The 57671-nt window shown below is 69.1% G+C and carries 53 protein-coding genes and 1 pseudogene (2 of these 54 cut by a window edge); 18 read left to right on the top strand and 36 right to left on the bottom strand.

The window, feature by feature from the left end; all coding sequences use genetic code 11:
• Positions 1 to 20: the 5' portion of a hypothetical protein gene (locus HAV39_RS31885; RefSeq protein WP_191842887.1), read on the bottom strand. It extends 511 nt beyond the left edge of the window; the window shows 20 of its 531 coding nt (coding positions 1–20); its start codon is at positions 18 to 20; its stop codon lies beyond the left edge, outside the window.
• 239 nt (positions 21 to 259) lie between these two features.
• On the opposite strand from HAV39_RS31885, the gene HAV39_RS31880 reads away from it, so the two are divergent.
• The 3 genes from HAV39_RS31880 to HAV39_RS31870 all read left to right on the top strand — a co-directional run bounded on the left by HAV39_RS31880 (position 260) and on the right by HAV39_RS31870 (position 1397).
• Positions 260 to 514, top strand: a complete 255-nt coding sequence (locus HAV39_RS31880; RefSeq protein WP_191842886.1) for a hypothetical protein — start codon at positions 260 to 262, stop codon at positions 512 to 514.
• Positions 515 to 832 (top strand): hypothetical protein, encoded by a 318-nt coding sequence (locus tag HAV39_RS31875; RefSeq protein ID WP_191842885.1) that lies wholly within the window; start codon positions 515 to 517, stop codon positions 830 to 832.
• 328 nt (positions 833 to 1160) lie between these two features.
• Complete coding sequence (locus tag HAV39_RS31870) at positions 1161 to 1397, top strand: hypothetical protein (protein ID WP_191842884.1); 237 nt, start codon at positions 1161 to 1163, stop codon at positions 1395 to 1397.
• Between the two features lie 374 nt (positions 1398 to 1771).
• Here the strand turns inward: HAV39_RS31870 and HAV39_RS31865 are convergent, their stop codons facing one another.
• From HAV39_RS31865 to HAV39_RS31850, 4 genes are all read right to left on the bottom strand, one after another.
• A complete protein-coding gene (locus HAV39_RS31865; RefSeq protein WP_191842883.1) occupies positions 1772 to 2803 on the bottom strand; it encodes an ABC transporter permease in 1032 nt (343 codons plus the stop codon).
• A complete protein-coding gene (locus HAV39_RS31860; RefSeq protein ID WP_191842882.1) occupies positions 2790 to 4340 on the bottom strand; it encodes a sugar ABC transporter ATP-binding protein in 1551 nt (516 codons plus the stop codon). Before HAV39_RS31860 ends, HAV39_RS31865 begins: the two co-directional genes overlap by 14 nt.
• 19 nt (positions 4341 to 4359) lie before the next feature.
• Entirely contained in the window at positions 4360 to 5424 is a 1065-nt protein-coding gene (locus HAV39_RS31855) for a sugar ABC transporter substrate-binding protein (RefSeq protein WP_239120633.1), read from the bottom strand.
• A 152-nt stretch (positions 5425 to 5576) separates the two neighbouring features.
• A complete protein-coding gene (locus tag HAV39_RS31850; RefSeq protein WP_244958905.1) occupies positions 5577 to 6884 on the bottom strand; it encodes an enolase C-terminal domain-like protein in 1308 nt (435 codons plus the stop codon).
• Positions 6885 to 7118: 234 nt separating this feature from the next.
• On the opposite strand from HAV39_RS31850, the gene HAV39_RS31845 reads away from it, so the two are divergent.
• A complete protein-coding gene (locus HAV39_RS31845) occupies positions 7119 to 7805 on the top strand; it encodes a FadR/GntR family transcriptional regulator (RefSeq protein WP_191842880.1) in 687 nt (228 codons plus the stop codon).
• A gap of 246 nt (positions 7806 to 8051) precedes the next feature.
• Here the strand turns inward: HAV39_RS31845 and HAV39_RS31840 are convergent, their stop codons facing one another.
• The 19 genes from HAV39_RS31840 to HAV39_RS31755 form a co-directional block, all read right to left on the bottom strand.
• Positions 8052 to 10040, bottom strand: coding sequence for an alpha-L-fucosidase (locus HAV39_RS31840; protein ID WP_191842879.1), 1989 nt, complete (start codon positions 10038 to 10040; stop codon positions 8052 to 8054).
• Between the two features lie 420 nt (positions 10041 to 10460).
• Positions 10461 to 10583: a hypothetical protein gene (locus HAV39_RS43415; protein ID WP_275413930.1), complete on the bottom strand. Its 123-nt coding sequence runs from the start codon at positions 10581 to 10583 to the stop codon at positions 10461 to 10463.
• Between the two features lie 400 nt (positions 10584 to 10983).
• On the bottom strand, positions 10984 to 11952 hold the full coding sequence (locus HAV39_RS31835; protein ID WP_191842878.1) for a UDP-glucuronic acid decarboxylase family protein: 969 nt from the start codon (positions 11950 to 11952) through the stop codon (positions 10984 to 10986).
• Positions 11949 to 12539, bottom strand: coding sequence for an NUDIX domain-containing protein (locus tag HAV39_RS31830; RefSeq protein ID WP_191842877.1), 591 nt, complete (start codon positions 12537 to 12539; stop codon positions 11949 to 11951). The genes HAV39_RS31835 and HAV39_RS31830 overlap by 4 nt, the downstream gene beginning before the upstream one ends.
• Positions 12539 to 13537: a carbohydrate kinase family protein gene (locus tag HAV39_RS31825; protein WP_191842876.1), complete on the bottom strand. Its 999-nt coding sequence runs from the start codon at positions 13535 to 13537 to the stop codon at positions 12539 to 12541. The genes HAV39_RS31830 and HAV39_RS31825 overlap by 1 nt, the downstream gene beginning before the upstream one ends.
• Positions 13534 to 14442: a TauD/TfdA family dioxygenase gene (locus tag HAV39_RS31820; RefSeq protein WP_191842875.1), complete on the bottom strand. Its 909-nt coding sequence runs from the start codon at positions 14440 to 14442 to the stop codon at positions 13534 to 13536. Before HAV39_RS31820 ends, HAV39_RS31825 begins: the two co-directional genes overlap by 4 nt.
• On the bottom strand, positions 14439 to 15788 hold the full coding sequence (locus HAV39_RS31815) for an aminotransferase family protein (RefSeq protein WP_191842874.1): 1350 nt from the start codon (positions 15786 to 15788) through the stop codon (positions 14439 to 14441). Before HAV39_RS31815 ends, HAV39_RS31820 begins: the two co-directional genes overlap by 4 nt.
• Positions 15789 to 15894: 106 nt before the next feature.
• Positions 15895 to 16971, bottom strand: a complete 1077-nt coding sequence (locus HAV39_RS31810; RefSeq protein WP_191842873.1) for an NAD-dependent epimerase/dehydratase family protein — start codon at positions 16969 to 16971, stop codon at positions 15895 to 15897.
• Positions 16968 to 17651 (bottom strand): HAD family hydrolase, encoded by a 684-nt coding sequence (locus HAV39_RS31805; protein WP_239120634.1) that lies wholly within the window; start codon positions 17649 to 17651, stop codon positions 16968 to 16970. Before HAV39_RS31805 ends, HAV39_RS31810 begins: the two co-directional genes overlap by 4 nt.
• The gene (locus HAV39_RS31800) at positions 17648 to 18937 is read right to left on the bottom strand and encodes an ATP-grasp domain-containing protein (protein ID WP_191842871.1); all 1290 of its coding nucleotides are present in this window, start codon (positions 18935 to 18937) and stop codon (positions 17648 to 17650) included. Before HAV39_RS31800 ends, HAV39_RS31805 begins: the two co-directional genes overlap by 4 nt.
• Before the next feature lie 43 nt (positions 18938 to 18980).
• Positions 18981 to 20246 (bottom strand): MFS transporter, encoded by a 1266-nt coding sequence (locus tag HAV39_RS31795; protein WP_191842870.1) that lies wholly within the window; start codon positions 20244 to 20246, stop codon positions 18981 to 18983.
• 27 nt (positions 20247 to 20273) lie between these two features.
• On the bottom strand, positions 20274 to 21035 hold the full coding sequence (locus tag HAV39_RS31790) for a thioesterase II family protein (protein ID WP_191842869.1): 762 nt from the start codon (positions 21033 to 21035) through the stop codon (positions 20274 to 20276).
• Entirely contained in the window at positions 21028 to 24009 is a 2982-nt protein-coding gene (locus HAV39_RS31785) for an amino acid adenylation domain-containing protein (RefSeq protein WP_191842868.1), read from the bottom strand. Before HAV39_RS31785 ends, HAV39_RS31790 begins: the two co-directional genes overlap by 8 nt.
• The gene (locus HAV39_RS31780) at positions 24002 to 25042 is read right to left on the bottom strand and encodes a phosphopantetheine-binding protein (RefSeq protein ID WP_191842867.1); all 1041 of its coding nucleotides are present in this window, start codon (positions 25040 to 25042) and stop codon (positions 24002 to 24004) included. Before HAV39_RS31780 ends, HAV39_RS31785 begins: the two co-directional genes overlap by 8 nt.
• A 34-nt stretch (positions 25043 to 25076) precedes the next feature.
• Positions 25077 to 26144 carry an NAD-dependent epimerase/dehydratase family protein gene (locus tag HAV39_RS31775; protein WP_191842866.1) on the bottom strand — a complete coding sequence of 356 codons (1068 nt, stop codon included), beginning with the start codon at positions 26142 to 26144 and terminating at the stop codon, positions 25077 to 25079.
• A complete protein-coding gene (locus HAV39_RS31770) occupies positions 26141 to 27331 on the bottom strand; it encodes an RpiB/LacA/LacB family sugar-phosphate isomerase (protein WP_191842865.1) in 1191 nt (396 codons plus the stop codon). Before HAV39_RS31770 ends, HAV39_RS31775 begins: the two co-directional genes overlap by 4 nt.
• Positions 27328 to 28293, bottom strand: a complete 966-nt coding sequence (locus HAV39_RS31765; RefSeq protein WP_191842864.1) for a phosphotransferase enzyme family protein — start codon at positions 28291 to 28293, stop codon at positions 27328 to 27330. Before HAV39_RS31765 ends, HAV39_RS31770 begins: the two co-directional genes overlap by 4 nt.
• A 1-nt stretch (position 28294) precedes the next feature.
• Positions 28295 to 28723 (bottom strand): HIT family protein, encoded by a 429-nt coding sequence (locus HAV39_RS31760; RefSeq protein WP_191842863.1) that lies wholly within the window; start codon positions 28721 to 28723, stop codon positions 28295 to 28297.
• Positions 28724 to 28806: 83 nt separating this feature from the next.
• The gene (locus tag HAV39_RS31755) at positions 28807 to 29250 is read right to left on the bottom strand and encodes an HIT family protein (protein WP_191842862.1); all 444 of its coding nucleotides are present in this window, start codon (positions 29248 to 29250) and stop codon (positions 28807 to 28809) included.
• Between the two features lie 383 nt (positions 29251 to 29633).
• Between HAV39_RS31755 and HAV39_RS31750 the strand changes: the two genes are divergently transcribed.
• On the top strand, positions 29634 to 30860 hold the full coding sequence (locus HAV39_RS31750) for a helix-turn-helix domain-containing protein (RefSeq protein ID WP_342355592.1): 1227 nt from the start codon (positions 29634 to 29636) through the stop codon (positions 30858 to 30860).
• Positions 30861 to 30988: 128 nt separating this feature from the next.
• On the opposite strand, the gene HAV39_RS31745 is transcribed toward HAV39_RS31750, so the two are convergent.
• From HAV39_RS31745 to HAV39_RS31735, 3 genes are all read right to left on the bottom strand, one after another.
• A complete protein-coding gene (locus HAV39_RS31745; protein ID WP_191842860.1) occupies positions 30989 to 31159 on the bottom strand; it encodes a hypothetical protein in 171 nt (56 codons plus the stop codon).
• Between the two features lie 754 nt (positions 31160 to 31913).
• The gene (locus tag HAV39_RS31740; protein ID WP_191842859.1) at positions 31914 to 32246 is read right to left on the bottom strand and encodes a hypothetical protein; all 333 of its coding nucleotides are present in this window, start codon (positions 32244 to 32246) and stop codon (positions 31914 to 31916) included.
• On the bottom strand, positions 32243 to 32608 hold the full coding sequence (locus tag HAV39_RS31735) for a hypothetical protein (RefSeq protein ID WP_425321555.1): 366 nt from the start codon (positions 32606 to 32608) through the stop codon (positions 32243 to 32245). Before HAV39_RS31735 ends, HAV39_RS31740 begins: the two co-directional genes overlap by 4 nt.
• An 825-nt stretch (positions 32609 to 33433) precedes the next feature.
• Between HAV39_RS31735 and HAV39_RS31730 the strand changes: the two genes are divergently transcribed.
• From HAV39_RS31730 to HAV39_RS43725, 4 genes and pseudogenes are all read left to right on the top strand, one after another.
• On the top strand, positions 33434 to 34732 hold the full coding sequence (locus tag HAV39_RS31730) for a hypothetical protein (protein WP_191842857.1): 1299 nt from the start codon (positions 33434 to 33436) through the stop codon (positions 34730 to 34732).
• Between the two features lie 191 nt (positions 34733 to 34923).
• Positions 34924 to 36402, top strand: coding sequence for a DUF1254 domain-containing protein (locus tag HAV39_RS31725; RefSeq protein WP_191842856.1), 1479 nt, complete (start codon positions 34924 to 34926; stop codon positions 36400 to 36402).
• Between the two features lie 49 nt (positions 36403 to 36451).
• Positions 36452 to 37840 carry a DUF1254 domain-containing protein gene (locus tag HAV39_RS31720; RefSeq protein ID WP_203736291.1) on the top strand — a complete coding sequence of 463 codons (1389 nt, stop codon included), beginning with the start codon at positions 36452 to 36454 and terminating at the stop codon, positions 37838 to 37840.
• A gap of 163 nt (positions 37841 to 38003) precedes the next feature.
• Positions 38004 to 38099 (top strand): annotated as a pseudogene (locus HAV39_RS43725) (DDE-type integrase/transposase/recombinase); the annotation flags it as partial.
• Between the two features lie 80 nt (positions 38100 to 38179).
• On the opposite strand, the gene HAV39_RS31710 reads toward HAV39_RS43725, so the two are convergent.
• From HAV39_RS31710 to HAV39_RS31700, 3 genes are read right to left on the bottom strand one after another with little or no spacing between them, the layout of a single operon-like run.
• Positions 38180 to 39181: an ornithine cyclodeaminase family protein gene (locus HAV39_RS31710; RefSeq protein ID WP_191842905.1), complete on the bottom strand. Its 1002-nt coding sequence runs from the start codon at positions 39179 to 39181 to the stop codon at positions 38180 to 38182.
• A gap of 5 nt (positions 39182 to 39186) precedes the next feature.
• The gene (locus HAV39_RS31705; protein ID WP_191842855.1) at positions 39187 to 40317 is read right to left on the bottom strand and encodes an alanine racemase; all 1131 of its coding nucleotides are present in this window, start codon (positions 40315 to 40317) and stop codon (positions 39187 to 39189) included.
• 12 nt (positions 40318 to 40329) lie between these two features.
• On the bottom strand, positions 40330 to 41025 hold the full coding sequence (locus tag HAV39_RS31700) for a helix-turn-helix transcriptional regulator (RefSeq protein ID WP_239120639.1): 696 nt from the start codon (positions 41023 to 41025) through the stop codon (positions 40330 to 40332).
• Between the two features lie 145 nt (positions 41026 to 41170).
• Between HAV39_RS31700 and HAV39_RS31695 the strand changes: the two genes are divergently transcribed.
• The 3 genes from HAV39_RS31695 to HAV39_RS31685 all read left to right on the top strand — a co-directional run bounded on the left by HAV39_RS31695 (position 41171) and on the right by HAV39_RS31685 (position 42942).
• On the top strand, positions 41171 to 41344 hold the full coding sequence (locus HAV39_RS31695) for a hypothetical protein (protein WP_191842854.1): 174 nt from the start codon (positions 41171 to 41173) through the stop codon (positions 41342 to 41344).
• 31 nt (positions 41345 to 41375) lie between these two features.
• Positions 41376 to 42107 (top strand): tyrosine-type recombinase/integrase, encoded by a 732-nt coding sequence (locus tag HAV39_RS31690; RefSeq protein ID WP_239120635.1) that lies wholly within the window; start codon positions 41376 to 41378, stop codon positions 42105 to 42107.
• A gap of 349 nt (positions 42108 to 42456) precedes the next feature.
• On the top strand, positions 42457 to 42942 hold the full coding sequence (locus HAV39_RS31685) for a hypothetical protein (RefSeq protein WP_191842853.1): 486 nt from the start codon (positions 42457 to 42459) through the stop codon (positions 42940 to 42942).
• 441 nt (positions 42943 to 43383) lie between these two features.
• Here the strand turns inward: HAV39_RS31685 and HAV39_RS31680 are convergent, their stop codons facing one another.
• From HAV39_RS31680 to HAV39_RS31655, 6 genes are all read right to left on the bottom strand, one after another.
• The gene (locus HAV39_RS31680; protein WP_191842852.1) at positions 43384 to 45078 is read right to left on the bottom strand and encodes a GH39 family glycosyl hydrolase; all 1695 of its coding nucleotides are present in this window, start codon (positions 45076 to 45078) and stop codon (positions 43384 to 43386) included.
• Entirely contained in the window at positions 45071 to 46759 is a 1689-nt protein-coding gene (locus tag HAV39_RS31675; RefSeq protein WP_191842851.1) for a glycoside hydrolase family 43 protein, read from the bottom strand. Before HAV39_RS31675 ends, HAV39_RS31680 begins: the two co-directional genes overlap by 8 nt.
• Positions 46759 to 48285 (bottom strand): alpha-N-arabinofuranosidase, encoded by a 1527-nt coding sequence (locus HAV39_RS31670; RefSeq protein ID WP_191842850.1) that lies wholly within the window; start codon positions 48283 to 48285, stop codon positions 46759 to 46761. Before HAV39_RS31670 ends, HAV39_RS31675 begins: the two co-directional genes overlap by 1 nt.
• Positions 48286 to 48311: 26 nt before the next feature.
• Positions 48312 to 48599, bottom strand: a complete 288-nt coding sequence (locus HAV39_RS31665) for a hypothetical protein (RefSeq protein ID WP_191842849.1) — start codon at positions 48597 to 48599, stop codon at positions 48312 to 48314.
• Between the two features lie 67 nt (positions 48600 to 48666).
• Positions 48667 to 49662 carry a LacI family DNA-binding transcriptional regulator gene (locus HAV39_RS31660; protein WP_191842848.1) on the bottom strand — a complete coding sequence of 332 codons (996 nt, stop codon included), beginning with the start codon at positions 49660 to 49662 and terminating at the stop codon, positions 48667 to 48669.
• 193 nt (positions 49663 to 49855) lie between these two features.
• Positions 49856 to 50098: a glycoside hydrolase family 95-like protein gene (locus HAV39_RS31655; protein ID WP_191842847.1), complete on the bottom strand. Its 243-nt coding sequence runs from the start codon at positions 50096 to 50098 to the stop codon at positions 49856 to 49858.
• Positions 50099 to 50533: 435 nt separating this feature from the next.
• On the opposite strand from HAV39_RS31655, the gene HAV39_RS31650 reads away from it, so the two are divergent.
• The 6 genes from HAV39_RS31650 to HAV39_RS31625 all read left to right on the top strand — a co-directional run.
• A complete protein-coding gene (locus tag HAV39_RS31650) occupies positions 50534 to 52228 on the top strand; it encodes a type 2 periplasmic-binding domain-containing protein (protein ID WP_239120636.1) in 1695 nt (564 codons plus the stop codon).
• A gap of 89 nt (positions 52229 to 52317) precedes the next feature.
• Positions 52318 to 53370 (top strand): ABC transporter permease, encoded by a 1053-nt coding sequence (locus tag HAV39_RS31645; protein WP_191842846.1) that lies wholly within the window; start codon positions 52318 to 52320, stop codon positions 53368 to 53370.
• A gap of 9 nt (positions 53371 to 53379) precedes the next feature.
• Complete coding sequence (locus HAV39_RS31640) at positions 53380 to 54333, top strand: carbohydrate ABC transporter permease (RefSeq protein WP_144127009.1); 954 nt, start codon at positions 53380 to 53382, stop codon at positions 54331 to 54333.
• A gap of 144 nt (positions 54334 to 54477) precedes the next feature.
• The gene (locus HAV39_RS31635) at positions 54478 to 55032 is read left to right on the top strand and encodes a DUF624 domain-containing protein (RefSeq protein WP_191842845.1); all 555 of its coding nucleotides are present in this window, start codon (positions 54478 to 54480) and stop codon (positions 55030 to 55032) included.
• A 109-nt stretch (positions 55033 to 55141) separates the two neighbouring features.
• A complete protein-coding gene (locus HAV39_RS31630) occupies positions 55142 to 57232 on the top strand; it encodes a glycoside hydrolase family 36 protein (protein ID WP_191842844.1) in 2091 nt (696 codons plus the stop codon).
• Between the two features lie 175 nt (positions 57233 to 57407).
• Positions 57408 to 57671, top strand: partial view of a right-handed parallel beta-helix repeat-containing protein gene (locus HAV39_RS31625; RefSeq protein WP_191842843.1) — the 5' portion only. 1764 nt of this gene lie beyond the right edge of the window; only the first 264 of its 2028 coding nucleotides appear in the window; its start codon is at positions 57408 to 57410; the stop codon falls past the right edge of the window.

The raw sequence follows: 57671 nt of genomic DNA, 5'->3' as shown, positions 1-57671 counted from the left end.
AGAAAGAGCACGAGGCACATGCTTGCATTGATGGACCGCACTGTGCAATCGGCATGTGCGGGGGTCACCTACCACCTGATGGAAGCGCAGGGCGTCACCACCGCGCCGTGACCGCGCGGTGATCGGCCTTCTAGCGCCGTACCAGCGCGCACACTCCCAGGACCGGGCCTTGTCATCCTTGTGAAGGTGTGGTGAGCGTTCCTGGTGGATACCGGCACACGTACAGGACGACGCGGGCTACGCCTGTGATCATCAAGCGATGCGCAGCAGACCTCGTACCACCGTCATCGCAGGAATCGTCGTTGCGACCATTCTGGCGAGTTGCGGTGTCGCACTCAGCGTGGAACGGAAGCGCGAAAAGGATCGGCGTGATCTGATCGGCCTGACCGGCTTGGCTCCGTGGCCGCGCCATCGCCTGCTGCTACCCGATGCGATGCCGGCCGGCGAAGCCTCGGGAAGTGTCGGCTCGGACGGGTTGCGCATCGGTTACCCGTTGCACGGCACGGGTTTGTGAGTGGCGTACGCCATCGAGGTGCTCGATGAACGGGGCGAGCCGATGTGGTCGGTCAGCCGCAAAGCCCGCGCCGTTGCGATCTGCGTCGACCTGGGCGACGCCTACACCTACGTCAAGGTTTTGGACACCGACAACAGCGATCCGGCCACCATCGTGCGGCGCTTGGAGGGCGGCCGGCTACTGAGCGCCTCGCTGACCGGCGATCATCCCGAGTACCTCGATCGCCTACGCGGCGTCGTCACCGATCTGCATACGCCGACCGATGCGGAGCTGCTGAGCATCCTGCGGCCCGACGGATACCAAACGGATTGGAGCTGAGGAGCGCACTGTCCCAGCGGCCGAATTGGCATTCACGCCGAGAGCCCCAGGTGGAGTCGATCGGGATCGAGGGCCGCATGAGCACGCTCGGCCGGATCGATCCCCAGTACGCCCTCGACACTCTCACCCATGGCGTCGATGCAGCGTCCATCCGGGGGTCACACCTGGCCGCCTCGGACAAGCGCAGAGAAGCCACACAGCGCGCGCCTGCACCAGCCGGATGGCATCCAACGGTGGGTAGGTGGCTGGTCCAACTGCCGGGACAGGTAACCATGATCGATCGTCTTCGATCTATTCTGTTCCGGACCGCTCTATTGATGGAGGGCAAATGCGCAGAGTCAAGGTGGCGATAGCGGCGACAGTCCTGGTCGGCGCGACCGTCTTCGTCGGAGCCACGCCCGCCCACGCGACACCCAGTCTTCGTGGCGTCGTCTACGACTACTCGGAGTGTGTCCGGATCGGCAACTACGGCATCCAGAACTACGGCTGGACCGGCCCGCTCCAGTGCGTCTGGCAACCCAGTGGCAGCAGCTACCCCTCGGGTTACTGGTTCATCTACGCCTGACGCGCAGCAATCGACGAGGCTCACCGAAAAGGCAGCAGCCGACCACGACGGTCTACCGGACGTTCAGCGTCGAACCGCTCGACCAAAGCAGCCTGGCGGACCGGCCCGCGCCATAGCCTGGCCGCTGGCGCACCCGGCCGCCACCGACCACGGCGGCGGCCGGGCTGCCAGAACGGACCGTGAACAAATACTGGCGCGTCCGGGGATGGGCGCCCCGGGCCGCGACCGGTAGGAGCTATCCGCCTATGACCACCCGCCGGAGGGCCGAGCCCCTCCCGTCAAGAACCATCGAGAACGCGTCATGCCAGAACCCGCAGGGCGTGGATGCAGTCGAGCAGTACCCGCGGATACTGGTCGGCTCCGTCCCGGCGAGGTCACTCCTGCGCCTTTCCACTGGTTATCCGGGACAGCACCAGGGCGGTGAGGATGATCGCGCCGTTCAGCGCGGAGATCCACTGGGCGGGGATCCCGGCAAGGGTGAGCACGTTCTGGATCATGAACAGGAGCAGCACACCGGTGAACGCCGAGAACACCGACCCCTTGCCTCCGTTGAGGCTGACTCCGCCGATCACGGCGGCGGCGAACACGGTGAAGATGTCGCCGCTGCCCTGTGCCGCGGCCACCGACGCGAGCCTGCCCGACAGCAGCAGGCCGGAGAGCGCGGCCAGCGTGCTGGCGACGACCAGGGTCAGCCAGAGGACCCGGTCGGTGCGGATGCCCCCAGCGCGTGCGGCGTCGACGTTGCCGCCGATGGCATATAGTGCCCGGCCCGCGCGGGTGAAGCCGAGCACGACGATCGCGATGGCGAAGACGGCCAGGCACACCCACACGGAGGCCGGCATGCCCAGCCAGGTGGTGTTGCTGAGGTACAGCATCGAGCTGGGCAGGCCGAAGAAGGTCCGGCCGCCGGAGATGCCCGTCAGCAGCCCGCGGATCACGATGAGCATACCCAGCGTCACGATGAAGCCGTTGAGGCCGAAGCGGACGATCAGCAGGCCGTTGAAGGCGCCGACGAGCGCGCCGACGGCCAGGACCACGGGGACGGCCCAACCGCCGGGGAGCACGCCGAGCCCGTGGGTGACACCGGGTGCCACGATCAGCCATGCGGCGACGCCGGGCGCCAACCCGAACGTCGACTCCAGGGAGAGGTCCATCTTGCCCGCGATCAGCACCAGTGTCTGCGCCAGTACCAGGATGGCGATCTCCGACATGGTCTGCAGCACGTTGATGATGTTGTCGGTGTGCAGGAACACCGGGTTGACGATCTGACCGACGACGGCGATGACGATGATCGCCGGGATCAGCGCCAGGTCACGCAGGCGGGCGATCACGAGCGCGTGCCGCTGCCTCGACGGTGCCGCGGGCGGGCGCCGGTCGGACTCGGGCAGGGTTTCAGTTGCGGTCATCGTTGATTCCTTCCATCGCGGCGACGAGGTCGTTGTCGCGCCAGCCGCGTTGCATTCGAGCGACCACCCGGCCTTGGAACAGCACCAGGACCCGGTCGCAGATCCGCAGGTCGTCGAGTTCGTCGGAGACCATCAGCACTGCTGTGCCGTCGGCCCGCGCCTGGTCGACGGCGTCGAGCAGGGTCTGCTTGGAGCGAACGTCGACCCCCGCGGTCGGACCGATGAGCACGAGCGCCTTGGGGTCGCTGGCCAGTGCGCGGGCCATCACGACCTTCTGCTGGTTGCCGCCGGACAGGCCGGCGACCGGCAGCTCGGGCCCCGGCGTCTTGATGGCGAGTGCCTCGATCATGGTTCGGGCCAGGCGGTCGCGTAGGCGTGGCACGATGAAGCCTCTGCTTCGTGTCTTGTCCGGCGCCGTCACGCCGATGTTCTCCGCGACGGACAGCAGTGGGACGAAGCCTTCACGGTGGCGGTCCTGCGGGACCAGCCCGATGCCTGCCGCGAGCGCTGCGGGCACGCTGCCGCTCGGCACGGTGTTGCCGGTGACGGCGACGGTGCCGCCGTGTGCGGGGCGCAGTCCGGCGACGGCTTCGGCGACCGCGGCCTTTCCGCTGGCGCCGCCGCCTGCCAGCCCCAGTACCTCGCTGCGGCGGACGGTGAAGGACAACGGCTCGGTGACACCGTCGGTGAGCAGGTCTTGCACTTCGAGGACGGCGGGGCTGTCGGCCGGCAGCGGCGGGCGGTCAACGGCGGTGGCCAGGTGGACGTCGTCCCCCGTCATGGCCGCGACCAGCTGCTGGGTGGTGACCTCCGCCACCGGGCGGGTCAGGATGTGCCTGGCGTCGCGAAGCACGGTGACGGTGTCGCAGATGTCGTAGATCTCCTGCAGATGATGGCTGATGAACAGGAACGTGACACCCTGGACCTGCAGGGCCCGGATGCGCTCGAACAGTCGGTTGATCGCTGCCGCGTCCAGCTGGGCTGTCGGCTCGTCGAGGATGATGAAGCGTGCTCCCAGCGACAGGGCGCGCGCGATCTCCACGAGTTGGCGCTGCTCGACGCTGAGGGCCGCGGCGGGCTGGTCGGGGCTGACGTCCACGGACCAGTTCTCCAGCAGCCGACGTGCCTCGCGTCGGGTCGCCCGCCAGTCGATGAGTGCGCCCGGGCCGCGGATCTGCCGATTGAGGAAGAGGTTCTCGGCGACGGTGAGCGTCGGAATGATCGTGGACTTCTGGTAGACGCAGGCCACCTCGCGGCGCCAGGCGTCGCGGTCGCTCAGGTCGGGTGCGGGTCTGCCGGCGAACAGCACCCGTCCGCGGTCCGGTGCTTGCAGGCCGGTCAGGATCGCCACCAGCGTGGACTTTCCCGCGCCGTTGCGTCCCACGAGGGCGTGCGTGCCGCCGGCCCGGACCATGATCCCGGCTTGCGCCAGGGCGACGGTGGGCCCGTAACGTTTGGTGATGTCGACCGCCTCGACGATGGGCCGGCCGGCGGCGGCCGGCCCATCGCTGCGGGCGGCGAGGATCTGCTCGCTCATCTGCCCGGTGCGCTTTCTGCTAGCTGATGTTGTTGCCCCACAGGGACTTGTCGTCGAATTTGAGGGACTTCTCGCCGGCGATGCTCGCGCCGTCGAGGGTCACCAGCGGCGCCGAGAGCTGGTCTTCCAGCAGCCCTGCGCGGACCTGCACGATGGTGCTGTCGTGGTCGGTCGGGCCAGGGGTGAAGGTCTTGCCCTCGACGGCGGCCTTGGCGTAGTAGAGGCCGTACTTGGCGTACAGGTCCGCGGGCTGGCTGACGGTCGCGTCGATGTTGCCGTCGGCGATGTTCTTCAGCTCCTCCGGGATCCCGTCGTTGGACACCACCCACACGTGCTTCGGGTCGGTCGGCGCGACCAGCAGGTTCTTCTGGCGCAGCACTTGCAGCGTGCCGGCCAGGGCGAAGCTGGACTGCATGTAGACGCCCTTGATGTCGGGGTCGGACACCAGCCGGGTCTGGAACTTGGCTGCCGCGACGTCGCCCTTCCAGTCGGTGGCCTCACCGAACACGGTGATCGCCGGGTAGTTCTGCTTCATGCAGTCGTTGAAGGCCTCGGTGCGGTCCCGCCCGTTGATCGAGTCCAGGCTGCCCTGGAACATGATGACCTTGCCCTTGCCGCCGAGCTTCGTGCCCAGGAAGTGGCAGGCTTTCGTCCCGTAGGCACGGTTGTCGGCGCGCACGACCATGAACACGCTGCCCGCGTCCGGGCGGGTGTCGATGGTGACCACGGGGATCTTCTTCGCCGCGAGGGTATCCAGCGACGGCGCGATCGCCGCCGTGTCCTGCGGCGCCATCACCACGCCCTTGACGCCCTGGCTGACGAACGTCTGCACGTTGGCGATGAGGTTGGCGATGTCGTTCTGCGAGTTCGTCGACTTCAGGTCGGTGCCGAGTTCGCTGCTGAACTCCGGCACGTACTTGATGTAGGCGTTCCAGAAGTCGGTGTCCGAACGCGGGTAGTCGACGCCGATCACCGGTTTGCCGGAGCCGGCGCCGCCGGGGGTGTTCTCGGCCGAGCAGCCCGCCACGAGGGCCGCGGCGACGACGGTCGCGGCGGCAAGGCGGTGAATCCTGGTGATTCTCAACAGATGTCCTCACTTTCGCACCGGCCGGGCGACGACGCCCGGTGACAACCGGCCTTGCTCTCCGCCGACCGGAGCCGGTGGAGCTTTCCGCGGCGCGGTGCTGCCCCTGCACGCCGGGCCGTCGAGCGATGCTCGATGGGGTGTGCGGGCGGTTACCCGTGCCGACCGACGTGCCACTGGGGGCCGTCGGGGTAGCTGAACTCGGCGACGGAGGCCGGATGGATCCGGGCGCCGCCGCCGGGCAGCAGGGGCGCCTGGTAACGGCCGTTGCGCAGCAGCACGGGGTCGACGAAGTGCTCGTGCAGGTGGTCGACGTACTCGAGCATTCGCCCCTCGGTGCTGCCCGAGACGGCCAGGAAGTCGAACATGGCGAGGTGCTGGACCATCTCGCACAGTCCGACGCCACCGGCATGGGGGCACACCGGCACACCGAAATGCGCCGCCAGCAGCAGGATCGCGATGTTCTCGTTGACGCCCGCGACCCGGCAGGCGTCGATCTGGACGACGTCGATCGCATCGGCCATGAGCAACTGTTTGAAGATCACCGCGTTGGCGGCGTGCTCGCCGGTCGCGACCCGGATCGGCGCGACCGCCTTGCGGATCGCGGCGTGGCCGAGAATGTCGTCCGGCGAGGTCGGCTCCTCGATCCAGTACGGGTTGAACGGGCGCAACTGCTCCATCCAGGCGATCGCCTCGGCGACTCCCCAGATCTGATTAGCGTCGACGGCGATGGCGACGTCCGGCCCGAGTGCCTGCCGAGCGATGCCGAGCCGTCTGACGTCCTCGGCAGGATCGGCGCCGACTTTGAGTTTGATGAGGCTGAAGCCCTCGGCCACGGCGGCCCTGGACAGACGGACCAGCCGGTCGTCGTCGTAACCCAGCCAGCCGGGAGTGGTGGTATAGGCGGGGTATCCGTCGGCCAGCAGCCTCGCCTCCCGCTCCGCCCGGCCGCGCTGACCGGAGATCAGCAGGTCGAGTGCCTGCCGCTCGGTCATCGCGTCGCGCAGGTAGCGGAAGTCGACCAGGTCCAGCACCTGCTGCGGGCTCATGTCGGCCAGCAGGCGCCACAGCGGCTTTTCCGCCGAGCGGGCCGCCAGGTCCCATACGGCGTTGAGCACCGCGGCGGCTGCCATGTGGATCGCGCCCTTGTCCGGACCGAGCCAGCGCAGTTGGCTGTCGCCGGTGAGCTGCCGCGAAAACCCGCCCATGTCGGCCACCAGATCGTGCACCGGCCGGCCGACCACGAGCGGCGCGAGGGCCCGAATGGCAGCGACCTGCACGTCGTTGCCGCGTCCGACCGTGAAAGCGAGTCCGTACCCCTCGCGGCCGGCGCTCGTTCTGACGACGACGTACGCGGCCGAGTAGTCGGGGAACGGGTTCATGGCGTCCGAGCCGTCGCGCTGACGCGAGGTGGGAAATCGCACGTCGTAGGTGTCCAGCGCAGCAACGGTCTCTGTCACGGGGTGCCTTCCGCAGATCTGGTGAAAGATATGACGTCTGGCCGCATCGCCGGCCGCACGCCGGACTTCTAGCCAAGACATCATATGTCTTTATACCGAAGCGGTGCCAGGCTGTCCAGAACGCACACAAGAATGCGGTGATACCCTCGCCATACATCTGATGTATCGACCCAGTTGCTATGGTCGGCACGATCCGCCGAGCAGCAACTCGGCCGCTTTCCCCGGAGGACGCCCGTGGCATTGACCGACGAAGCGATAGCCCAGCTTCGTGGCATGATCCAGAGTGGTGAGCTGGCTCCCGGCTCACGGTTGCCGCCCGAGAACGAGCTCGCCACACAGATGGGGCTGTCCCGCAGCGGGGTGCGGGAGGCGGTCAAGGTGCTGGAGGCCGCACGCGTGCTCGACGTACGCCGCGGCAACGGCACATACGTCACCAGCCTCGCGCCGCAACTGCTGCTCGAGGGCCTGGGTGTCGCGGTGGAACTGCTGCAGCCGGCTGGCCTTCTCGAGGTCATGGAAGTACGCCGGCTGCTCGAGCCCTCGGCGACCGCTGTCGCCGCCGGCAGGATGACCGACGGCCAGCTGTCCGAACTCGAAGAACTCATGAAGCGGATGCGATCCGCGGTCGACGACGCCGAGCAGTTGATGGAGTACGACATCGCATTCCATCGCCTGGTGGTGGCCGGCACCGGCAATGAGACCCTGGCCTCGCTACTGGACGGCTTGTCCGGCCGGACGGTGCGCGCGCGGATCTGGCGTGGTCTGGTGTTGGACAACGCAGCGCACACGACCATCGACGAGCACCAGGCGATTCTGGCGGCGCTGCGATCGCGCGACCCGGCTCTGGCCGCTGCCGCGGCGTTGATGCACGTGAACACATCCGAGTCGTCATTGCGGGCGATGCTCACCGTGCCCGAGTGATCACGCGGCCCGGCGGCGGGCCCTGTGGTCGCGCGCGGGCATGGACCCGGACTCAGCCCACGTCTGCGGCGCGGTCGGTTTGCCGTCCTTGTCATGGCGACTCCCGCAGGTCACGGCTCGTGATGCTGTCATCGGGCTCTGACGAATTCCGGGATGGTCGACGACCTGCTGGGCCGCAGGACTCCGCCGTGCGGCCCAGCAGGGTTACGCCGCGTGTCCTTGCGGCTCCCAGCGCATGGATGTCGCTTAGATCGCGGTTATCGTCCACTGGAGGTTGGTGCTGGAGTCGGGATACCACAGCCCGACGGTGGTGCCCGACGGCATGCTCCCCCGCCCGTCCAGGGCCATCCCGGTCCCGCGATTGATGATCTGGTAGCGGCCGTTGCCCATGCTGTTGAGCCGCCACTGCTGGTTGACGCCGCCGTTCCACGGTGCCTGCAACGCGTTGGCGCCGTTGGCGGTGGCGCCCCAACTGTCGACGACCATGCCGTTGGTGCGGTTGACGAGGCGGTAGTAGCCGCTTCCGGCGTCGACCAGCTGCCATTGCAGGTTGGTGCTGCTGCCCGGCGTCCACTCCTTGACGATCGAACCGGAGGCCACGTTGCCGCCGCTGTCGAGCACGAGGCCGTTCGTCACGTTCTGGATCCGGACCCAGCCGGTCGGGACGGACCCGCCGCCCAAGGTCGGAATCTGGCCGGAGAAGGTCAGTTTCACGACGTACGCCGGGGCGCTGAACGGCGCCGACGACGGCATGGTGATGCGCAGACCAGACCCATCCTGGGTGCGGGTGGGCAGGTTGACGTAGGAGCCCGGAGTGGCGCCGAGCAGCTGCGCCGAAGTCAGCGTCGCGAGGTTGATCCGGCCGGCGGCCAGGGTGCTGATGGTGAGGGTGCTGCCCGGCCAGCCCAGGACGGTGGCGTAGAGGACGTTGTCGGCCTTGTTGCGGGTGAACCGGATGTCGGTGTTCGTGCCGGCGCGTGGGGTGACGAACGAGCCGCCACCCATCTGGGTCGGGCCTTCGCCGAACGCGCTCCAGGCCCGGGTGGCGTAGATCGACTCACCGAACCGCTGGAGGTAGTCGCCGATGCCGAGCAGCAAGCTGCGCTGCCCCGACGGGATCGAGCCGTCGGCCATCGGCGCGATGTTGAGCAGCATGGTCCCGTTCTTGCTCACCCGGTCGACGAGCGAGTGCAGCATGGCGTTGAGAGAGTAATAGCCGATGCCGGCGGTGTAACACCAGCTGGAGCTGGAGATGCTGTCGTCGGTGAGCCAGTAGGGCGTCTGGATGCCGGCGGGGCCGCCCCGTTCGTAGTCGTAGACCTCGCCGAGGTTATTGAACCCGTCCTTGTAGGTGGCGACGACTTCCTTGTTCCAGGCGACGGCCCTGTTGAAGTAGTACGCGAGGAACTTCAGGCGCTGGGCTTCGCTGATGCGGCTCAGGTTGAAGTCCTGCCACAGGATGTCGGGCTGGTAGCCGTCGACGACCTCGCGCAGCTTGTCGTACCAGAGCTGCTCCTGGGCCGAGGTGCCGAGTTGGCCGTACAGCTTGCGCAGGCTCGTCGTGGACTGCTGCGGCGCGCGTTCGTAGAAGCCGGTGAAGTTGAACGCGTGGTGCATTGCCACCAGCAGTCTGAGGCCCTTGGCCCGGATCGCGTCGGCGTGCAGGCGCAGCAGATCGAGCCGTGGCCCGCGAGCGACGGAGTTCCACTCGTTGACGCTGCTGTTCCACATGGAGTAGCCGTCGTGGTGTTCGGCGACGGGTCCGGCGAACTTGGCGCCCGCGTCGGCGAACAGCTGCGCCCACTCCCCCGGGTCGAAGTTGCCGCCCGCGGACTTGAGCCTGGGTGCGAACTGCACGAACCGGCCGGACCTGTCGTTCGCCCCGTCAATGAAGTTGTGGTACGGCCATGTCGAGGGGTCGCCGTAGGTGTTGCGGTGGTGGTTGTTCTCGCTGGAGCCGGAGAAGTACATGTTGCGCGGATACCACTCGTTGGCGAACGCCGGAACGCTGAAGACTCCCCAGTGGAAGTAGATGCCGAACTTCGCGTCCTGGAACCACTCCGCCGCGGCCGGGTGCTGATTGACCGAGGTCCAGGTCTCGGAGTAGGACGTCGGTCCGGGAATCGCGGCATGTGCGGGGCTCGCGGCGAGCACGGCCGGCAGCCCGGCGGCGGCGGCGCCGCCGACGCCCAGCGCGGCCAGGAATGCCCGGCGGCTGTACGGGGATGCGTGCATGTGCGGATCCCTCCGGGTCAGACAACGAAGACGAAACACATCAGACATCAGATGTTAGGTCTGCGAAACCCTCGGGTCAACGACTGGCCGCCATCCCTCTGTGAACACCTCGGCGGCACATTCCGGCGAATATCACCAGGACAGTAGTTCACCGAGGAGAGCGAGGCCTGGTAGCGCACTGAAGTCGCAGGCATCCGAAGTTCCAGGACATCTGATGTCTGGTGCGATCCAGGCACCAGTCACCCTGTCTCGTGAAGTCGCCCGCCCCAGGAGGCAGCGGCTGGTCCACATCGCCGCTTCCGTTGCCGCTGACCCACCGGCGCTCGGCCGTCTTTCGGTGGATCACACTCGGGTTCGAGGCATCCTCACAGGACGTTTCCCGAATGAGCATTGATCAACAAGCGCCGGTGCATGAACGGGTCAACGAATGTTACCGATCACATCGATGTCGGTCAACAATACGCCCGATTCGGAGGTCGGGGCGCGCCTGCCGTCGAGGAGGTTCGCGCCGAACGGGTACGGTCCGAACAGGCGTTCAAGCACTCGCGTCATCTCGGGCTGGCGGCCGAAGTCACGCAGGAACGCCGTTTACGCCATGGCCAGCGGCCACGGTCACGGTCACGGTCACGGTCACGGTGAGTTTCCAGCCCACCAACTGGTCCCCAGGATGCGAATAGGCCGATCCCATGATCGGAATCAGCCTTCTGACCTGCATGTTTACTCTGGCGGGCTGGCCGGATGCGAACCGACGACCCCGTGGTTACTGGACGACCGGGCGGGGCGTGCAGGCCCTGATGACCAGCATGCGGGGCGGCTCGACGGCCGCCCGACGGCGCCGTGGAGCCGCCCCGGCATCGTGCGGGCGGTCCACGGCTGACCGCCGGGAGATCGGGTCCCGGTCCGCCGCGGTGGTGTCACACCACGCGGACGGGCCGGGACATGCCTAGCAGTGCTGGAGCCGCCGCCGGAAGTCCTCGATCGTCAGCAGCAGTCCCTGCTCGGGAGCCACCTGCGGCTGATACCCCAGGAGTTCGCGGCTCAGCGCCAGGTCGGGCCTGCGCCGTTCCGGATCGTCGGCCGTCCGTTCCACGAAGGTGACCTCGGAGGCGCTACCCGTCAGCCGGATGATGGCGGTGGCAAGGTCGAGCATCGTCATCTCATGATCGGTTCCGCAGTTCACCGGCCCGGTCTGCCCGGACTCCAGCAGGGCGACGATTCCCGACACCAGGTCGTCGACATAGCAGATGGAGCGCGTCTGCTCCCCCGTGCCGTGCACGGTCAGCGGCCTGCCCTGCAGGGCCTGGGAGATGAACGCCGGCACGGCCCGCCCGTCGTCCGGGCGCATCCGCGGGCCGTAGGTGTTGAAGATGCGCACGATGCCCACCGACACGCCGTGCTTGCGGTGGTATGCCATCGTCAGCGCCTCGGCGAAGCGCTTCGCCTCGTCGTAGACGCTGCGAGGGCCGACCGGATTGACGTTGCCCCAGTAGCTCTCGGGCTGCGGATGCACCAACGGGTCGCCGTAGGCTTCGGACGTCGAGGCCAGGATGAACCGGGCACCGTCGGTGCGCGCGCGTTCGAGCAGGTGCATGGTGCCCAGCGAGCCCACCTTCATGATCTCGACCGGGATGCGCTCGAAGTCGACCGGGGATGCCGGGGAGGCGAAGTGCAGGACCGCGTCGAATGGTGCGCTCATCGACGGATGGTCCGGCAGGCCGTCGCAGACGTCAGCCTCGATCAGCTCGAACCGTGGATCGTCCGACAGATGCCGCACGTTCTCCGGGCTCCCGGTGACGAAGTTGTCGAGCGCCACCACGCGGCAACCGCCGTCGATCAGGCGGTCGGCCAGGTGCGACGGCACGAATCCCGCGCCGCCGCTCAGCAGCACTCGTCGTCCGGCAGGTGACTTCATGGTCTGTCCTCGTCTTCCGTCTCCCGTGGCGCGGCCGTGTCGACGGCCGCGGATGAGCGCCGGGCCGGGCGGGCCGGCTCGGTGTCGAGCAGATGCGCTCGGGCGGCAGCCATGTCCTCGAAGAAGTCGTGGACGAAGGATGCCTGCCCCTGCTGCCGGACCTGGGCGAGCTCGTCCGCCGAGAGGTATCCCACCCAGCCGACCTCCGCGGGCCGGGTGCGGCTCGCGTCCGGTTCGCCGTCGACCAGACCGGCGTACAGGTAGCAGTACCGCCCGTACGAGTTGATGCCGTGCCTGAGCAGGGTGAGCCGTTCGACGGCGAGCCCGGTCTCCTCCACCACCTCGCGCAGCGCGGCCTGCTCGGGGTCCTCGCCGGACCGCACCGCGCCGCAGACGTGGTTGAACCGGCCGGGCGCGATCAGCTTGCCCGGACCGCGCTGGTTGACGAGCGCACGACCGGAGCCGTCCAGCAGCACCGCCACGATGATCTGCAGGTACGCGCCGTCGTGCCGCTCCTGGTCGTCGCGCGCCACACCCGCCCGCACGACAGTGCCGGCAGCGTCGACGAGGTCCACGAGCTCGGTCATCACGCCACACCCACCGGCTGTGCCGCCGGCCGGAGCCAGTCGTCGACGGCGTCGGCCGTCGCCGTGCCGTAGGACCGAGCGAGGCGGGCCCGGAAGTCGGCGACGTCGAGGGTGTAGTCCTGCGGCCCGACGACCTCCAGGACCGTGGCCGCAAGGGCGCTGCCGACCTGCGCGGCGAGTTCCAGGGACAGCCCCCGGTGCCGGGCCGCGAAGAACCCGGCCCGGAACGCGTCGCCGGTGCCGGTCGGGTCAGCCTTGCGCGCGACCGCCGCCACCGGCACCCGGACGGGGTCGGCTCCCCCGCGGCAGATCTCCACGCCCCTGGCGCCCAGCGTGGTGACCCGGATCCCGACCAGATCCGCGAGCTGCTCGGCGGACAGGCCCGTCTTCGCGCGGAGCAGTTCGAACTCGTACTCATTCGACACCAGGTATGCCGCGCCTTCGATCAACTCCCGCAACGCCGGTCCGTCCAGCAGGGCGATCTGCTGCGCCGGATCGGCGACGAACGGAATGCCCACGTCACGGCACTGCCGGGTGTGCTCGCGCATGGTGCGCGGGTCACCGGCCGCGATGATCGCCAGTTCGGCGTGTCCCGCGGTGGCCGCCTCGCCCAGCGACACCTCATGGCTCTGGGCCGCCGCGCCGACGTAGAAGGAGGAGATCTGGCACATCGCCGCGTCGGTGGTGCACACGTACCGGGCGGTGTGCCGGGACTCGCTGAGCCGCAGCCCGCGCGTGTCGACTCCGGCCCGCTCCAGCGCCCCGACGTAGTCGGCCGCATCGGCCCCGACCATGCCGACGAGCAGGGGCCGCAGCCCGAGCTGCGCGAGCCCGTACGCGATGTTGCCGCCGACGCCGCCGCGCCGCACGCACATGTCGTCGGTGAGGAACGACAGCGACACGCTGTCGAGGCTGCCCGCGAGCAGCTGCTCCGCGAACCGGCCCTCGAATCGCATCAGCTGGTCGAACGCGACCGGACCGCTGATCGCGACGGTCATCGCGGCACCGGCCGGTAGACCGGTCGGGCCAGGAACAGCGCCCGCTTCATGTGCCGGGGCCGCGCGGGATCGTCGTGGTAGGCGGTCCGGCCGTGGGAGATCTTGTCGTTGGCGAAGATCAGGCACTGGTCCGCGCCGAGCGCGAACCGAAGGTGGTAGCCGCTGCTCTCGTGCTGCAGGCCGGCGAAGAACGCGCAGGCCCGTGCGAGCGCCACGGGGTCGCCGTGGGTGCCCCAGGAGTCGGTCGAGGAGATCGAGTAGCGCGAGATGAGGTCGCCGTCCGCGCGCATGGCGAAGGTCGGGCCGGCCGCGCTGTCGCGGCAGTCGCCGATGTTCGCCGTCCGGATGAGGCTCGTCTCGTGCAGCATCGCGGCGGCCGCGGCGGGGTCGTGCTCGTGCAGGGCGATGAACGCGCCGACGCTGTTGAACAGCGTCGTGTCCCCGCCCTGGGCCGCGGGCCGGACGCAGTGCAGCAGTGTCGTGGCGACCTCGCCGATCTCCTGCAGCGTTCCGTCGGAATGCAGGTCCTGTGCGGTGCTGCGGCCGAACGAGGGGTGCGCCGGCCCGGCCATCTCCTCGGCCGTGACGGTCAGCGAGGTGATCGCCCGGTCCGCCCAGTCCGGGCGGGAGCGGTACATCGGCGGCACGAACGGCTCGCCGAGGCCGAATGCCGCCTGCACGTCGCTGATCGCCGCCTGGCTGTCGTGCCCCGCGGGGTACTGCAGGACGGCGAAGCCGTGGTTGGTGTACGCGGACAGTACGGCGTCGGCGCGCTCGGCCGAGATCGGCGCCGCGTCCATCGCGACCACGGCGGATGCGGGCGCCGCCGGGAACTCGGGGATCGGCTTGACCCCCTCGCGCAGCGCTTCGAGCACGGTCTCCACGGCCAGGTGCTGTCGATTCATCGGATTACCTCCAGAACGTTGCGGTTGCGCTGCGCCGTCAGCCGGGCCGCCTCGGCGACGATCGAGCACATGGTCAGCGCGTCGGTTTCGGTGAGGGTGAGCGGCGGCATCAGGCACACCGCCGAGCCCTGCGTACGCACGATCAGGCCGAGTTCCAGGCAGGCCGCGGCGAGCTCGTCCGCGATGGCGGCATCGGTCATCTGCACCGCCAGGGCCAGCCCCAGCCCGCGCACCTGGAAGACGTGGGGCTCGCCGGCCAGCACCCGCCGGAGTTCGTCGAGCATGAGCCCGCCGACGCGGGCGCTGTTGCCGACGAGGTCCTCCCCTTCGATCACCTCGAGCACCGCGAGGCTCGCCGCGCAGGCCAGCGCGTGACCCGACATCGTGTGCCCGTGCCGGAATCCGCCCATCAGGCTGTCGTCGGCGAACGTGCGGTACACGTCCTGCGTGGTGGTGACGGCGGCGAGCGGCGCGTAGCCACCGGTCACGCCCTTGCTGGTCATCAGGACGTCCGGGACCACCGAGGCGTGCTCGAAGCCGAACATGCGCCCGGTCCGGCCGAAGCCGGTCAGGACCTCGTCCAGGACGAACAGGATGCCGTACTCGCTGCAGACCTCCCTGGCCGCGACGAGGTAGGCCGGGTCCGGGATGAGGCAGCCGGCCACGCCGAGCACCGGTTCCATCACGAACGCCGCGATGTTGTCCGGACCGATCTCCTCGATCGCGGCGCGCAGGGTCTGCGCGCTCGGCGCGCTGCACTCGTCGTGGGCCTCGGCGGCGCGGCACGACGGGCAGATCGGGGTCGGGACCTGGGCGTACGCGCCGGGCAGCGGGCCGTTGCCGGCCCTGGTGAGCGTCAGTGCGGTGGCGGTGACGGCGCCCAGGGTGGCACCGTGGTAGCCGTCGCGCAGGCTGAGGATGGTCTGGCGGCCGGGTTCCCCGCGCAGGGCGTGATACATGCGGGCGAGCTTGACGACGGTCTCCATCGCCTCGGATCCGCTGTTGCAGAAGAACGTCCGGGACAGGGCGGTCGGCAGCAGCGACGCGTACTTCGCGGCGAGCCCGACCGCGGGCGGATTCGCGGCCGACTCGATGCTGAAGTGCATCAGCGTGGCGGCCTGCCGGGTGATGGCCGCCACGATGTGCGGGTGCGAGTACCCGCAGCTGGCGTTGAGCGAGGCTGCCTTGGCGTCGAGATATTCCCTGCCGTCGGCGTCCCATACCCGCACGCCGTCGCCGCGCACGATCATCAGCGGGTCGCCGGCCGTCTTGCCCGTCCACGGGTGCCAGAGGTATGCGGCGTCCCATTCGCGCAGTCGCGCGGCCTCTTCTTGGTCAAATGACATGGTCGTGTCCACTCTCGTTGTTCGCTTCGCTGGTCCGGACCGCAGTGCCCGGCGTGCTGGGGTCCGCCGCCGGTGTCCTCGGCGGGCGGCGCGGGTGCGACGGCGGTCAGGCCGCGGCCGACCACTCCGCGCGGTTGCGCTCGTAGATCTCGCGCATCATGGTGGCCACGTCGTAGTGCGGCGACCAGTTCGGATAGCGCTGCTGGAACAGCGCATTGCTGCCCACCCACCAGATGTGGTCGCCGACCCGGCTGTCGTCGGAGTGGCTGAGGTCCATCGGGTTGCCGCTGATCTCCTCCGCGAGGCGGACCGCCTCAAGCACCGAGCAGTTCGACGTACGGCCGCCGCCGACGTTGTAGACCGCGCCGGGGAACGGCGACCGGATGACCTCCAGGAAGGCGCGCACCAGGTCGTGTACGTGCATGACGTCGCGGACCTGCTTGCCGCCGTGGCCGATCGCGGTGAACGGGTCACGCGACGCGGCGCACTTCATGATGTAGCCGAGCATGCCGTGGGACTTGCTGGCCGACTGTGCGGCGCCGGCGATCACACAGTTGCGGAACGACGCCGTGGCGATGCCGTGGTGGATGCCGTACTCCTGGACCAGGACATCGGCGGACAGCTTCGACATGCCCAGCGAGGTGTGCAGGCTCTGGTCCACCGACATGCTCTCGGTGACCCCGTCGGCGTACTCGTGGCCTGGCGCGATCTCCCACCGGGTGGCCGTCTCGACCAGCGGCAGCCGGTTCGGGCGGTCGCCGTACACCTTGTTGGTGCTGCAGAACAGGAACGCCGCGTCGGGGCACCAGGCGCGGGTGAGTTCCAGCAGGCCGAGCGTGGCCACCGCGTTGATCTCGAACTCCTCGACCGGGTCCCCGGTCGACCACTGCGCGTGACCCGGCTGTGCCGCCGCATGCACCACCACGGCGATGTCACGGCCGTAGCGGCGGAACAGCGCTTCGAGGGCGGGGCGGTCGCGGATGTCGGTGTCGTGGTGTGTGTACCGGTGGCCCAGTTCCGCGATGAGCCTGTCCCGGTTCGTCTTCGTCGACGCGTCGGCGCCGAAGAAGACGGCCCTCATGTCGTTGTCGATGCCGACGACGTCCATTCCCGCGGCGACCAGTGCCCGGGCGGTCTCGGAACCGACCAGGCCCGCCGACCCGGTGACGATGGCGATGCTCATTGATGTGCCTTCCGTTCTCGAACTGATGTCTTGGTCCTGCCTGCGGCCGTCGCCAGCGCGACCGCGCCGGCCAGCGTCTCGGCGACCGGTGCGCCGGTCCGCTCGAGCCGTGCCCGGTCGATGTAGCCGTGCGCGTAGAGCACGCAGCCGACGCCGGCCTCCTGCGCCGCCGCATGGTCGTCATCGGAGTCGCCGATCAGCACCACCGGCGACCCGGTCAGCCGCAGCGTGTCCAGGTGCCGCGCCAGCAGTTCGGCCTTGCCGGCCCGGGACCCCACCGGCCGGCCCTCGACGAGCCGGAAGGAGCCCAACAGGCCCCGCCAGGTGACCTCCTGGATCAGGTGCGGGTGCTCGGCCAGCGACAGCAGCGACTGTCCGCCCGGCCAGGAGCCGAGGCAGGCCGCGGCGTCCGGGGCCAGCGGGCAGCCGGCCACCCCTGCCTCGTAGGCGTCGTCGAACGTCGCGCGCATGAGGCCGAACTCGTCGTCGGTGAGCCCGCGACCGAGGCGCCCCTCGTAGTAGGCCCGGATCGGGCGCCGGTATCGGATACGGTGCTCGGCCACGGAGACCGGTGCTGCGCCGACCGCGGCCAGCGCCGCGTTGACCGCGGCGACGAGCAGGCCGACGTCGTCGAGCAGCGTGCCGTTCCAGTCCCACACCAGGTGGGGGCGCGCGTTCACCGGTCCGCCCCGTGCACCGCGCCGTAGCGGGGCCCCCGGCGCAGGTCGCGGCCGCTGAGCTGCGACGGCGCGCCGTGCCCGGTGAAGGTGAACCGCAGTTGCGCGGCGCATTCGTCGACGACCTCGAGCATCTGCTCGTGCGTGTCGGCGTCACCGCTGAGCAGATCGAGGTCGAACGAGGACACACCGCCGGGCAGCCGGTCCCCCGGGCGCGTGAACATCCGGTGCCGGGCGCGGGGGTGCCGCACCGTTCCCTCCACCGCGGCGAGCGTCCGCGCGCCCAGCGGCGGCTGGGTGTAGTGCTGGAAGTGCACCCGCGCCGGCCGCGGGCCGTCCGGCAGCCGCACCGGCTGCCCGAGCGCCACCCGAGCCGCCACGATCACCAGGTCGACGCCGAGGGCCCGGCCGTACAGCTCGTTGACGTAGCCGCCGATGCGCCCGTTGACCTCGATGACGCGCGGGCCGTGCGGGGTCAGCTTGATCTCGGTGTGGGTGATGCCGCGGGTCACCCCGAGCGCGGCCAGCGCGGCAGAGGTCAGCGCCGCGATCTCGGCCTCGGCGGCACCGTCCAGGGCGGACGGCCAGAACTGTCCCGTCTCCCGGAAGGGGTGCAGCAGCGGCAGCTTGCCGGTGATGCCGACGTGGTGGACGGCCGAGTCGACGCAGACGCTCTCGACCGAGACGTAGTCGCCGTGGTGCGGGTGCGGCACACCGACCAGGTACTCCTCGACGATGTAGCCGCCGGCGGTCCGGTCCGGCCTGCTCAGCAGGTCCGTGAGCCGGGCCAGGCAGCTGTCGGCGTCGTCGACGACGAACGTGTCCCGGCTGCCCTCGCCGCGGACCGGCTTGACGACGGCGGGCATCGGCACCGCGACCGCCGCCTCGCGTGCCTGTGCCGGGCTGGTCACCAGCGCGAACCGCATCGCCTCCAGGCCGGCCTCGCGCAGCCGCCGGCGCTGGGCGTGCTTGTCGGTCAGCAGGTGCACCGTGTCCGGGGAGTGGAACGGCAAGCCGAGCGCCTCCGCGAGGTCGGCGGTGACCCGCAGCATGCGTTCGCAGTAGGTCACGATCGCGTCCGGGCCGAACGCCTTCACCGCCACGGCATCGGCGGCCGGGTCACCGCTGAGCTCGACGACCTCGCCCGCGCTCTCGAACAGGCCGCGCAGTGCCCGGCTGTGCGCCGATCCGTCGGTCACGAACAGCAGCTCCGCCGCGCCGTCCAGACTGCGCAGCAGGTCGCCGGGCGACACCGCGCCGCGTGCGAACACCACCGCGAGCCTCGGCACGGCGGGCTTTCCCCGATCGGGTGGAAGTGTCATCCCGCGGCCCTCACACGTTCGCCAGGACGGGCTGCTCGGCGGTCGCGTGCTCGACGAGCTCCGGCCGGCGGCGCTGCGCCCAGCGGGTGACCGGGGTGATCACCAGCGCGGCGGCCAGGTACACGGCGGCCAGGCCCGACCATCCGGCGACCCCGAAACCGACGACGAGGGCCGACATCGCCGCGGGAGCGACGATCCCCTGCACCTGCCCGCCGAGGCGGAACGCGCTCAGGTACTCGCCACGCCGCTCGTCGGGGGCCAGCGCGACGCTCAGTCCCCAGGCGCCCGCCGACTGCCACAGCTCGCCCAACGTCAGCAGCAGCATGGCCACGGCGAGCAGCGCGAGGGTCGTCCACCCGGAGGTGACGGCGGTGACGGCGAGCACCCCGCACATCGCGACCAGCGCGAAGCCGCCGTAGCGCTGGGCCTTCGCGGCGCCCGCCGCGTTCTCCGCACCGTGGCTGGCCACCACCTGCAGCGCCACGGCCAGCACCGTGTTGAGGGCGAGCAGCCAGGCGACGGCCGCGTCCGGGGCGTCGGTGCGGTCGATCACCCACAGCGGGAACACGACACCGAGCAGGGTCACATGGGAGTACAGGACGCCGGACACGCCGGACATCGCCATGTAGCCGAGGTCGCGCACCGCCCCGACGGCCTTGCGCGGCGCGGCGGCCGGGGCCTGGTGAGCGGCCCGCGGCAGGGACAGCATCATGACCGCGGCCAGGGCGAGGATGAGCGCGGTGCTGATCGGCATGGCGTAGTAGCCGGTCCGGTCACCGAGCGCCAGGGCGATCCCGGCCAGCATCGCGCCGCCGGTGAAGCCGACGTTGCTGGCGGTGCGCGCGTACGCCATGACCCGCACCCGCTCGGCCGGCGCGAACGCCGCGGCGGTGTACGCCTGGCGGCCCGCCGTGCCGAGGTTCTCCGCCAGCGCGACCGCGACCACGACCGCCACGAACGTCGCCACCCCGCTGATGGCCGGGTACAGGGCGTACGCGCACGCCTCGGCCACGGTCCCGACCAACCACACCCGCACCCCGCCGAACCGGTCGGCGAGCTTGCCCAGCGGGATCGTGAGGACCAGCGTGGTGACCGCGGCCGCGGACAGGCCGAGGCCGACCTGGGCGGCGGACAGGCCGATCGCCTGGGTGAAGAAGACGACGCTGACCGCCGCGAACGCGCCCGACCCGACCGCGTAGAGCATGGAGATGAGCGAGAGCCTGCGCGCGTCGCCGCCCGGTGGGATCAGCTGGCTCAGGAGCCTGGAGAGGAGCATGTCGGTACCTATCTGTTGCGGTTGCGGTCAGTTGCCGTGGCGACGGAGGAGAGCGCCGATCTCGGCCGCGAGCGTGGCCGGGGCATCGCCGAGCAGGAAGTGGCCGCCGTCGGCGCGGGCGGACCAGCCGCCCCTTCCGTACGTCACCCACTCGGCGAGCACGCGCTCGTCGTGCAGCGGATCACCGATGCCGCCGACGGCGACCACCGGCACGTCCAGGACGGCCGGTGCGGTGCCGGCGATCGAGTGCAGCGCGGCGACGTCGGAGCGCAGCACCGGCAGCACGAGCTCCAGCAGCTCTTCGTCGGCGAGCACGGCCGCCGGGACGCCGCCGAGGCGGTCCAGTTCGGTGAGGAACTCGGTGTCAGCGGCATCGACCCAGGCCGCGCCGTTCAGGAACGTGCTCTCCGGCGGTGAGGCCGCCACGACGCCGGCCAGCCCCACCGGGGCGCCGTCGCCGAGCAGCCCGGCGACGGTGACGGCCAGGGCCGCGCCGAAGCATTGCCCGATCAGGACGACGTTCGGCGCGCGACGCGGATCGGACCGGACGGTGGCGGCGACGTCCGCCGCCAGTTCCCCCATCGCGCACACCGGCTGTTCGGCCAGGCGCTGCTCACGCCCGGGGAGCCGGATCCCGACGACGTCCCAGCCGGGTGGTGCCGCCAGCGCCAGCGCGCGGGCTGTCGCGGCGCCGCCACCGGCGTGGGGCAGGCAGTAGACCGTCACGTCGGCGCCGCCGTCCGCGCGCCAGCGGGCGGTACGCCGCTCGATGTCGATGTCTTCAGGCATGGTCGCCTCCCCGCGCCCCGATCGGCTCCGGCACGCGCGTCGCCCGCGGGGCGGCGTGCAGGAGCTCGCCGAGGCGGCGCAGTGTCGGTTGGAGATAGAAGTCGCGCGCCGACACCTTGCGGCCGTGGTCGTTGCGCAGCGCGGCGAGCATCGCGGCGAGGCTGAGCGAGTCGCCGCCCAGCACGGTGAAGTCGTCGTCGGGTCCGATGTCGGTCCGGCCGAGGGCCTGGCTCATCACGACGAAGGCGAGCTGCGCCGGGTCCGCCGCCGGTCCGGGCACGTCGACCGTCGGCGGGGTGCCCGGCGGTGCGCTGGTGGTGCCCGGCGTACGCCCGTCGGCGAGGGCCGCCAGGGTGCGGGCGTCGACCTTGCCGACCTGGGTGAGCGGGAACTGCGCGACGGACACCCACAGCGACGGCACGGCGTAGCCGGGCAGCAGACCGCTGACGTGCTCCCGGACGCGGTCGAGAACCGACGCGGGCAGGGGCGGGGTCACCGCGGCCAGCAGCCGCCGGCCGGTGGCGCCGTCGACCGCCGCGACCACGGCGTCGTGCACCGCGTCGTGCTCGGCGACGGCCCGGGTCACCTCGTCGAGTTCGATCCGGTAGCCCCTGATCTTGACCTGCTGGTCGTTGCGTCCGAGGTAGCGCAGTCGGCCGCGCCCGTCGAGGCGCACCATGTCCCCGGTGCGGTACAGCCGCTCCGGGATGTCGGGTGACAGCCGCCCGAACCGTGCGGCGGTCTGCTCCGGCTGGTCGAGGTAGCCGTCGGCCAGTCCCCAGCCGCCGGTGTACAGCTCGCCGACCGCGCCCGGCGGAACGAGCCGGCCGTCGGCGTCGAGCACGTGCACCGAGGTGCCGGGCAGTGGCCGGCCGATCGGCAGCGGGTCCTCGACGTCCTCGGCCGTGTCCACGTGGTGCACGGTGGTGAAGGTGGTGTTCTCGGTGGGCCCGTAGCCGTTGGTCACGAGGATGCCGGGATGGGCGCGCAGCAGCGCCCGGACGTGCTCGGGTGACACCACGTCCCCGCCGGTGAGCAGGTGCCGCAGCCCCGCGAAGTCCGCCGGGCACTGCTGCGCCATCAGCCGGAACAGGCCCGAGGTCAGCCAGGCGGTGGTGACGGCCCGTTCCCGCAGAAAGCCGCCGAGCTCGTGCGGGGTCACCGGGCCGGCGGGGAAGACGTCGATAGTTCCCCCGTTCAGCAGCGGCGCCCACAGTTCGAGGGTGCTCGCGTCGAACGACAGCGGCGCCAGCCGCAGGAAGCGGGTGCCCGGCCCCGCGTCCACGAAGCCCGGACGGTGGGCCAGGTGCACGACCGCCGACGCGGGGACGGAGACACCCTTCGGGGTGCCGGTCGAACCGGAGGTGAAGACGACATAGGCCGCCCGGTTCGGGCTCAGCTCCAGCGGTCCGGCCCCGGGGCCGCGAGCGAACCCGGCGGTGGGCACGGGCACCGCCGGCGCCGACGTCATCGCGGCCAGCCGGGCCGCGTCGGCGTCGAGCGCCAGGACCGCGGCCGGGCGGGCCGCGGCCGCGATCGCCGCCAGGCGCGCGTCGGGCCAGGCCGGATCGACGGCGGCGTACGCGGCACCGGCCCGCACGACACCGAGAACCGCCACGACCTCGCCGAGCGAGCGCGGCAACGCGAGCAGCACGGTGTCGCCGGGGCGCACGCCCGCACCGGTCAGCCGGGCAGCGAGCGTCCCGGACAGGTCCAGCAGTTCCTGATAGGTCACCTCGCGACCCGTCTCGTCGCGGACGGCCACGGCGGCCGGGGTCAGCCGCGCCCGTCGGGCGAACAGGACCTCGAGCGGCTCCTGCGGCGCGTGTCCTGCCTCGGCGTTGACCTGCGCGAGCCGTGCGCGCTGCGGTGCGGTCACCGCGCGCAGGTCGGCCAGGGGCATGCCGGGACACCGTGACATCTCCGGCAGCAGGGACTCCAGGCTGTCACGCAGGGCGCAGGCCTCGGTCAGGTCCAGCACGCCGCTGCTCCAGGACATGGTCGCCGAAGCCGTGCCGTCGGCCGCCACGGTGACGTCCAGCAGGAGGTCGAGCGGTTCGTCGCAGGCTTCGACCACGACGGCCGTGACCCCGCCCGCCGTCCACCGGCGTTCGGCTTCGTCGGACAGCTGGATGCCGAACTGCGCCCAGGGGAAGCGCCGCCCGTCGGGCACCAGGCCGCCACGGGTCAGTTCGGCCTGCCGCGGCGGCCGCAGCCGGCGGGCGTGCCGGAGCCAGGACCCGGCCGCGTCGACCAGCTCACCCGCCGTGCCGACGCCGTCCAGGATCACCTCGACCGGGCAGAGCTCGCCACCCGTGTCCGCCCGGAAGGGCAGACGCACCGCGAGCGCCTGGCGGTGGTGGCCGGTGTAGCGCGCCAGCACCACCGCGAACGCGGCCAGCAGCCGGGCCGCGACGTCGGCGCCGACGAGCGCGACGTCGGCGACCGCGAGCGCGGACCTGGTCACCGGGAGCGGGCTCGGACGCCGGACGTCGGTCGGCAGTTCGATGATCTGCGGCAGGCCTGCGGGCCACGTGCGCCACCGCGTGGCCGCATCCGATGCGGACGGCGTGACCGGTGCTCCGGCAGGCGGGGTCAGGTCGTGGCCGGCGAGGTGGTCCACGGTCGCGCGCAGCACCCGGTCGGCCGTCGTACGGTCGGAGCGCGCGGCGATCACCAGGACACCGTCGCCCTGGCCGGCACGCAGCAACCGGATCGACAGGTCGGCGGCGTCCGGTGCGGCCAGCCGGCTCGCCTCGGCATCCTGGCGGCCGAGTTCTGCCGCCTGCGCCCGGTCCCCGCCGACGTCCAGGTCGGCGATCCGCAACGCCCCGGCGGCACCGCGCCCGGCGGGCAGCAGCCCCAGGGCGGCAAGCCGGGCCGGCAGCCCGTCGAGCGTCCCGAGCACCGTCCCGGTCACCAGCACCACCCGGGTCCGGACGAAGGGGAAGTCGTCCCCGGTGGACTCAGACATCCCGGCTCAGCTCCTCGTCGTACGAGCTGAACAGCGCTGCCAACGTCTCGATCACCTCGGGCCGGCCGACATCGGAGGCGGCCAGCCCGTCGACCGGCTGGGCGTGGAAGCGCGGCGGGTTCAGCGCGCGCCACTGCTGCAGGCCGACCTCGTCCTCGTCACCGGCGGTGTAGACGACGGCCAGCGGGACGGCCACGGTGTGGGGCTGGTACTGCGCGGCCGCGTGCCAGTTGTGGACGTACACCATGACCCGGGCGGCGAACTCGTCGAACGTCGCCTCCACGATCCGGGGACTGCCGACCACCTGCTCGAACAGCTGACGGATCTGCTCCTGCGCGGGAGCGTCTGACGCCTCGCCGAGCTGCGGCAGGCCCGCCATCCGCCGGATGTCGTCGAGGCGGTGCTGCAGCCGCTGCGCGACGGTCAGCTGCTCCGGCTGGAAGCTGCCGTTCAGCAGGGTCACCGAGGCGGCCCGCAGGCCGTACGTCCCGGCACGGGCGGCCATCTCGATGGAGGCCAGGCCGCCGACGCAGGAGCCGACGAGGTGCACCGGACCGGTGACGCCCTCCGCGGCGAGCGCGGCCAGCAGATGATCGGCGATCTCCGGCATGGTCTGCAGCGGCGCCGCCTCCGCGTACGATCCGCGGGACACCAGCCCGATCACGGGCCTGCCCAGCCGCTCGTCGGCCAGCGCGCTGATCCAGCCGAGGGTGCCCGACGTGCCCGGGGCGAGGACCATCGGCACACCGCCGGCCGGGCCGGCCTGCAGGCGGTACGCGTAGCGCTCGCGCCAGCCGTCGTCGGCGGACCTGAGCTGCCGGGCGATACCGGCGATGGTGGGGGTCTCGAACACCACGCGCAGCGGGACCTTGCGGCCCACGGCCTCGCGCAGGTGCGCCATCAGCGCCGAGGCGTCCAGCGACGTGTAGCCCAGTGCGAAGAAGTCGTCGTCGACGGAGGCCGGCACCCGGCCCACGGCATTGCGCCAGGCCGAGGCCACCAGCCCTTCCACCGCGTCACGTGCCCCGCTCATCGGTCGTGCTCCTCTCCATGGCCGGTCTGGCTGTTCATCTGGTCCACCGATCTGCGTTCGCCTCGTGGATCTCGACGAGGATCTGCCGGAGCGAGGTGCCGAGGCGCCAGTGCGGGAAGTGCTCCATGAACTTGCGGTTGTTGGTGATCCACCATCTGCGGTCGCCTTCGCGCTGTCCCTGCGCGAAGCTGACCTGCATCTCCAGCCCGGTGATGTCCTGCGCGAGCGCGATCACCTCGAGCACCGAGCACGAGTTGGCCCGGCTGCCGCCCAGGTTGTAGGCCTCGCCCGGGCGCGGATCCGCGATCACCGCGTCGAACGCGGCGAGCAGGTCGGAGGTGTGCAGGGCGTCGCGGACCTGCTTGCCGCCGAATCCCTTGATGACGTACGGGCGGCCCTCCATCAGCGACCGCAGGACGAAGCCGGGCATGCCGTGCTGCATGGTCGCGGCCAGCTCCGGCCCGCACACCAGGCCGCTGCGCAGCACCGCCGTGCGCAGGCCGTAGTAACGGCCGAACTCCTGTGCCATCACGTCGGCGGAGAGCTTGCTCACCCCGAACAGGGTGTGCTTCGTGTGGTCGATGGGCGCCGTCTCCGGTGTGCCCTCGTAGTAGGGGTGCTCCGGCGGCAGGTCCCAGCGGCTCTCGCGTTCGACGAACGGCAGCGAGTTGACGTGGTCGCCGTACACGGTCGAGCTGCTGCAGTGGATCACCACGGCGTCCGGGCAGTGCAGGCGCGCGTTGTCGAGCACGTTGAGGGTGCCCACGGCGTTGATGTCGAAGTCGGTGCGGGGGTCTTCACCGGCCCAGTTGTGGCTGGGTTGCGCCGCGGCGTGCACCACGACGGTGACGTCGGCGCCGTAGCGCTGGAAGATCCGGTCGAGGGTTCCCCGATCCCGCACGTCGACCTGGCAGTGCGTGTACGCCGTGCCGAGGTCGCGTTCGAGCTTGACCAGGTTGGGGCGGACGGAGCCGTCCGCGCCGAAGAACGTCTCCCGCATGCAGTTGTCCACGCCGACCACGTGCATGCCGCGGGCGGCGAAGTGACGCGCGGCGGCGGAGCCGACCAGGCCCGCCGCGCCGGTGACGACGGCGACGCTCATCGGGTCACCGCCGGGTCCGGCGCGACGGCGACCGTCGACTCGGCCCACTCCCGCGCCTGTTCGAGGCTGACCGCCGTGTTGACGTTGTGCGCGCCGGCCACGCCGAACGTGGCCACCGCCGTCCCGGCGGCGATGCGGTCCGCCACGAACCGCGTGAACGACAGGCCTTGCTCGATCGCCCGCGGCATCTGCGCGACTTCGGCGGGCGTCCAGTGCCACAGCCCGCAGGCCATCAAGGCGGTCGGCTCGATGTCCCGCCCGAAGCGCCGCACCCTGCCCCGATCGTCCACGCCGACCCACTGGATCGGGTAGTCCCAGCGCGCGGGCGGCGCGGCGGTCGCGAACGCGAAGCCTGCGTCGGCGGGCAGCCGCCCGCAGAACTCCACGAACCGGCCGACACTGCCGGGCTGCACGAAGGAGTCGCCTTCCACCACGGTCACGGCCGTGCCCGCGGCACTGGCGACAGCGTGCACATCCCGCAGGTATCCAGTGGGCGAGGAGAACTCCACCGCGACGCCGAACTCACGGCACAGCGCCGCGGCGCCGGCATCGGCCTCACGCAGCACCACGCTGGTGCGGGCCAGCGCGTCGGCGCCGGCGAGATCCCGCAGCAGCCACCACAGGATCGGCCGTCCGGCGATCAGCTCCATCGTCTTGTGCGTGGTCGCGGCGACCGGTGCGAGCCGCGAGCCCAGTCCCTTGGCGAGCACGACCACCGGCGTGGTCGCCGCCCGGTCGCCGCGGCGCTCCGATTCCTCGATGGAGGCGATCCGGGCGATCTTCGGGATGGACCGGGCGGAGTCGAACCGGTGGCCTACCCAGCTTCGTACGAGCGAGCGGGCTCGCTCGGACGGGGTGAGGTTCGCGGCGAGGGCGAGCACGTTCGCGTCGGAGTGGCGGCGTGCCTTCTCCACGCTGTACTCGTCGGTGCAGCGGGCGGCCCGGATGCCGGGGAACTTGTTCGCCACGATGCTCATGCCCAGGCCGGTGCCGCACACCAGCACCACCGACGCGTAGCCGCCGCCGTTGAAGGCGGTGCAGGCCGCCGCCGCCAGGTCGGGGTAGTCGTGGCGGCCGGAGCCTGCCACCAGCACCGTCTCGTAGCCGTGGGCGCCGAGTTCCTCGACGATCGCTTCGGACAGCGGCGCGCCGAGTCCGTCGTAGGCCAGCAGAATCCGCGCCGTCATGCGGTCAGCTCCTGTTCTTCCGTGGTCGAGGTGGTCGATGGGGCCGCGCCGAACCGATGCCAGCGGGCGTGTGTCTCACCGGCTCGGAAGGTGCGCAGGCGATGCTCGAACTCCGGCCTGACGTGCGGGTTCGCCTCCAGCAGCGACACCACGGAACTCACCACCTTCAGTTCGCGCAGCCGGTGGAACGTCGGGAACCCGGACCAGTCCCGCACGTCGCTTCCGTACGCCTGCGCGAACTCGCGTTGCGCGGCGGTGCCGCCCTCGAAGTGGTAGGACCCGGTCGCGACGGGGATGAGGTCCCACACCAGCGGGCCGACGGCGATCCGGTCGAAGTCGCACAAGATCGGGCCGTCGGCGCCGACGATGACGTTGTCGACGTTCGCGTCGCCGTGGATCAGGCCGTGCGGGACGTCGTCCGACAGCGCCAGCACGGCCGGCTCCAGCTCGTCGCATTCGTCGAGCAGGAAGCGACGGTCGTCGTCGGTGAGGCCGACCGCGTCTCGTACGCGCTTGCGCACGTCCTCGACCGGGTCCCACCGCGGAAGGTGGTCCGGCGGGCGCATGGCGTGCAGCCGGCGCAGCAACCGGGCGAGGTCGGCCGAGGTGCCCTGCCGTACCGGCGGCACGTAGTCCCACAGCGAGGCGAGCGCGCCGGGAACCGCGACCGGGTTCTGCAGGCCCTGCTTGAGCCGGACCGCCGGGTATCCGTCGTCCGCCAGCCAGGTGGCCACGCGAACGACCTTGTGGACGTTCGCGGCCAGCGACGGTGATCCGGCGACCCGGGCCACCACCCCGGCGTTCGGCAGCAGGAAGGTGGCGTTGTTGTAGAACTTGACCAGCTGGGCGTGGTCGGCGTCGATGCCTGCCGCCTCGGCGATCGCCCGCAGCGCGGTGTACGCGTCGGACTCGAGCGTGGCGCCGGGCGACACCGGTGCCGCGACGGATACGGAGACCGACACGTCAGACCGCCGTCATCGCGCTGCGGGCCGGGTCTGCCGCGACGAACCCGCGGTATCGGGCCGCGATCGTCGCCAGCTCGGCCTGCGGTGTGGCGGGCACGTCCGCGATGGACGACCACTTGCGTGCTGGGGTCTGCGACCGCGGCTCCACCCGCCAGTGCAGGTGGTCGATCGGCTCACCGCCAGGAGCACCTACGTACTGCGAAATATGGTAATAATTGGCCTGCGCGCTCGACATGGTCGCGTCCACCATGAGCCGGACCATCAGGTAGAGCTCGGTCGCCTCGTCATCGGCGAGGTCAGCCGGGTCGAAGACGTGACGCCTGGGCACCACGAGGGTCGTGCCGAGATGCTGCTGCCGCGACGGCACGAGCGCGACGGCGTGCGTCGTGGACGCCACGACCGGCCAGTCGGTCTCGCGTCCGGTCACCTTCGCGCACACCGCGCATGGATCGGACAGCCGGGTTCGGTACTGGAAAGACACAAGACACCTGTTCTCAGGGCGAAAGAGGGTCAGCCGGCGGATCGAACAGCGAGGCCGGACGGCACGAATTCGAGGATCTGGCGTGCGATCTCCCACCGCTGCTCGACCGAGGGCAGCGGAAGGTCCTCACTGGCGACGAAGGAGTATTCGGCGTCGAGATAGCGCGGGCAGACGTGAGTGTGCACGTGGTTGAACCGCGCCTCGGGCATCCGGCCGCCCTGCCAGACGTTGATGCCGTCCGGCCGGTACGCCCGGGTCAGCACCTCCGCCATCCGCTGCACCAGGCGGAAGTGATCCGTCGCCTCTTCGGCGGTCAGCTCGGCGATCGTGCTGGTGTGGCGCCGGGGCACCACGAGCAACGCACCGTGCGAACGCTGGTGGTTGGCCAGCGCGGCGATCGTGTGAGCCGACTCCGCCACCGGAATCCAGAACTCCTTGCCCAGCACACGCAGGCAGAGAACACACTCATCCATGGGACTCCCCCGTCAGTCGAATCTCCGCTATGCCGCCGGTCGAGGGCGGCCATCGCGTGCCGGAAACGGCATCCGTACTTGTCCTGAGCAGGATTGATTCCGTCGGTTGCACACCGGCCCGCAGAGCCTAGGAGGTCCGGTCAACTTCAGTCAAGTTTTATTGCCAACAGGTCAAATCTCGGTAGGTGTCGAGGAAACAATGGGTCGCCGCCCCTCGGCCCCGACTCTGCACGGACATCGGATCAGGATCAGGCCGTGACGTTCCGTGGTTCGAACGAGACCCTCCGCAGCTCCCGGGACACGCGGATCCAGTGGCCGCTCGAAGGTTTGCCAATTTTTGACAGTAGTGGCATGATTCGCGAAGTCGGCAGCGATTCGTAGGGGTGGTATGGCCGGTGGAACAGCCGGAGTTCGGTGCGCACATCAGGAGCCTGCGGCAGGCCCGGGGCCTGTCCCAAGCAGAGGTCGCCGGATCTGCCATGTCCATCAGCTACCTGTCCCGGATCGAGTCCGGGGCACGGCCGCCGACCGCCAAGACCATCGACTACCTGAGTGAACGGCTCGGAGTTCCGGTCGCCGCCCTCTCCAGCCCGCCCGCGAACCCGCTGCTGAAACTGATCGCGTTGATCACCTCGGGCGACCTCGACGACGCGACCGTCGCCCGGCTGCGCGACGCCGTCGCCGACGACGACATCGAGCCCGAAGTGCGTTGGCAGGGCTACTGGCTGCTGGCGGACGCGCTGGCCCGGCGAGGGCTGCTCGCGCAGGAACGCGAGGTGTTGCGCTCCGTCGACGAACTCGGTGACACGATCAAGGTGCCCGAGCTGAGCGCCCGGGTATGCACGCGGCTCGCCCGGTGCGAACGCTCCCTGGGCAACGTGGCGGAGGCCCACCTGCTCGCCCAGCGGGCGCTGCAGACGGCTCAGGACAACGCCTTGGCGGTGCCGGACATCGCCCGGCCGCTCATGATCCTCATCTCGGCCGAAGCGGAGCTCGGTCGGCTGCCGAAGGCCCGCGAACTGGCCGACCGGCTCACCGAACTCGTCGCCGGCACATCAGGAGTGCTGCGAGTCGAAGCGCTCTGGACGACGGCGCAGGTCAGCATGCGCCAGGGTGACATCGCGGCGGCCCGGCAGGCGATCGAGTCGGCATTGGACGTGCTGAGCAGCCACGACGACCTCATGCTCTGGCTTCGGGTGCGCCTCGCCGCGGCTTCGCTCTACCTGCAGGTGTCCCCGGCCGACCCGGCCGCGGCCGCGCGTCGGCTCGACGAGGCCGAGCCCGCGGTGCAACTCATCGGCCGGCCGCTGCACGACGAGGAGTTCCGGCTGCTGCGGGCGGCCGTCGCGTTCGAGCAAGGTGACCTGCCCACCGCGCAGGCACTCTGCGACCGGCTGGAAGACTCCCACGAACACCTGACCTTCCGCGATCAGATCCGGCTCGGCGTGCTCGCGAACCGGCTGCGCATCATGGCCGGCGACCGTGAGACCGGCATCGCCAACATCAGCGAACTGGCCCAGCGCACCCAGGAAGCCATGAACATCGACCTGACCGCGGAGATCTGGCGCACCCTCGCCGAGACCCTGGCAGCCACGCCACCGGCCCGGTAGACAGCCGAGCGCGGGCCGGGCCCACCGCCAGCGGCCGGCTCGGCCCGCGCGGGGCGTTGGTGCGACCGCCCCCGTGGCGGCGCCGTATTCGGCTAGGTCAGACCGCGACCAGGCGGTCGATACGGCGATCAGGGCCAGTCGATGTTGGCGCGCGGGTCGATCTCGGGGCCGTCGGCGAGCACGACCGACGTCGGCTGAACGGGCTCCTGCGGCTCGGTGGTCGCGCCGACGGCGACCGCGAACACCGCGGCGAGCGCGGCGAGACCGCCGACCAGCAGCAGGCGTGCGTTGTTGAACATGGGTTTCCTCCGTGGGGATGGTCCGTCAGGCCGGTGCTCCGCCGACCCGACCGGCACGGTAGCGGACTTGCCAACACGGCGCAAACTTGAGCCCGCCAATTGTCAATCTTGGCAATACGCTTCGATGCCTGGTGAGGACGCTATGGGCAGACCCGCACAAACGGTTCACCGGAGCCGTCAGCGATCGACGAGACCCTTGATTTGACAACGTTGCCGACTGCCGCCGACCGTCATGTACGGGGGTTGGTGAGTCGCCGCAGAAGGCGTGGCAGCGCTCCGTCCGGCGGTACCCAGACATGTCTGTCGGCGAAGGGGCAGACATAGACGGGGTCGAGGTGGTGTACGAGACCGCGCAGCCCGGGAAGGTCGAGTTCCCGGGCGGACCAGTCGTACAGCCGCTGCAGCCGCGGCTGGATCACGCCGTAGTCGAGCAACCGCCCCAGGCGATGCTCGTGGGCAGGTAGGCCTGCAGCTCCGCCGCGGACGGGTAACGGCCGGGGAGGACGCGGCCGAGCGACAGGAACACACCACCGAGCAGCCTGCCCAGAACGGGTAGCCGCAGTTCCTGGCCTACCGGAAGTCACTGCTGCAGGCGCTGGGCGTCGACCACACGGAGGGATGACCATGCTGCACCTCAACGCGTTCCTGATGGGCAGCTCGTTGCCGCGGTGTGTCGCCCGCGCTCGCCGTTCGCTACCAGGCTTCGCTCCACGTCGTCGCCGTCAACGAATGGCTCTGAGCCCGCGCCCGAACATCACGCTTCCGCGCTCACCGCGTCAGCCAGTGTCAGCGCAAACGCCGGACCGGGCTTCGCAGGCTGCCACCCTCCGGTCAGCGCTTCGCGGATACCCGCAGCCACGGCCACCGGACGCACCGATCCGCCGAGGTAACCGATCCAGTTGCCCGGATGGGCATACGGCATGGACACGACCAGCACGGCACCCGGCTCCTCGGCCGCCAGCTCTGCCACGAACGTCAGCGGCGACCAGCCGTTGGCCTGGTTGTACGTCGGCCGACGACGTACTGTCCAGCGGAACTCGACGCCGTCGACGACGATGCGCCGAGATCCCTTGCTGGGCAGTGTCACTTGTTCGGGTAGACGTGGCAGGCGACGCCTTCCTCGACGTAGCCGTGCGTGGCGACCGCGTTGTCCCGCTCGGCCGCCGCGGTGGTGTAGAAGTGATCCCCGGTGGCCGGCTTGTACACCCGCAGCAGCGGAATGGTACCCGTGCTGGCAGTCGCGAACACCTGGCAGGCGACGCCCTCATCGACGTAGCCGAAGTCCGCGACCGCGTTGTCCCGTTCAGCGGCCGAGGTGGTGTACAGGTGATCCCGGCTGACAGGGTTGTACATCCGCAGCAGTGCCGTGGTGCTACCGGACGGCGTCTGGGGCGCGCCGGTCTGCGCAGAACTTATGCGTGACTGCACTGGATATCCCGATGAGGGCATGAAGCTCTCCTCCACCTCGGATGGAACTAATCGTCATTCATACGCGAGTCGCCGGACCCCGGCAACGGTCCTCCGGCTCGGATGTGCGGCCTTGCAGGTTCACACGAACCGGGTCTTCCCGTCTGTATAGCGGCCCGCGGATCCGTGCAGTGGTCTCGGGGAGCGTTCACCAGGAAATGGGCCAGCGGCTGCAGGCCGACGTCGTCGTTCCAAGTCTGCACACTCAGTTCGTCGGGCCGGTCGAATCGGAGCACGTGCAGGGTGGCCACCAACTGGTAGGCAACTCGCTGCTCTTGACACGCTCCGGGCACCGCAACCGGCGAGGCGGGCGGCCCTGACCCCGGCAGGTCGTCAACGAACATCACACGAATGACGGATCCGCCTCGGCACCCGGAATTCACGCTATTTGCGCCAGAGCCCGTGCGTGGAGAACAAAATCACCCGCCCACAGCGGGATCGACTGGTCAGGACGCGTGTCAGGTTGAGCAATAAGCCGAGCGAGCGCTGCTGTGCCGCCCTGAAGCATGGCCGGTGTTCGCTGTTCCCCTGCCGACTGCCCCACGGCGTTGTTGGTGGACCGATTCCAACCGTTGCCGACGGATTCCCGCAGCCCCCGCCGACCCGTCCCGCTCTTCGCTTCAGCCCTGCGTGACCGCCTCACCTTTCGCGAGCCAAAGGGCAACCCGTTCGTCGTTCTATCCGATATAGCCGGGTGGAGGTGATCTGCGGCCGGCGCTTCCGCCGGCCTCGGTGTCGCTTCCCACCATGCGCGTCGCGATCGTCGCGACCCGGGCCCGCCGTCCCGGCAGAGGAAGGAACACCTTCATGAGGCAACCACGACGCCTATTCGCGGCAGTCGCGGCGATCCTGCTCGGCACCACCGTCGCGGTCACCGCCGCCGCGCCGGCCGCCCACGCCGGCACCGTCAGCGACTTCACCCTCAGCTGGACGGCCTACCCCGCGGCCGACCAGATCCCGATGGTCAAGGCCACGATGACATCGGTCTTCGACGACGGCAACCACCAGGCCGTGTACAACGGCACCAGCTGCAGCGGCGGCAAGGGCTCAGCCAACCCCCTGTTCTGGTACTGCTTCGCCGCCACCGACGGCAGCAGCCTGCGCGACGGGCCGGAGGAGGACAACGACAAGGACGGCGTGCCTGATTACCCGTTCGACCCGAGCTCGTGGATTCCGCAGGGGATCACCAGTGTCTCCGACGCACTGGACGACGAGGACTGGAACGGCAAGAAGGGCCTGCTCGTCGGCTGGTACCACAGCGGCGACAACGGCATCCGGATCTCGGCGATGAACACGGCCACCCAACGGTACCGGCACCTGCTGCTTGTCAACCCGTACTGGAACGCCGCCCTGGGCCGATACGACTTCAAAGCCGTCGACGTGCACGCCGGCGGCATGGTCTGGTACGGCGACTACCTGTACGTGGCTGACACGTTCTGGGGCATCCGGGTGTTCTCGATGAAGCACATCTACGACCTCGGCGCGTCGAGCAACGGCACCACCACCTGCAGCGGCATCGGCTTCGTCGACACCAACGACAACGGGGTGCGCGACAAGTACTGCGCGGCGACCTACAAGTACGCCATGGTGCAGGTCGGCATGTGGCAGCGGCCCTCGGCCAGCACCAGCGGGCAGTTCTGCACCGGATCGGCGAACAACCCCCGTTTCTCGTACCTCAGTCTGGACCGCGCACCCACGCCGGACCGCCTGATCGTGGGCGAGTACTGCCCCAGCGGCCAGACCAGCAACGGACGTGTGGTCGCGTACAACATGAACAACGGCAGCACCGTCACCCACCAGCTCAACGACGGCGTGCCGGACGCGCACTGGACGCTGCCGGTCAGCAACATCCAGGGCGCGGCCACCAACGGCTCGCATTTCTTCCTCAACCAGAGCAAAGGCCACTCCAGCGGGGCGATCCACCGGGCCTTGGGCGGGGCAGGCAACGGCAACCAGATGACCGCCACCGCATCCACGCCGACCCCGATCGGCCCGGAGGACCTGAGCATCTGGCGCACCTCGGCGACGCTGTGGTCGGTCACCGAGCACCTTCACAGTGGCCAGCAGGGCCGCATGATCTATGCCATGGCCTGGACCACCTGGTGATCCGCCCGGGGGTGACCCGTTAGCGGGACACCCCCGTCCCAGGGCCTTCCTCAGATCCGCGTCCCAGAAACCTCGTCTCGCACAATGTGCCTGTATCGGGTGGCGGATGCGGCTGCTGATTGCACAACAGCATGCCGATCGACCCGTTAGGGTCTGATACAGCCGGTTTTCATGCGTTACGGGGGTGGGCTGTGCCGGGCCTTGATCGCTATCGGAAGTTCGCCGGGCTGCCGATGCCCGGCGGTTATCCCACGGCGGAGGCGTCGGCGCTACTGGACGACGAGTTGTTCTTCCAGCGTGCGGTGCAGGTGTACCTGTGGGCGCTGCCTGCGATGAACATGTATGCGATGAAGCGCGGCCTGGGCGCCCTGTCTGGTGGGGGCTACCAGGTGATGTCGGTGTTCGAGCAGCGGTTGAAGCCCAGCACACTGATCACGACCCCGAACTCGGATGTGATCTACGGGCTGGCGTTCGCCGACCTGGCCGCGACCGGCCCGCTGGTGGTCGAGGTCCCGCCACATGTGCAGGGTCTGGTCGACGACTTCTGGCACCGGCCCCTGACCGGCCCGGTCATCGACGGCAGGCAGTACCTCGGCGACATCGGCATCCCCGGCCCGGACCACGGCGACGGCGGCCGGTACCTCATCGTCCCGCAGGGCATGCATGATCAGATCGACACTGCCGGCTACTTCGCCTACACCTGCCCCACCAATGGGGTGTTCATCTTCATGCGCGGGTTCTTCACCGACATCGACGACCTGAAGCCGGGCGTGGCCGCCGTCGAAGGCATCACCATCCGCCCACTCGCGGGCCCGGCGCAGCCGATGCAGTTCCGGCACGTGTCCGACCTTCCCGCCGACGCCCTGTTCCCCGCCGACGGCTCCTACTTCGACCTGCTGGCCGAGTTCGTCCAGGGCGAGCAGCTCGACGCCGTCGACCCCTACATGCACGGCGTCGCCGCCGCGCTCGGGATCGTCAAGGGCAGCGCGTACGCCCCGTCGGCGCACCAGCGCGAACTGCTGGACCTGGCGGCCAGGACCGGCTGGCGGATGGCCAAGAACATCGCCGGCAACTTCGATCGCGAACACAACGCCCTGTGGTGGGCCGACCGGCACTGGGTCGCCCACGCCAAGACCGAGCAGGACGACTTCTGGCACACGCTGCTGGACGAGCAGTGGCGCGACCGGAGCACCGGGCACAACGACGTGAACGCCAAGGCCCACATGTTCGTCAACGCGTACTCGATCAGCACCGGCATGATGTCGTCGATCCCCGGCATGGGCGCCAAGTACGCCGCCGCGTACAAGGACAGCGGCGGGCAGTTCCTGCACGGGGACCGGACCTACCGCATCGACCTTCCAGCCGGACCGCCGGTGAACCTGTTCTGGTCGGTGACGCTTTATGACGCCGAGACCGCCGCCGGCGTCGACGTCGACGTCGACGTCGACGTCGACGGGCAGACCTACCCGTCGCTGAACTCGATGAACGACCTGGTCTGCAACGACGACGGCTCGGTCACGCTCTGGATCGGCCCCGACGGCGGCGGAGGGCCCAACCTGCTGCGGACCGTGCCCGGCCGCGGCTGGTTCAGCCTCATCCGCTGGTACGGGCCCACCGAGGCGTTCTTCGACCGGCAGTACACCCCGGGCGACTTCGTCCGCGCCGACTGAGCCACCAACCCGTCCATGACGACCACCAGCACCACCACCGGGGGCGACAGTGAACAGGACCACGACGATCCCAGCCGAGGTCACGGCCCCGGCGGCCGGTGTCCTGATGCACACCGGGTACGCCCAGGCCGTGGCCGGGATGGCGTACCTGTGGGGCTGGCCGATCATCAACATGATCAACCGGCGTGCCGCGGTCACCCAGGCGCCGCACCCGGGGCTGCTCAACGGGGTGCTGCCCGTGGCCCCCCGCGGGCGGCTGGGAATGCTGCACGACTACATCGACCCTACCGAGACGTTCGTGACATGCCCCAACCAGGACGTCGTCTACGGGCTGGGCTACTTCGCCCTCGACGAAGAGCCGGTAGTCGTCCAGGTGCCCGACTTCGACGATCGGTTCTGGGTCTACGCCCTCTACGACGCCCGCACCGACCAGATCGGCGACCTCGGCAAACCCTACGCCACCCCACCAGGCTTCTACCTCCTGGCGGGCCCCAACTGGCAAGGGGCGACACCCGACGGCGTGCAGGCGGTCATCCGCACCACCACCAGCCTGGCCGCGATCGTCCCCCGGGTCTTCATGGACGACACCCCGCAGGACCGGACCGCGATCCAGCCCGTGATCAACCAGATCTGCTGCTACCCCCTGGCGGAGTTCGACGGCACCTGGAAGACCACCGACTGGGCGGCCTCACCGACGATCCCCGGCCCGCCCGCCGACAGCGAGGGCGAAACCACGTGGGTCGTGCCGGACAAGTTCTTCGACCAGTTCGCCCAAGCCCTCGACGAGGTCCCGCCGCTACCCGGTGAGCAAGCCCTCTACGACCAGTTCCGGCTGCTGCTCGACGCCGCCGGCAACAACCCCGACCTCGCCAAGGCGCTGGTCGAGACCGCCGAACAGGCCGAGCAGGACGTGATCAAACCGTTCTTCTGCTGGAACCACAACGGCCTGCCCGCCGGAAACGGCTGGAACCGCTCCACCCACAACGCGCAGTGGGGTGTGGACTACTTCAACCGCACCGGCACCGCCAAGTCGAACATGTTCGACAACCGCCCCACCGAGACCCAGTACTTCTACACCGACCACGACGGCGACGGCCAACAGCTCGTCGGCGCCCACCGCTACGAGATCACCTTCCCCGCCGGCCAGGAACCGCCGGTCGACGGGTTCTGGTCGCTGACGCTCTACAACGACCAGCACCTGTTCCACCCCAACGACCTCGGCAGGTACTCCCTGGGCACCAAGAACACCAACCTGCTGCGCGACCCCGACGGCGGCCTCACCCTGTCCGCCGGAGGACCACAACCGAAAGACGACCATGCATCGAACTGGCTTCCCGCGCCACAGGGACCGGTCAGCCTCTACATCCGCGCCTACTGGGGACAGCAGGCCATCCTCGACGGAACCTGGCAGCCCCCGGAAGTCCGCCGCATCACGTGAACCCCAGCCGCGACACCGCGCCGGTGCCGAGTTGGTCTATCACGTGCTGCGGCCCCCGCGAGGGCTGCGGCACGCAGTCTCTGCGATGCGTCATGAACGTGTCGCGACCCGCCACATCGCACCGCCGGCTGTCCGCCCCGAGAACAGCGCAGAAACTCGCCCAGTCAAGGTCGCCGGGGTGTGGTGTCACGTGTACCGGGCCGTCGACCGGCACGGGCAGGTCATCGACGTGCTCGTGCCGGCCCGCCGCGAGCCGACGCGGTTCGCAGGTTCTTGCGCCGGCTCAGCACGTCCGACGATCCAACAGCCCCCGCACCGCCACGCCAGGTCGGTCAGCGGTCAGGTGCGTCCGCAGGCGGCGCAGTGCAGTGTCAAGGTGGATGACGGCACGGTCATGGGGGTGGTTCCCGGGTCGGCGGCGGCGCGCAGGAGGGCGTCGGCGATGAAGAGGTCTTGCAAAGCGATGCCGGAGCTGTCGAACACGGTGATGTCCTGCTCGCTGCGGCGGCCATCGGCTCGCCCGTCCAGAACATCACCGATCGCGGTCAGCGTGAGGGTGCTGTCGGCGATCAGGTCGGCGACGTGCTGGGCTTCCCCGATACGCACCGCCTGTTCCGGCAGGTCGCAGAACAGCCGCGCCGCCTGGAGCAGTTCCCGGGGTAGTTCCTGCTTGCCGTGGGCGTCGGAGCCCATGCTGGCGACGTGCGTGCCGGGGCGCACCCAGGCGGCGTCGAACAGGGGCGCGGTGGCGGTGGTGGCCGTGACGATGATGTCGGCGGCACGGCATGCTTGTTCCGGCGCGGTGAGCCGGCCGGTGAGCCCGCGTGCGGCCAGGCGTTCCAGGAACGTCTCGCCGTGCTCCGGGGTGCGGGCGACGACGTGGATGGTGTCGATCGACCGTACGCGGGTGACCGCGGCGCATTCGTGGAGGGCCTGATGGCCGGTACCGAAGACGGTCAGGGTCGAGGCGTCCTCGCGGGCCAGCACGCTGGCAGCGACCGCGTCGGCGGCCGCGGTGCGGTAGGCGTTGACGACGCCGGCCTCGACCACCGCATCGATGCGGCCGAGGTCCTGGTCGAGGAGCAGGATCACCGAATTGTGCCGGGGCACACCGAGGTCGGCGTTGCCGGGCCAGTAGCTGCCGATCTTGACGCCCGCGAGCTGCTGGGAGGCGCCGGACTTGACGGTGAACCGGTTGCGGGGGTCGGACCCGTGGCCCAAGACCGCGGGGAAGACCTCGGACTGAGGGCGGGTGGCGGCGATGAGCGCGTCGCGGGCGGCGGTGTAGGCGAGGTCCTCGGTGACGAGGGCGGCGGAGTCCGCCTCGGCCAGGTAGCGCATGTCGTTCACCAGCCCGTGACCCGGGTCCAGATGTCCTGCACGGTCCGGGATCCGGGTTCGATCACGTGGTAGCGGTCGTGCTGGGCGGCGGTGGCGCAGGCGTGGATGGGCAGGATCCGTACCCGAGCGCCGATCGGGATGCCGGGCAACGGTGCGGTGCTGCCGGGCCGGATCGACAGGATGCCGTGTTCCTGGCTCGCGTCGCTCATCAGCAGGTCGTCGTAGAGGACGCCGTCGATGTCGGCGACCAGCCCGTACGCCTGGTCGACCCGCTGCCGGGCGGTGCCGCGGTCGCGGGAGGTCGCCATCCATCCGCCGTCGGTAAGGATCCAGCCCTTGTCCGGGCGCCGCCCGATCACCGTGGTCACCATACTCATCGCGAGATCATCGACGGTGCACACGCCGATGCCCGCCATCACCAGGTCGAAGAAGACGAAGTTGCCGGCCCGGACCTCGCTCACCCCGGTCAGGTCGGTAGCGAAGTGCGCCGTCGGCGTCGATCCGACACTCACCACCGGCACTCCGTGTCCGGCCGCCCGCAGGGTCTCGGCCGCCAGCACGGCGCAGCGGCGTTCGTTTTCCGCGGCCGCGCGCAGTGCGTCGTCGCCGTCGGCGAAGTACGACTCTCCGGCATGCGTCAGTACCCCGCGCAGGTCCGCGCCGCCGTCGCGCAGCGTCTGACCGATCGTGAGCAGGATCGGGTCGTTCGGCGCAACGCCGCCGCGGTGGCCGTCGCAGTCGACCTCGATCAGCGCGGGAATCCCCGCCATGCCGGTTCGGTCCGCGGCGAGCGCCGCCGCCTGCTCGACGCTGTCCAACAGGACGATCAGGTCCACGCCCCGCTGCCGCAGAGCCACCACCCGAGCCAGCTTGTGCGGTGCAATCCCGACCGCGTACAGGATGTCCCGGTAGCCGGCGTCGGCGAACGCCTCCGCCTCGGCCAGCGTGGACACCGTGATCGGCCCCGGCGTCCCGTTGTGGAGCAGCCTCGCCACCTCGACGGACTTCGCGGTCTTGACGTGCTGCCGCAGGCCGACACCGAGGCCGTCCAGACGGGTGCGCAACCGGCCTATGTTCGCCTGCACGACGCTGCGATCGACGGTGAGGAACGGTGTCTCCACGTCTTCGAGATTCATCACGGTTGCTCCTTAAACGCCGGCCGGATCATGCTCGGCGGATGTGTCCTTACGGCTGTCGGCGAGATCGGCGTAGACGGCGGAACGGGACACGCTCAGCCGTTCGGCGATGCGCGGCACCGCGTTGCGGACGGTGAAGACCCCGCGCTGGTCCAGGACGCGCAGCAGGGCCAGCCGCTCCGGCCGGGTCAACGTGCCGACCGGCTTACCGCGGGCCATCTCCTCAGCGCGGATCAGCGAGTCGACCACATCAAGGAAGTCATCGCTGAACGTGGTCACCGGCAACTGCGCGGCCGGCGCCCCGGCCAGCGCGGTCAACAGGTCGCCGGCCTGGCGCAGAGCGGTGACGTCGACGTTGACGCACAGGGCGCCGAACACATGGCCCCCGCTGTCCCGCAGCGGCAAGGTCGACGACTTGACGATCCGTCCATCCGGTGTCCGGGTCACGTAGTTGATGTCATTCGCCGCCGTGTCACCCTGCGCCAGCACCGCCAAGCCGATCTCGCTCAGCGCGCCGCCCACCTTGCGGCCGGTCACCGCGCCTGACACCGCCACGACGGACTGCTCACCGCGGCGATAGTCGTGCAGCACCACCTCACACGTCGGCCCGAACGTCGCCGCCAGCCCGTCGATAACAGGCAGCAGCGCAGACAGGATCGCGTCCGCACCCGTGTCAGTCACCCTGATTCGCCTTCCGCTCGCCTCCACCAACGGGACCTATAGTAAACGTCCAGCAGCTAGATGAAAAGTCCAGTGGATGTCGTCTGGGTCACCGCCCCCTCTGTGTCATCCCCAGGAAAGGGGTGACCTGCTGAAACTTGACCCGTGAGGGCATCCAAGGAGAACCACCCCCGTGACATCGCACCAACCGGCACCCGATCCTGAGGTGCCGGCAAAGCCCCGGACCAGGACATACCTGGCTTTTTACAAGGCGCGGATCCTGGCCGAGGACGAGACCCTCGACAAGGCCGGCAAGGGCGCGTTGCTGCGCCGCGAAGGCCTGTACACGTCGCTGATCGCGGCGTGAAAGCTTGTCAGAGTTATGGAGCAGGCCGTACGTGACGGCATCATCGCGCAACCCGGCGCGTGTCGTCGGCTGGCAACGCGAGTATCGGCTGGCAGAGGACGAGCTGGACGACCCGCGTTCGCTCGCGCCGCCGAACTGGCAGGCAGTCGCGACTCTCGCCGACGCACTCGCGAAACGGTCTCTCGGACGCTTCGCGGGCTGGGGCGAAGTCATCAAGTTCGCTGCTGGCACCGCGGCTCGGATCGGCGAGGTGTCAGGCACGCGCAAGGCGGACATCGACCGCGAGGCGCGGATCTGGACCGTGCGCCAGCAGACGACGGCCGCGCCGGGCGGCCTGGTCGACAAGGGGACGAAAGGCAAGCGGGCACGCCGAGTCCCGATCATCGAGGAGCTCCGGCCACTGGTCGCCGCTCGCATGGACTCGGCCGACGAGGACGAAACGCGTCTGTTCACCGGCCCGCGCGGCGGCCAGATCACCACGGCGGTACTCCGGGACGCAACGCACTGGGACGACGCCGTAAAGGAGCTGGGGCTCGAGCACTTACGCCGGCACGACCTACGGCACACCGGCCTCACGTGGATGGCGGACGCGGGCGTGCGCGTTCATGTCCTCCGCAAGATTGCCGGGCACGGCTCGCTCACCACGACACAGCGCTACCTACACCGACCGGCGGCAATCGACGCCGCCGGAGCGTCACCCAGCGCGCACCTGCCGAGTGTCGCAATGGCGTCTGGTCCGCCACTGGTCCCCCAGCGATCATGAGCGACCGCCACTGACTGCACCGATCGCTTCATAGACCAAGGGCCTTGACCAGCAGACATGTCGGTCAAGGCCCTTGTTTCGCACCGTCGGGCTGGCCGGATTCGAACCGACGACCCCTTGGCCCCAGGCAACGATCTAGGGCACTCAAGCTCAGCCAATAGGTGCGACTACCTGCGAATATCGTTCGGAGTCATTCACTGCTGTCCGCGCCTGTGCGCCCGGGTTGACACTCAGTTCGACACTCAGCCGCCGCACCCGAATGAGCAAGGTGGCGCAGCAGACCCGACAGTCACGGTAGGACTCCACATAGTTGATGGCTGACCCGCCACCGATCCCCGATGATGTCAGAGTGGACTGGCTTGGAACGATAACCACCGCGGTGGTCGGCGTCGTCGGCATCACGGCAACTGTCTGGGGAGGTCGCAGTGATCGCAGGGCACGGGAACGCACCTCCTGGCTGGACGAGAAAAGGCGCGCTTATGTGAAGCTCTTCGCAGCAGGCGATCACTGGGCTTTGCTCATTCGAGAATGCTCGCTCCCCGCACAGAAATCAGGCGATCAGCCCGGTGCCCGCGATCGAGCCCTGTCACAACTTCCTACGGCCTTGGTGGAGTTCAACACCGTCTTCTACGAGTTCGCACTAATCGCCAGTAAGGACGTTGTTGCACGCGCCGACGCCTTGTTCGATATTCTCAATGAGTTGTCCGATTCGCTCACGGATGGATCTCCGTCGGAGGGCTATCAGGGTCGACGAATTGTGATCGCCAGGCGGCTGCTACTTGACGCAATGCGTGCCGACCTCGGCGCAACGAAACTGTTGTCTGACAGCATGTAGGAAGTATCGATCTCTGAAGCTACCTGGTTCCTCATCTAGCTTGAAGCGTCCATTCGCGAATCTGGCTCTGCCCAGGACGCCTCACTGGTCAGATTCCGTGACGTAGCGGCACCACTGCCGGTCATCGAGATCACGAACGGACGCGTCAGGTTCTCCAGACGCTGAATGATCTCGTTCGCGGCGATGTCCTCGTCGCGTCCAGTCACCTCAAGTACAAAGACGCCTTTGCCCTGCTGGTCAACGATGAGGCCATCGCGCAGCCATAGGTCGACTCAGCGGGGCCGTGGACGGGGGAGATCGACAGGTGACCTTGTGAATGGGCTAACTGGTCGGTTCCATGCCATCGTGTCTTGGACACGCATCCACACAGAGGTGACGTGCGGCATGTCCAATCCGTACCACCAGGCACCGTCGTCGGTGTACTCGCACATGTACGCGTCCTCAGTGCCGAATAGACCCTCCTCGTGGTCGAAGAGCTCCTGGAATGCGGCAAGCAGCGGCGCGGGCAAGCGTCGGCGCGACCGAGGCGACCGCCCAGGCGGGCAGCGTGAGGTCGATGTCGAGAGCGCCGTCGTCGCCGACGGTCAGCGTGCTGCGGTGGAGGCCGTCGGCGACGTGGCGCAGCTCGGCGGTCTGTTCCCGCGTGATGTTGAGCGGGGCGCCCATCTGGTACCAGGCCTCGGCGACGTTCCCGTGCTCCCAGTCGAGGATCTCCACGGTGAGCTCGGTGCCCGGGCGCAGTCCCTCGACCCGGTGCCGGACGCGGCGCTCGGGGCCCATCTCGGCGAGGGCTCGCGTCTCGGCGTAGCCGTTGCGGGACGCGAGCCCCGTCGTGCCCATATCGGCGGGGTAGTTGTAGAAGATGGCCGACACGTCACCCGTCGCGGACGAGCGGGTGATGGCGCCGTCGGGCAGCTCGGCCAGGAGGCGGTCACCGAGGCGGTGGAGCATGGCCATCGCGTGGAACGTCGGCTTGTGCAGGCCGTTCTCGTTAACGAACCCGAAGCCTCCGTGGAAGGGGCCGATGCCGCCGCCGCCCTCCTCGAACACGTCGGTGAAGGTCCAGTAGGAGATCGAGTCGGCCAGCGGCGCGCCCTTGAGGAACGCCCGGACGATGTACGCGGCGGCGAAGAGCGTGTCGTGGATCGCGTCGCGGCTCGACGGCGAGGTCGACCACTCGGTGATGTGCAGCTCGGCATCCGGGTACGGGCTGTTCTCGATGATCGTGCGCAGGACCTGCAGGTCGACGTACGTGGCGTCCTTCTGGCGCGTGATCGCTTTGAGGTCGCCCAGGGAGTCCGCCGCGTAGTCGGTCGGATACAGGTGGGTGGAGAGGAAGTCGATCGGCAGCCCGCGCTGCGCGCAGTACTCGATCAGCTCGTGGATCCACACCGGCTGCCAGTCGAGCTCGTCGGGGTCGGTGGCCACCGCGGTCTCGACCTCGAGCGACGGGTCGTGGGTCTCTCCGGAGTAACGGGCGTCGGGGACGAACACGCTCGTCGACGGGCCGCCGACCCGCAGCCGGGGGTCGATGGCTTTGATCGCGCGCGCCGTGGCCTCGTATAGCTCGAAGTACTCGGTGCGCGTCCCGGTCCAGAAGTTGGGCACGAGGTTCGGCTCGTTCCACACCTCGAACGGCCACTGCCGCACCTCGTCGATGCCGTACCGCTCGATCCAGTGCCGCACGGTGGCGTCGACCAGCGCGACCCATTGGCCCATCTCCTTGGGCGGGCTGCAGTGCGCCTTCCACCAGAACAGCGTCTCGGTCTGGGTGGCGAGCTCGCGCGGCATGAAACCGAGCTCCACGAACGGGCGGGCGCCCGCGTCGAGGATTGCGTCGAACACCTTGTCGACATATGCGAACGTGTAGACCGGCTCGGGCAGCGGCTGGTTCGGGCCGAAGCCGCCGCCGTTGTCCGTCCGGTAGACGAACATGTCGTCGTGGAACAGGCCGTGGAAGCGCACGTGCCGGGCGCCCAGCACCTGGACGGCCTCGCGGAAGTGCGCCTGCCAGTCCGCCCGCAACGCCTCATTCGCGCGGCCAGCACCGACGCACTCGTTCCACACATGATGCAGCCGCACCTCGGCGGGTTCCTGTCCGTCGATCAGCAGGGCTGACGTCGCCTGCTCAGTCATGAACAGCTCCTTCCTTCCGTCGGTGAGTAGGGCTTGCGAGCCCGGTGGGGTCGCTGACACGGAACCAGTCCACGTCGACGTAGCCTCCGGGCTCGGCAGTGGCGTAGTTGAAGAGGGCGAACCGGTACCCGGTGAAGTGCGCGAGGTCGTATCGCATCCGCAGGGTGTCGCCCAGCCACGTCCAGTTGCTGCCGTCGTACGAGTACGCGAACGACGCCGTATCGACGGCATCCCGGAAGTCGACGTCAGCGCGCAGGTAGACGACGTCCGCCCGCAGCGGCACCGGTGCGCTGGTGAAGGCGATGACGCCGTCGCCGCCCGCCCGGCGCATCACCAGGCTCTTGGTCCCGCCCTCCATCGTCACGGCGATGTATCCGTACTTGCGCTGGTAGGCGGAGATACCTGCGACGTCCCCGTCCTTCATGTGCGAGACGTCCAGCGAGATGGCGCCGGAGCTCGCGGGTCCGAGCGTGCGTTGGGTGAGCGTGTTGCGCGCATCGAGGATGCTCGACGCGACGCTGCCCGTGGTCAGCCGCAGGTGTCCGGGCCGCTCGGTGAGCGACCAGAACCGGTTGTCCGGGTTGTGGTTCCACTGCCACTGGAGCCCCAGGTCCGACCCGTTCCATGCGTTCTCGGCGGACTCTGCCAGGAGGTCCGCGTTGGCCGTGTTCCAGTGGCCCGCGCGCTCGAGGAGGTTGTCGAAGTCGTCCGAGGCGACGACGGCGGCCCCGTCACCGGCCGTCCGTGCGGCCGCCGCGGGCGCTTGCGGATGGAGAGCGAACACCGGCCACCCGTCGTCGTCCCAGGTCACGCCAATGAGCTGAGGCGCACGACCCAGCGGGCCCTCGTCCTGGAACAGCATGGCGTACCACTGTCCGTCGGATGCCTGGACGACTCCTCCCTGGGCGACGCCGGTTCCGGGTCGGCCCCCGACCGTCACGCCCTGGCTGAGCACGACCCGGCCCTCCCACACGCCGCCGGCCGACTGCGGCGTCAGCGACGTCGACCGCCACAGCACCTCCTGGCGGATGCCACCCGACGGCCACTCGATCATGAAGACGTAGTAGTAGTCCCCGATCTTGTACGCGTGCGCGCCCTCGGCGTTCAGCCCGCTGGTCTGGTCGACGTCGGCGTCCTCGACGAGCCGAGTCGCCGGGCCGTCCCAGGCAAGGGTCCCGTCGTCGTGCCGCCGCAGCCTGCGCAGGTCGATCGACCCGCCACCGTAGACAAGCCAGACGTCGTCGCCGTCGAACAGCAGCGACTGATCGTGGGCGTACCCGTCGAGCACCGACCTGGTCCACGGCCCGTGCTCGATGTCGGGAGTCGAGTAGACGTACGTCTGCTGCGTGGTGAGGCTGCCGACCGACACGTAGTAGGTCCCGTCATGGAACCTGATGCTCGCTGCCCAGCTGCCCTGGCCGTACGCGTCCTGGCCGTTGCGCAGCGCCAGCGCGTCCGTGTCGTCGAGGATCGCCGCGGTGTACCCGGCGATGGACCAGTGCACCAGGTCGCCCGAGCGCATGATCGGGACGCTCGGCGCGAAGTACATGGTCGTGCTGACCATGTAGTAGCACCGGCCGTCGAAGATGACGTCCGGGTCGGGCACGTCCGCGAAGATGACGGGGTCGGAGACGTCTGCCCGCGCCCCGCCGCCGCGGATGTTCACCTCCGGTCGGTCCATCAGCGCAGCTCGAGCGCCACGGTGACGTAGGAGTGGGCAGGCAGCTCGACCTCGAGCCCCCGGGGGTGGGGGTGCACGCCGGCATGGTCGGTAGGGGCGACGGCGTCGAGCTGTTCGGGAGTGTTGTGCGCGTCGAGCGCCTTGGCGGTCAGCACCCGCGCGGTGTGCCCGACGACATCGCGGCCGCGCAGGTCCAGGACGAGGGTGCGGTCCGTCTCGGCGTCGAGGTTGGACAGCGAGACCAGGGCGGTGTCGCCCTTGACCGACGCGGACGCCGAGACGAGCGGCAGCTCGGTCGCGCCGACGGCGCGAGTCTCGACGCCGCGCAGGTGCACCGCGAGGGCGGCGGCGTCGTGGTGGCCGGTGTTCATGGCGAAGACGTGGTACGTCGGGGTGAGCACGAGCGCCCCGCTGTCGGGGTCGGTGAGGATCATGGCCTGCAGCACGTTGACGGTCTGGGCGATGTTCGCCATGACCACGCGCTCGGCGTGACGGTGGAACGCGTCGAAGTGCACGGCGGCGACCAGGGCGTCGCGCAGCGTGTTCTGCTGGTACAGGAACCCGGGGTTGGTGCCCTTCTCCACGTTCCACCACGTGCCCCACTCGTCCACGACCAGGCCGACCTTGCGGTGCGGGTCGTAGCGGTCCATGACCGTGGAGTGCCGGGTGAGCAGCTCTTCCATGCGCCGGGCGCGGGCCATGGTCACGTACCACTGGTCCGTGCTGAACCCGGTGGCGTCGCCCTTGTCCGACCACGGCCCGGCCATCGTGTAGTAGTGCAGCGACACGGCCTGGAACGGGCCCGCCGAACCGGCTCGGTCCGCTGCCAGGTCGTCGAACGAGCGCATGAGCGTCTCGGTCCAGTGCAGGTCGGCCTCGTTCGCGCCCGCCGCGATCCGGTACAGCAGGTTGCCGCCGTGGTTGCGGCAGTAGGTGGCGTACTGCCGGGCCAGCGACGCGAACTGTTCGGCGCGCAGGTTGCCGCCGCAGCCCCACGCCTCGTTGCCCAGTCCCCAGAACGGCACCCGCCACGGCTGCTCGCGCCCGTTCGCCCGCCGCAGCGCCGCCATCGGTGAGTCGTCCGCCCGGGTCAGGTACTCCACCCACTCCGACATCTCCGCCACCGACCCGGACCCCACGTTCCCCGACACGTACGGGTCCGCACCGAGCAGCTCGCACAGGTCCATGAACTCGTGCGTGCCGAACGCGTTGTCCTCCACCACGTCGCCCCAGTGCGAGTTGACCATCCGCGGGCGGCTCTCGCGCGGGCCGACGCCGTCACGCCAGTGGTAGTCGTCGGCGAAGCAGCCGCCCGGCCAGCGCAGGTTCGGGATCGAGATTGCCCGCAACGCCTCGACCACGTCCGAGCGGATGCCCCGAACGTTGGCGACCGGCGAGTCCTCGCCCACCCAGAACCCGCCGTAGATGCACCGCCCCAGATGCTCGGCGAAGTGCCCGTACACGTGCCGGCTGATCGTGGCGCCGGGCAGGTCGAGGTCGATCACTGCGATCGTGCTCGTCGTCATTGTCTTCCTATCGGCTGCGTGGTCCGTCATTGCAGACCCCAGCGAGGAGCTCGCGGAGGCCAGACCCGCATCGGGCCGGGGGCACGGTTGCCCCAGGTCGACAACGGGATCGCTGTTACCGTTCGCTCGTCGCCGAGCTCGGTGGCGGTGTCGGGGCCGTAGAGGCCGTCCGCGGCGTCGTTGCGCTGCTGCCAGGCTGTCAGCGGACCGCCGACAAGGCGTACGGCCGGGATCGGCAGCGGCCGGTGCTGCGTCCCGGCGAGCGGGGATGCGGGGACGGCGCGCAAGGCGGACGTGCGTGCAGAGGTGCTCACAGCTTGGTTCCCTTCGACCGAACCGGGCTAGAGGGGCGCGCGGCGTTCCGCGCGTGAGTGCACGGCCCTAGGCGCCACCGCGGGTGGAGCCACGCACCACGAGACTGACGGGCGCGACGACGTGCTCGGCCGGGCCGGTCCAGCCCGCCATCTGCCGGCGCAGCAGACCCACCGCGGTCTCGGCGACACCTTCATGGTCCGCGTCGACGGAGGTGAGGCCAGGCGGGACGAACCTCGCCATGTCGAGGTTGTCGAACCCGGCGAGCTGGACGTCGACGGGCACCCGAAGCCCGCTCTCTGCCAGGGCCGCGATCGCGCCGAGCGCGATGACGTCGGTGACGGCAAAGACGCCGTCGAAGGGCAGACCGGACGCGATGACGTCGAGCAGGGCATCGCGTCCGGCCGCCGACGTGTAAGTGGGGACGGGCACCACATGGCGTGCGTCGACATCGAGGCCGGCATCGCGAAGTGCGCGCTCCCAGCCAGCGCGGCGGTCCGACGACATCATGTGCGCGGTGTCGAACGTGCAGCCCAGCGCAAGGATGCGTCGCGAGCCGTGCTCGATCATGTGCGCCGTCGCGAGGCGGGCGCCTTCTTCGTTCGCCAGCCGCACGTGGTTGAAGCGGTCGGGCACGTCACGCTCGCCGAGCAGCACGATCGGCTTGGGCGTGCGCACGCGGTCCAGCTGGTCGCGGTCGAGGCCGGCGACGGACAGCAGGACGCCGTCGTAGTACTGGAGTCGCGCGACGCTCACCGCCGCCATCTCATACTCCGGGCTGGCGCTCGTCCGCTCGAGGACGAGGTGCCGCCCGTCGGCCTCGATCAGCGGCGCGATCTTGTCGGCGATCTCACCGAAGTAGTCGTGGAAGCTGGGCACGATGAAGGCGACGGTGTCGGTCCGTCCCGCGCGCAGGTGTCGCGCGGTCAGGTTGACCTCGTACCCTAGAGCCGCGACGGCGGCCATGACGCGGGCACGCGTCGGCTCGTTGACCGGGAGGCGCTCGTTGAGGACGTTCGACACGGTCATGGTCGACACGCCCGCCTCACGGGCGACGTCCGCCATCGTCACCCTCGCCATGTGTATCCTCCTGTCCGGACGTTCTGCCAACCCAGCAGCCTCTGACGAGAGGCTCGCGGCCCGGACATACCGCGGGGTGCCGTCATATTATCGATAAAATGCGGCTTGGCAAGTGGTCCACCTCGCCTGACGGGGCGAGCTTCTGCTGACCAGGTGAGGGTGCGGCACCATCCCACGCCTACGGCGCCACCACGGTCACCGTCGCGCCGGCCTGCAGCGACACCCTGCGCCTGATGCGCACCTGCCCGTCTCCGGGCACCTCGACGCTCACCTCACGCGTCGCCAAGGCGTGAAGCACTACGGTCGACAGCACCCTGTCCAGCCAGTCGAGATCGACGGCGTCACCGCCCCGGACGCGCAGTGCGCGTGCCTTTCCCGATGTCCATCCGGCGGGCAAGGCCGGCAGGATCCGGCTGGCCATGCCCGCCCTGGAAGGCCGACGACGGGGTATCCCTCGATCGAGCCCGTCCCTTTCGCCGTGACCTCGGCCTACCACCGCCACCGCCGAAGTGGCCAAAGTGAACGGGCAGTCACGCTGCGGGATCGATCGCGTACGGCGAGCTCGATACGTTCAGCCGCACCTACCTGTACACGCCAACCTGTACGCAGACAGGGCGTCGTTCCGGAGGGTGTGGCGCATGCGGCTTGTTGCGTGTGGACCGGGACGTCACGGCGGAGTCTCGGTTCGTGCGCGGGGCTTGACGGAACTCGATCGCCTCTCTACTTTATCGCTAAAATCACGCCGCGGTTAAGACGCGAGGCAGGATTCGCGTCCGCAGCGCACAGCTTCCGGTCAACATCGCCCGGACATTTTTCTCACAGCGGAGACGTCCGGACAGTTCCCGAAAGGAGAGACATGAAGCGCAACCTTAGACTCGGCGGCCTGCGCCGGGCCGGGCGGCAGCTCACCGTGGCCGCCACGGCCATGGCGCTGATCGCCCTGCCTGCCTGCACGTCGGACGAAAGCGCGGACGACTCGGAAACGCTGAGCCCCAGCAACCCGACGACGCTCTCGGTCTGGATCACGTCGGCCCAGCAGGCCCCGGCACCCGACAACAAGATCACCAAGCTGCTCAAGGACAAGCTCGGTGTCACCCTCACGTACGAGATCGTCACGCCGGACAACGAGGACCAGAAGATCGGTGTCATGCTCGCGGGCGGTCAGTACCCCGACCTCGTCGGCACCGGCGACCTGAAGCAGCGTTTCCTGGAGGGCGGCGCTCTCCGGCGCCTGGACGACATGCTGGAGACTGGGGCCTACCCCAACCTCGCCGCGCACGTCAAGGACGACATCAAGAAGATGAGTTACTCGGGCGATGAGGTGGACAAGGGCCTGTACATCTTCCCGAACTACAACCGCTTCTACGGCGACATCACCGGCGGCACCTACTACGGTCCCGCGTTCTGGATCCAGAAGCGTGTGCTCGCGGACGCCGGCTACCCGGACCTCGGCAACATGACACTCGACCGCTACTTCCAGCTCATCTCGGACTACAAGGCGAAGCACCCCCAGACCAACGGCGCCCCCACCGTCGGCTTCGAGATTCTGGCGTCCAAGGGCCGTGAGTGGGGCATGACCAACCCGCCGGCGCTGCTGGCAGGCTCCCCGAACAACGGTGGCGTCATCGTCGACAGCAACAACAACGGGTCGATCTACGCCGACAAGGACGTCGCGAAAAACTTCTTCAAGGTCCTCAACCAGCAGTACAACGCGGGCCTCGTCGACCGCGAGTCCTTCACCCTGACGTTCGACCAGTACACCGCGAAGCTGGCCACCGGCGCCGTCCTCGGCATGCACGACCAGGGCTGGAACTTCGGGACCGCCACCCAGTCGCTGCAGAGCGCCGGCAAGGACGAGAACACCTACGTGCCCCTCATGCCCGTCTACGACGGGATGACGCCCTGGTACGCCGACCGCGCCGTCATGAACATCAACCAGGGGTTCGGCGTCTCGGTCTCCAGCAAGCAGCCGAAGAAGGCACTGAAGTTCCTCGACACCATGCTCAGCGAGGAGTGGCAGAAGACGCTCTCCTGGGGCATCGCCGGCGAGGACTACCAGGTCGGCGCCGACGGCGTCTTCTCCCGCACGGACCAGCAGCGGAAGAACTACAAGGACATCACCTGGCGTTCCCACAACCGTCTCGACGCGCTGCTCGACATGCTGCCCAAGCACCAGGGCAAGTTCTCCGACGGCAACGCCTACAGCCCCGACGACCAGCCCGCCGAGTTCTACGCGACGCTGAGCGACTACGACAAGAACTTCATGGCGAAGTACGGCAACAAGAAGACCTGGCTTGACTTCATGAACAAGGTGCCGGAAAACCCCAAGTACTACCCGGCCTGGAACATCAAGCTCTCCGACGACGCCAACCAGGTCAACCAGCAGCTGACGGACACCAGCGTGCAGAACCTGCCGAAGATCATCGCCGGCAATCCCGCCGACTTCGACAAGAGCTGGCAGGCCTACGTCGACTCCATCCACAAGGTCGACGTCAAGGTGTACGAGGACGCGGTCAACGCCGGCATCAAGAACCGTCTAGCCAACTGGTAACAGTCTGCGAGCAGTCGTGGTGGGCGGCGTGCGCCCCCCACCACGACGCGTTCTCGATCACCACCCACTGCTCCGGACGAGGTTGACAGATGACGGACGCCACGGTCAGCACCCCTGTGCCCGCCACCGGGCTCGAACCGGCCCCGGAGCCGGCGAGCAGCTCGCGTGCCCAGAAGCGCAAGGCCCGAAAGAACGCAGCGAAGGATCCCAAGCGCAAGATCACCTGGGACAGGGTCTGGGCGCAGCGAGCCCTGCTCGCGATGTCCGTCCCGCTGCTGCTGTACCAGATCCTGTTCAAGTACGTCCCGGTCTACGGCTGGGCGATCGCCTTCCAGCACTACAAGCCGGGTCGCGGCAGCATCTGGAACCAGCAGTGGGTGGGCCTCGAAAACTTCCACAACCTGTTCACCGGTGTCAACGGCGAGCGGTTCCGCCAGGTCGTGGTCAACACGATGGGACAGTCGGTCCTGACCCTGATCGTCGGGACCTTCGGGGCCATTGTCCTGGCGCTGCTGCTGAACGAGGTAAAGAACCTGCCGTTCAAGCGGATCATGCAGAACATCACGTACATGCCCCACTTCCTCAGCTGGGTGATCGTGGCGAGCCTGGCATCGGTGGCGCTCTCGCTGCCCTCCTCCGGCGGGTTCATCAACCAGGGCCTCATGAACCTGCACATCGTCGACGAGCCGGTCCTGTTCCTGACCCAGCCGAACTACTTCTGGGAGATCGTCGCCGGGACGAACCTGTGGAAGGAGCTGGGCTGGAACACGATCCTCTACCTGGCCGCGATCACTGCGATCGATCCTGGTCTGTACGAGGCCGCCGAGGTCGACGGAGCGGGCCGCTATCGCAAGATGTTCAGCATCACGCTCCCGAGCATCAGGCCCACGATCGTCGTGCTGCTCATCATCAACAGCGGCTGGATCCTGTCCACGAACTTCGAGCTGCCGTACTTCCTCGGCAACGGCCTGGTGTCCGAAAAGTCCGAGACCATCGACGTCTTCGTGCTGCGCTATGGCTACCAGCTGGGCAACTACAGCCTCGCCGTCGTCGCGGGCATCTTCAAGACCATCGTCGCCGTCATCCTGGTGGGCTCGGCGAACCTGGCGGCCAAGCGCCTCAACCAAGAGACGCTGGTCTAGGAGGACTTCATGTCAGGCACCACTGTCGCGAAGCCTCTGACGCGGCGCGCATCACGAGGCGGGTCACGGCGTCGCAAGCGGACGGTCGAGCAGATCATCTTCACGACGCTCAACACGACCTTCCTGCTGGCCCTCGCGGCGCTCATGATCTACCCACTGCTGAACACGCTCGCCATCTCCCTGAACGACGGCAACGACGCCGTCCGTGGCGGGATCGGCATCTGGCCTCGGGTCTTCTCGCTGCAGAACTACAACGTCGTGTTCAACATGACCACGATCTACCAGGCGTTCGTCATGAGCGTCCTGAAGACGGTCGTGGTGGTGGCGACAAACCTGGTCTTCACCTCGATGCTCGCCTACGCGCTCAGCCGCAAAGAGTTCATCTTCCGCCGCTCGATCACCCTGATCTTCGTGCTGACGATGTACTTCGACGCCGGGCTGATCCCCAACTACCTGCTCATCAGGGACCTGGGCATGCTGAACAGCTTCCAGGCCTACTGGGTGCCGACGATCATCAGCGCGTTCAACCTGATCGTCCTGCGCACGTACATGAAGTCGATCCCCGACGAGATCATCGAGTCGGCACGGACCGACGGCGCGGGCGAGTTCCGCATGTGGTGGCAGATCGTGATGCCGCTGTGCAAGCCCGCGCTGGCCGTGGTGGGTCTGTTCGTGGCGGTGGCCAGCTGGAACTCCTGGCTGGACACCCTGCTCTACAACTCGGGCGATCAGGCGTTGTCCACCCTGCAGTACGAGTTGCAGAAGCTACTGGCGAGCTCGATGAACGCCGGCATGAACTCCGTGGCCGCCACGGGCAGCGCGCAGTCTGGCGGGCAGGTCACCACACCGATCGCGCTGCGATCGACGATCACCGTGGTGGCGGCCGTCCCCATCCTGCTCGTCTACCCGTTCCTGCAGAAGCACTTCGTGTCCGGTCTCGTGATCGGCTCCGTGAAGGGCTGACGGCGCCGGGCTCCCGCCCGCCGCGGCAGGCCGACCCCGTCCTCAGCACCCCGCAACTCCACACCCGGAAAGGCGCCGACCATCTTCCGTTACCACCCCGCGTCGCGACTGTGGCGCATCCTGGACTCGCTCGGCTCCGTCATCGTGATCAGCCTGTTATGGCTCGTCAGCCTCGGCCTTGTCGTGACGGCGGGAGCGGGAACGGTGGTCGCCTACGAGGTGTGCCGCCGGTACGTCCTGGGCAAGGACGCAGGCCTCTGGGCCATCGCCATGAAGGCCTTGCGGCAGAGCTGGAGGCAGGCGACCGTCATCGGCCTGCTGGCCGTCCCGGTCGCGGCCGTGGGCATCCTCACGCTCTCCTACCTGCCCACTCTCGGGCTGGCCGAGGTCTGGGTGCCGCTCACCGTCGTCGGACTTTTCCTCCTGCTCCTGGTCTTCTGGTGCCTCCCCCTCGCAGCCCGCTTCACCAACCCCACCTGGCGCCAGTTGCTCAACGGGCTCACGTTGGGGCTGACGACGCCCAGCCTGACGTTCCTGCTCGGGATCGCCGTGGTCCTCGGGGGCGTCGCCATCTGGAACTTCATGCCCGCGGTGTTCGTGGCGCCCGGCCTGATCCTCCTGTGGTGGTGCTACCTGCTCGAGGGGTTCTTCGTCGCCCGGAGGTACGTGCAACCGGAGCCGAAGGAGGCGGAGGTCTGACGCTCCCCAGCCGAGCCACAGCCGTGCGGCAGTCCGTCGTTGGCCTTCGTGCGCTCAATCGCGGCCACCGCTGGGTGCTACTTCGACAGGGTCTTTGAAAGGAGTAGTTGTGGAGGTCCTGAAGGACTACGTCCTCGGGGACACGATCGCCCGCTACCTGCAGCCTGGTCCGGGCGGGCCGGTGGGAATGATGCTCTTCCCGGCGGCAATGGCAGGCCAGGTCGCCGAGAAGTCGTCTGCCATCGACTCGCTCGTCCAGATCAAGACCCTCGGTGACACATACCCGGGCGGTTCGGCCGGTCGTTCGTTGCGGAACGGAGGCACTGTCGCCACGCTCACCCTCGAGTCGCAGCTCGAGGTCACGACCGACGCCGGTGTCACGGTCGTGACCCTCCTGCGCACGCACCAAGGGTGCCTCGTCGAACACCATCTGCGGTGGCAATCGGGCGAGGCCGCGCTGGACTCATTTGCTGTCCTTCGCAACGAGGGACCGGACACGGTGACGCTAGAGCTGCTCTCGTCGTTCTCGCTCACTGGTCTGACACCCTTCGCCGGCGACGATGCCCCCGGCGATCTGATCCTGCACAGGCTGCGCAGCGCCTGGTCGGGTGAGGGGCGTCTGGTGTCCGACCACGTCGAGGACCTGAGCCTGGAGCCAGCCTGGGCCAGCTGGGAGCGGTGCCTGCGCTTCGGTCAGGTCGGATCTTGGCCAGTGCAAGGGTTCTTCCCGACGGCGTTCCTCGAGGACAGCCGCGCTGGCGTCTGCTGGGGCGCGCAGATTGCCCACCCGGCCTCGTGGCAGATCGAGCTAGGCCGGACGGGCGCCGCCCTCAACCTGTCGGGCGGGCTGGCGGACCGTGAGCTGGGCCACTGGACGAAGAGCGTGGCTCCCGGGGAGGAGTTCCGTACCCCCGTCGCCTACCTGACGGTCACGCAGGGTGGAGTGGACGACGCCGCCCACCGGTTGACGGCTCGCCACCAGCTCTTCCTGGATGTGCCCGCGGTCGAAGAGGCTCTGCCCGTCATCTTCAATGAATACTGCACCACCTGGGGTTCGCCGTCGCCGCAGAACATTGGTGCGATCGTCGACCGGCTCGCGGGCAAAGGGATTCGATATCTCGTCATCGACAGCGGCTGGTACAAGGCCGAGGGCAGCGAATGGTTCAACGGTCACGGCGACTGGGAGCTGGACCGCCGAACGTTCCCCGACGGACTGACCGAGGCGCTTGATCACGTGCGGTCCGCCGGCATGATCCCCGGCATCTGGTTCGAGTTCGAGACGGTCGGCTCCCGGGCCACGTCATTCACGCTGACCGACCACCTGCTCAAGCGCGACGGCGCCCCCGTCACCGTAGGCGGCCGGCGCTTCTGGGACTTCCGCGATCCGTTCGTGATCGGGTACCTCAAAGACCGGGTGATCGACTTCCTCAAGGCCAACGGCTTCGGCTATCTCAAAGTCGACTACAACAACAGCATCGGAATCGGGTGCGACGGAGCAGAGTCCCTCGGTGAGGGGTTGCGCCAGCAGATGGCCGCAGTCCAGGGCTTCTTCCGGATGATCCGCGAGGAGATGCCGGAGCTCGTGATGGAGAACTGCGCGTCCGGCGGCCACCGGCTGGAGCCCTCGATGCTGGCCCTCACCAGCATGTCGTCATTCTCGGACGCCCACGAGTGCGCGGAGATCCCCATCATCGCCGCCAATGTGCAACGCGCACTGCTCCCGCGGCAGAGCCAGATCTGGGCAGTGCTGCGCGCGCCGGACTCCCCACAGCGGCTTGCGTACTCGCTCACCGCGACCATGCTCGGCCGGATGTGCCTATCGGGCGACATCCACGAACTGAGTGACGAGCAGTGGGCTGTGGTCTCCCGGGCAATCACCTTCTACAGGGCGGCGGTCCCGGTGATCAAGAACGGTGTCAGTCACCGGTTCGGACCGAAGGTGAGCAGCTATCGGCACCCCGAAGGGTGGCAGGCAGTCCGGCGAGTGTCCGACGACGGCGCCCAGATCCTGGTCGTCGCCCACCGGTTCGGAGCCGCTGAGCGAACTCCGATCGAGGTTGCTCTGCCACCGGGCAGGTACGAGGTCGGCGACCTCTTCTCCCACCGCGAGATCGTGGTCAAGCTGACCGAGGAACTAGCAGCCGTGGAGCTGAAGGAGCCGTTCTCTGCCGCGGCATTGCTGCTCACGCAGATCGAGTGAGATATGCCTGACGGCCCGATCCGCGCCGGCTGCCGTAATGGGACTCGCCACCGTCTCGCAAGGTAGTCGCACTCAGACGCAGACCTCCAGGTACCGATAGAAACTCTAGAAATCGAGATCATCAATGGCCGGCAGCGCTCTTACTTTCCCCGTCCCTGAGGCTGAGGTTACCGGCGTGGAGCTGCACGTCGCGAAGTCTGGTTCCGACACCGCCGCCGGAACCGCGCAGGCCCCCCTGCTCACGATCGGTGCTGCCGCGGCGCTGGCTCAGCCGGGGGACACCGTCGTCGTGCACGAAGGCGTGTACCGCGAGTGGGTGAACCCGCCGCGCGGCGGTACGGCTGCTGCGCCGATCACCTACCAGGCTGCGCTGGGCGCGGATGGCCTGTTCGAGAAGGTGACGATCTCGGGTGCTGAGGTGATCGGCGACTGGCATCCG

This window comes from Catellatospora chokoriensis (assembly GCF_011297315.1).
Taxonomy (GTDB): Bacteria; Actinomycetota; Actinomycetes; order Mycobacteriales; family Micromonosporaceae; genus Catellatospora; species Catellatospora citrea.
Note: the sequence above shows the minus strand (reverse complement) of the source record. Positions and strands in the feature narration are given on the sequence as shown.

Excerpts from the sequence above, each read along its gene's own strand:
- HAV39_RS31880 (WP_191842886.1), top strand. The coding sequence starts at position 260 with ATGCGCAGCAGACCTCGTACCACCGTCATCGCAGGAATCGTCGTTGCG.
- HAV39_RS31870 (WP_191842884.1), top strand. The coding sequence starts at position 1,161 with ATGCGCAGAGTCAAGGTGGCGATAGCGGCGACAGTCCTGGTCGGCGCG.
- HAV39_RS31865 (WP_191842883.1), bottom strand. The coding sequence starts at position 2,803 with ATGACCGCAACTGAAACCCTGCCCGAGTCCGACCGGCGCCCGCCCGCG.
- HAV39_RS31860 (WP_191842882.1), bottom strand. The coding sequence starts at position 4,340 with ATGAGCGAGCAGATCCTCGCCGCCCGCAGCGATGGGCCGGCCGCCGCC.
- HAV39_RS31840 (WP_191842879.1), bottom strand. The coding sequence starts at position 10,040 with ATGCACGCATCCCCGTACAGCCGCCGGGCATTCCTGGCCGCGCTGGGC.
- HAV39_RS31835 (WP_191842878.1), bottom strand. The coding sequence starts at position 11,952 with ATGAAGTCACCTGCCGGACGACGAGTGCTGCTGAGCGGCGGCGCGGGA.
- HAV39_RS31830 (WP_191842877.1), bottom strand. The coding sequence starts at position 12,539 with ATGACCGAGCTCGTGGACCTCGTCGACGCTGCCGGCACTGTCGTGCGG.
- HAV39_RS31825 (WP_191842876.1), bottom strand. The coding sequence starts at position 13,537 with ATGACCGTCGCGATCAGCGGTCCGGTCGCGTTCGACCAGCTGATGCGA.
- HAV39_RS31820 (WP_191842875.1), bottom strand. The coding sequence starts at position 14,442 with ATGAATCGACAGCACCTGGCCGTGGAGACCGTGCTCGAAGCGCTGCGC.
- HAV39_RS31815 (WP_191842874.1), bottom strand. The coding sequence starts at position 15,788 with ATGTCATTTGACCAAGAAGAGGCCGCGCGACTGCGCGAATGGGACGCC.
- HAV39_RS31810 (WP_191842873.1), bottom strand. The coding sequence starts at position 16,971 with ATGAGCATCGCCATCGTCACCGGGTCGGCGGGCCTGGTCGGTTCCGAG.
- HAV39_RS31795 (WP_191842870.1), bottom strand. The coding sequence starts at position 20,246 with ATGCTCCTCTCCAGGCTCCTGAGCCAGCTGATCCCACCGGGCGGCGAC.
- HAV39_RS31790 (WP_191842869.1), bottom strand. The coding sequence starts at position 21,035 with ATGCCTGAAGACATCGACATCGAGCGGCGTACCGCCCGCTGGCGCGCG.
- HAV39_RS31785 (WP_191842868.1), bottom strand. The coding sequence starts at position 24,009 with ATGTCTGAGTCCACCGGGGACGACTTCCCCTTCGTCCGGACCCGGGTG.
- HAV39_RS31780 (WP_191842867.1), bottom strand. The coding sequence starts at position 25,042 with ATGAGCGGGGCACGTGACGCGGTGGAAGGGCTGGTGGCCTCGGCCTGG.
- HAV39_RS31775 (WP_191842866.1), bottom strand. The coding sequence starts at position 26,144 with ATGAGCGTCGCCGTCGTCACCGGCGCGGCGGGCCTGGTCGGCTCCGCC.
- HAV39_RS31770 (WP_191842865.1), bottom strand. The coding sequence starts at position 27,331 with ATGACGGCGCGGATTCTGCTGGCCTACGACGGACTCGGCGCGCCGCTG.
- HAV39_RS31755 (WP_191842862.1), bottom strand. The coding sequence starts at position 29,250 with ATGGATGAGTGTGTTCTCTGCCTGCGTGTGCTGGGCAAGGAGTTCTGG.
- HAV39_RS31745 (WP_191842860.1), bottom strand. The coding sequence starts at position 31,159 with ATGTTCAACAACGCACGCCTGCTGCTGGTCGGCGGTCTCGCCGCGCTC.
- HAV39_RS31735 (WP_425321555.1), bottom strand. The coding sequence starts at position 32,608 with ATGCCCTCATCGGGATATCCAGTGCAGTCACGCATAAGTTCTGCGCAG.
- HAV39_RS31730 (WP_191842857.1), top strand. The coding sequence starts at position 33,434 with ATGAGGCAACCACGACGCCTATTCGCGGCAGTCGCGGCGATCCTGCTC.
- HAV39_RS31710 (WP_191842905.1), bottom strand. The coding sequence starts at position 39,181 with ATGCGCTACCTGGCCGAGGCGGACTCCGCCGCCCTCGTCACCGAGGAC.
- HAV39_RS31705 (WP_191842855.1), bottom strand. The coding sequence starts at position 40,317 with ATGAATCTCGAAGACGTGGAGACACCGTTCCTCACCGTCGATCGCAGC.
- HAV39_RS31680 (WP_191842852.1), bottom strand. The coding sequence starts at position 45,078 with ATGACTGAGCAGGCGACGTCAGCCCTGCTGATCGACGGACAGGAACCC.
- HAV39_RS31675 (WP_191842851.1), bottom strand. The coding sequence starts at position 46,759 with ATGGACCGACCGGAGGTGAACATCCGCGGCGGCGGGGCGCGGGCAGAC.
- HAV39_RS31670 (WP_191842850.1), bottom strand. The coding sequence starts at position 48,285 with ATGACGACGAGCACGATCGCAGTGATCGACCTCGACCTGCCCGGCGCC.
- HAV39_RS31660 (WP_191842848.1), bottom strand. The coding sequence starts at position 49,662 with ATGGCGGACGTCGCCCGTGAGGCGGGCGTGTCGACCATGACCGTGTCG.
- HAV39_RS31655 (WP_191842847.1), bottom strand. The coding sequence starts at position 50,098 with ATGGCCAGCCGGATCCTGCCGGCCTTGCCCGCCGGATGGACATCGGGA.
- HAV39_RS31650 (WP_239120636.1), top strand. The coding sequence starts at position 50,534 with ATGAAGCGCAACCTTAGACTCGGCGGCCTGCGCCGGGCCGGGCGGCAG.
- HAV39_RS31645 (WP_191842846.1), top strand. The coding sequence starts at position 52,318 with ATGACGGACGCCACGGTCAGCACCCCTGTGCCCGCCACCGGGCTCGAA.
- HAV39_RS31640 (WP_144127009.1), top strand. The coding sequence starts at position 53,380 with ATGTCAGGCACCACTGTCGCGAAGCCTCTGACGCGGCGCGCATCACGA.